At 32.9% G+C, this 57,671-nt stretch carries 58 protein-coding genes (2 of these 58 running past the window's edge); 12 read left to right on the forward strand and 46 right to left on the reverse strand.

Features of this window, described 5'->3' with window-relative positions:
* Positions 1–459: the 5' portion of a YebC/PmpR family DNA-binding transcriptional regulator gene (locus JN168_RS11030; RefSeq protein WP_042738143.1), read on the reverse strand. It extends 258 nt beyond the left edge of the window; only the first 459 of its 717 coding nucleotides appear in the window; its start codon is at positions 457–459; the stop codon falls past the left edge of the window.
* A gap of 187 nt (positions 460–646) precedes the next feature.
* Positions 647–1,306 (reverse strand): Bax inhibitor-1/YccA family protein, encoded by a 660-nt coding sequence (locus JN168_RS11035; protein WP_042738142.1) that lies wholly within the window; start codon positions 1,304–1,306, stop codon positions 647–649.
* A 488-nt stretch (positions 1,307–1,794) separates the two neighbouring features.
* On the opposite strand from JN168_RS11035, the gene JN168_RS11040 reads away from it, so the two are divergent.
* A complete protein-coding gene (locus tag JN168_RS11040) occupies positions 1,795–2,610 on the forward strand; it encodes a LysM peptidoglycan-binding domain-containing protein (protein WP_042738141.1) in 816 nt (271 codons plus the stop codon).
* Positions 2,611–3,054: 444 nt separating this feature from the next.
* On the opposite strand, the gene JN168_RS11045 is transcribed toward JN168_RS11040, so the two are convergent.
* The 5 genes from JN168_RS11045 to JN168_RS11065 all read right to left on the reverse strand — a co-directional run bounded on the left by JN168_RS11045 (position 3,055) and on the right by JN168_RS11065 (position 7,813).
* Positions 3,055–4,062 carry an inorganic phosphate transporter gene (locus JN168_RS11045; protein WP_042738140.1) on the reverse strand — a complete coding sequence of 336 codons (1,008 nt, stop codon included), beginning with the start codon at positions 4,060–4,062 and terminating at the stop codon, positions 3,055–3,057.
* A gap of 14 nt (positions 4,063–4,076) precedes the next feature.
* On the reverse strand, positions 4,077–4,694 hold the full coding sequence (locus JN168_RS11050; RefSeq protein ID WP_042738139.1) for a DUF47 domain-containing protein: 618 nt from the start codon (positions 4,692–4,694) through the stop codon (positions 4,077–4,079).
* A 495-nt stretch (positions 4,695–5,189) separates the two neighbouring features.
* A complete protein-coding gene (locus JN168_RS11055; protein ID WP_042738138.1) occupies positions 5,190–6,212 on the reverse strand; it encodes a sensor histidine kinase in 1,023 nt (340 codons plus the stop codon).
* Positions 6,199–6,879, reverse strand: coding sequence for a response regulator transcription factor (locus tag JN168_RS11060; protein WP_042738137.1), 681 nt, complete (start codon positions 6,877–6,879; stop codon positions 6,199–6,201). Before JN168_RS11060 ends, JN168_RS11055 begins: the two co-directional genes overlap by 14 nt.
* A 16-nt stretch (positions 6,880–6,895) precedes the next feature.
* Positions 6,896–7,813: an NAD(P)H-binding protein gene (locus JN168_RS11065; RefSeq protein ID WP_107512429.1), complete on the reverse strand. Its 918-nt coding sequence runs from the start codon at positions 7,811–7,813 to the stop codon at positions 6,896–6,898.
* Positions 7,814–7,934: 121 nt separating this feature from the next.
* On the opposite strand from JN168_RS11065, the gene JN168_RS11070 reads away from it, so the two are divergent.
* Positions 7,935–8,441 (forward strand): GNAT family N-acetyltransferase, encoded by a 507-nt coding sequence (locus JN168_RS11070; RefSeq protein WP_107512428.1) that lies wholly within the window; start codon positions 7,935–7,937, stop codon positions 8,439–8,441.
* Between the two features lie 389 nt (positions 8,442–8,830).
* Here the strand turns inward: JN168_RS11070 and JN168_RS11075 are convergent, their stop codons facing one another.
* The 12 genes from JN168_RS11075 to JN168_RS11130 all read right to left on the reverse strand — a co-directional run bounded on the left by JN168_RS11075 (position 8,831) and on the right by JN168_RS11130 (position 22,033).
* Complete coding sequence (locus JN168_RS11075) at positions 8,831–9,862, reverse strand: alpha/beta hydrolase (protein WP_229366977.1); 1,032 nt, start codon at positions 9,860–9,862, stop codon at positions 8,831–8,833.
* Positions 9,863–10,017: 155 nt separating this feature from the next.
* Positions 10,018–11,085: a YkvI family membrane protein gene (locus JN168_RS11080; protein ID WP_042738133.1), complete on the reverse strand. Its 1,068-nt coding sequence runs from the start codon at positions 11,083–11,085 to the stop codon at positions 10,018–10,020.
* A 302-nt stretch (positions 11,086–11,387) separates the two neighbouring features.
* On the reverse strand, positions 11,388–11,888 hold the full coding sequence (locus tag JN168_RS11085; protein WP_042738132.1) for a hypothetical protein: 501 nt from the start codon (positions 11,886–11,888) through the stop codon (positions 11,388–11,390).
* Positions 11,889–12,058: 170 nt separating this feature from the next.
* Positions 12,059–12,418, reverse strand: a complete 360-nt coding sequence (gene dhaM, locus JN168_RS11090; RefSeq protein WP_232171278.1) for a dihydroxyacetone kinase phosphoryl donor subunit DhaM — start codon at positions 12,416–12,418, stop codon at positions 12,059–12,061.
* Position 12,419: 1 nt separating this feature from the next.
* Positions 12,420–12,995, reverse strand: coding sequence for a dihydroxyacetone kinase subunit DhaL (gene dhaL, locus JN168_RS11095; RefSeq protein WP_042738130.1), 576 nt, complete (start codon positions 12,993–12,995; stop codon positions 12,420–12,422).
* A gap of 24 nt (positions 12,996–13,019) precedes the next feature.
* A complete protein-coding gene (gene dhaK / locus JN168_RS11100; RefSeq protein WP_279525894.1) occupies positions 13,020–13,991 on the reverse strand; it encodes a dihydroxyacetone kinase subunit DhaK in 972 nt (323 codons plus the stop codon).
* A gap of 213 nt (positions 13,992–14,204) precedes the next feature.
* A complete protein-coding gene (locus tag JN168_RS11105) occupies positions 14,205–15,221 on the reverse strand; it encodes a FecCD family ABC transporter permease (RefSeq protein WP_042738128.1) in 1,017 nt (338 codons plus the stop codon).
* The gene (locus JN168_RS11110) at positions 15,218–16,219 is read right to left on the reverse strand and encodes a FecCD family ABC transporter permease (RefSeq protein ID WP_107512422.1); all 1,002 of its coding nucleotides are present in this window, start codon (positions 16,217–16,219) and stop codon (positions 15,218–15,220) included. The genes JN168_RS11105 and JN168_RS11110 overlap by 4 nt, the downstream gene beginning before the upstream one ends.
* A 10-nt stretch (positions 16,220–16,229) precedes the next feature.
* Complete coding sequence (locus JN168_RS11115; RefSeq protein ID WP_042738126.1) at positions 16,230–17,033, reverse strand: ABC transporter ATP-binding protein; 804 nt, start codon at positions 17,031–17,033, stop codon at positions 16,230–16,232.
* A 320-nt stretch (positions 17,034–17,353) separates the two neighbouring features.
* Positions 17,354–18,190 carry a YitT family protein gene (locus tag JN168_RS11120; protein WP_232139211.1) on the reverse strand — a complete coding sequence of 279 codons (837 nt, stop codon included), beginning with the start codon at positions 18,188–18,190 and terminating at the stop codon, positions 17,354–17,356.
* 506 nt (positions 18,191–18,696) lie between these two features.
* The gene (locus tag JN168_RS11125) at positions 18,697–19,926 is read right to left on the reverse strand and encodes a NupC/NupG family nucleoside CNT transporter (RefSeq protein WP_042738124.1); all 1,230 of its coding nucleotides are present in this window, start codon (positions 19,924–19,926) and stop codon (positions 18,697–18,699) included.
* Between the two features lie 388 nt (positions 19,927–20,314).
* Positions 20,315–22,033 carry an ABC transporter ATP-binding protein gene (locus tag JN168_RS11130; protein WP_279525895.1) on the reverse strand — a complete coding sequence of 573 codons (1,719 nt, stop codon included), beginning with the start codon at positions 22,031–22,033 and terminating at the stop codon, positions 20,315–20,317.
* A gap of 221 nt (positions 22,034–22,254) precedes the next feature.
* On the opposite strand from JN168_RS11130, the gene pbp4 reads away from it, so the two are divergent.
* Entirely contained in the window at positions 22,255–23,550 is a 1,296-nt protein-coding gene (pbp4, locus tag JN168_RS11135) for a penicillin-binding protein PBP4 (RefSeq protein WP_042738122.1), read from the forward strand.
* Positions 23,551–24,098: 548 nt separating this feature from the next.
* Here the strand turns inward: pbp4 and tagD are convergent.
* The 4 genes from tagD to JN168_RS11155 all read right to left on the reverse strand — a co-directional run bounded on the left by tagD (position 24,099) and on the right by JN168_RS11155 (position 27,691).
* Positions 24,099–24,497 (reverse strand): glycerol-3-phosphate cytidylyltransferase, encoded by a 399-nt coding sequence (gene tagD / locus JN168_RS11140; protein WP_042738121.1) that lies wholly within the window; start codon positions 24,495–24,497, stop codon positions 24,099–24,101.
* A gap of 92 nt (positions 24,498–24,589) precedes the next feature.
* Positions 24,590–25,648 carry a glycosyltransferase family 2 protein gene (locus JN168_RS11145; protein ID WP_229366975.1) on the reverse strand — a complete coding sequence of 353 codons (1,059 nt, stop codon included), beginning with the start codon at positions 25,646–25,648 and terminating at the stop codon, positions 24,590–24,592.
* Positions 25,645–26,739 (reverse strand): teichoic acid glycerol-phosphate primase TarB, encoded by a 1,095-nt coding sequence (gene tarB / locus JN168_RS11150; RefSeq protein WP_229366974.1) that lies wholly within the window; start codon positions 26,737–26,739, stop codon positions 25,645–25,647. The genes JN168_RS11145 and tarB overlap by 4 nt, the downstream gene beginning before the upstream one ends.
* Positions 26,740–26,890: 151 nt before the next feature.
* A complete protein-coding gene (locus JN168_RS11155) occupies positions 26,891–27,691 on the reverse strand; it encodes an ABC transporter permease (protein WP_042738118.1) in 801 nt (266 codons plus the stop codon).
* Positions 27,692–28,069: 378 nt separating this feature from the next.
* Between JN168_RS11155 and tagH the strand changes: the two genes are divergently transcribed.
* On the forward strand, positions 28,070–28,864 hold the full coding sequence (gene tagH, locus JN168_RS11160; protein WP_042738117.1) for a teichoic acids export ABC transporter ATP-binding subunit TagH: 795 nt from the start codon (positions 28,070–28,072) through the stop codon (positions 28,862–28,864).
* A gap of 600 nt (positions 28,865–29,464) precedes the next feature.
* On the opposite strand, the gene tarA is transcribed toward tagH, so the two are convergent.
* The gene (gene tarA, locus JN168_RS11165; RefSeq protein ID WP_232139203.1) at positions 29,465–30,220 is read right to left on the reverse strand and encodes an N-acetylglucosaminyldiphosphoundecaprenol N-acetyl-beta-D-mannosaminyltransferase TarA; all 756 of its coding nucleotides are present in this window, start codon (positions 30,218–30,220) and stop codon (positions 29,465–29,467) included.
* A 304-nt stretch (positions 30,221–30,524) separates the two neighbouring features.
* Here tarA and JN168_RS11170 point away from each other — a divergent pair, with 304 nt between their 5' ends.
* Positions 30,525–31,277: a M50 family metallopeptidase gene (locus JN168_RS11170; RefSeq protein WP_229366973.1), complete on the forward strand. Its 753-nt coding sequence runs from the start codon at positions 30,525–30,527 to the stop codon at positions 31,275–31,277.
* 258 nt (positions 31,278–31,535) lie between these two features.
* On the opposite strand, the gene JN168_RS11175 is transcribed toward JN168_RS11170, so the two are convergent.
* On the reverse strand, positions 31,536–32,180 hold the full coding sequence (locus JN168_RS11175) for a metal-dependent transcriptional regulator (protein ID WP_042738114.1): 645 nt from the start codon (positions 32,178–32,180) through the stop codon (positions 31,536–31,538).
* Between the two features lie 120 nt (positions 32,181–32,300).
* On the opposite strand from JN168_RS11175, the gene JN168_RS11180 reads away from it, so the two are divergent.
* Genes JN168_RS11180 through mntC form a run of 3 tightly spaced genes read left to right on the forward strand, consistent with a single transcriptional unit; the run spans position 32,301 to position 34,805 of the window.
* Positions 32,301–33,032, forward strand: coding sequence for a metal ABC transporter ATP-binding protein (locus tag JN168_RS11180; RefSeq protein WP_042738113.1), 732 nt, complete (start codon positions 32,301–32,303; stop codon positions 33,030–33,032).
* 16 nt (positions 33,033–33,048) lie between these two features.
* Positions 33,049–33,882 carry a metal ABC transporter permease gene (locus JN168_RS11185; RefSeq protein ID WP_042738112.1) on the forward strand — a complete coding sequence of 278 codons (834 nt, stop codon included), beginning with the start codon at positions 33,049–33,051 and terminating at the stop codon, positions 33,880–33,882.
* Positions 33,879–34,805, forward strand: coding sequence for a manganese ABC transporter substrate-binding lipoprotein MntC (gene mntC, locus JN168_RS11190; protein WP_042738111.1), 927 nt, complete (start codon positions 33,879–33,881; stop codon positions 34,803–34,805). Before JN168_RS11185 ends, mntC begins: the two co-directional genes overlap by 4 nt.
* 327 nt (positions 34,806–35,132) lie before the next feature.
* Here mntC and JN168_RS11195 read toward each other — a convergent pair whose 3' ends face one another.
* From JN168_RS11195 to JN168_RS11235, 9 genes are all read right to left on the reverse strand, one after another.
* Positions 35,133–37,184: a cation:proton antiporter gene (locus JN168_RS11195; RefSeq protein WP_042738110.1), complete on the reverse strand. Its 2,052-nt coding sequence runs from the start codon at positions 37,182–37,184 to the stop codon at positions 35,133–35,135.
* A gap of 507 nt (positions 37,185–37,691) precedes the next feature.
* Entirely contained in the window at positions 37,692–38,138 is a 447-nt protein-coding gene (locus tag JN168_RS11200; protein ID WP_042738109.1) for a Na+/H+ antiporter subunit G, read from the reverse strand.
* Positions 38,113–38,415, reverse strand: coding sequence for a Na+/H+ antiporter Mnh2 subunit F (gene mnhF2 / locus JN168_RS11205; protein WP_042738108.1), 303 nt, complete (start codon positions 38,413–38,415; stop codon positions 38,113–38,115). Before mnhF2 ends, JN168_RS11200 begins: the two co-directional genes overlap by 26 nt.
* Positions 38,412–38,894 carry a Na+/H+ antiporter Mnh2 subunit E gene (mnhE2, locus tag JN168_RS11210; protein WP_042738107.1) on the reverse strand — a complete coding sequence of 161 codons (483 nt, stop codon included), beginning with the start codon at positions 38,892–38,894 and terminating at the stop codon, positions 38,412–38,414. Before mnhE2 ends, mnhF2 begins: the two co-directional genes overlap by 4 nt.
* A complete protein-coding gene (mnhD2, locus tag JN168_RS11215; protein ID WP_279525896.1) occupies positions 38,891–40,393 on the reverse strand; it encodes a Na+/H+ antiporter Mnh2 subunit D in 1,503 nt (500 codons plus the stop codon). The genes mnhE2 and mnhD2 overlap by 4 nt, the downstream gene beginning before the upstream one ends.
* A complete protein-coding gene (gene mnhC2 / locus JN168_RS11220) occupies positions 40,386–40,733 on the reverse strand; it encodes a Na+/H+ antiporter Mnh2 subunit C (protein ID WP_042738105.1) in 348 nt (115 codons plus the stop codon). Before mnhC2 ends, mnhD2 begins: the two co-directional genes overlap by 8 nt.
* Entirely contained in the window at positions 40,730–41,155 is a 426-nt protein-coding gene (mnhB2, locus tag JN168_RS11225; RefSeq protein ID WP_042738104.1) for a Na+/H+ antiporter Mnh2 subunit B, read from the reverse strand. Before mnhB2 ends, mnhC2 begins: the two co-directional genes overlap by 4 nt.
* Positions 41,142–43,538 (reverse strand): DUF4040 family protein, encoded by a 2,397-nt coding sequence (locus JN168_RS11230; RefSeq protein WP_042738103.1) that lies wholly within the window; start codon positions 43,536–43,538, stop codon positions 41,142–41,144. Before JN168_RS11230 ends, mnhB2 begins: the two co-directional genes overlap by 14 nt.
* Before the next feature lie 22 nt (positions 43,539–43,560).
* Positions 43,561–44,112 carry a tyrosine-type recombinase/integrase gene (locus JN168_RS11235; protein ID WP_107512843.1) on the reverse strand — a complete coding sequence of 184 codons (552 nt, stop codon included), beginning with the start codon at positions 44,110–44,112 and terminating at the stop codon, positions 43,561–43,563.
* Positions 44,113–44,261: 149 nt separating this feature from the next.
* Between JN168_RS11235 and sroA the strand changes: the two genes are divergently transcribed.
* Complete coding sequence (gene sroA, locus JN168_RS11240; RefSeq protein ID WP_042738101.1) at positions 44,262–44,468, forward strand: sigS mRNA-stabilizing protein SroA; 207 nt, start codon at positions 44,262–44,264, stop codon at positions 44,466–44,468.
* A 14-nt stretch (positions 44,469–44,482) separates the two neighbouring features.
* Entirely contained in the window at positions 44,483–44,701 is a 219-nt protein-coding gene (locus JN168_RS11245) for a DUF2922 domain-containing protein (protein ID WP_042738100.1), read from the forward strand.
* 439 nt (positions 44,702–45,140) lie between these two features.
* On the opposite strand, the gene JN168_RS11250 is transcribed toward JN168_RS11245, so the two are convergent.
* A complete protein-coding gene (locus JN168_RS11250) occupies positions 45,141–45,404 on the reverse strand; it encodes a hypothetical protein (protein ID WP_042738099.1) in 264 nt (87 codons plus the stop codon).
* Between the two features lie 262 nt (positions 45,405–45,666).
* Between JN168_RS11250 and JN168_RS11255 the strand changes: the two genes are divergently transcribed.
* Positions 45,667–46,596: a DMT family transporter gene (locus tag JN168_RS11255; RefSeq protein WP_042738098.1), complete on the forward strand. Its 930-nt coding sequence runs from the start codon at positions 45,667–45,669 to the stop codon at positions 46,594–46,596.
* Between the two features lie 888 nt (positions 46,597–47,484).
* Entirely contained in the window at positions 47,485–47,859 is a 375-nt protein-coding gene (gene sarA, locus JN168_RS11260; protein WP_042738097.1) for a global transcriptional regulator SarA, read from the forward strand.
* A gap of 292 nt (positions 47,860–48,151) precedes the next feature.
* Here sarA and JN168_RS11265 read toward each other — a convergent pair whose 3' ends face one another.
* The 11 genes from JN168_RS11265 to JN168_RS11315 all read right to left on the reverse strand — a co-directional run.
* Positions 48,152–48,952, reverse strand: a complete 801-nt coding sequence (locus JN168_RS11265) for an alpha/beta fold hydrolase (protein ID WP_279526278.1) — start codon at positions 48,950–48,952, stop codon at positions 48,152–48,154.
* 189 nt (positions 48,953–49,141) lie between these two features.
* Complete coding sequence (locus JN168_RS11270; RefSeq protein WP_042738096.1) at positions 49,142–49,852, reverse strand: hypothetical protein; 711 nt, start codon at positions 49,850–49,852, stop codon at positions 49,142–49,144.
* A 181-nt stretch (positions 49,853–50,033) separates the two neighbouring features.
* Positions 50,034–50,540 (reverse strand): SA0570 family protein, encoded by a 507-nt coding sequence (locus JN168_RS11275; RefSeq protein WP_107527831.1) that lies wholly within the window; start codon positions 50,538–50,540, stop codon positions 50,034–50,036.
* Positions 50,541–50,690: 150 nt separating this feature from the next.
* On the reverse strand, positions 50,691–51,488 hold the full coding sequence (locus JN168_RS11280) for an alpha/beta fold hydrolase (RefSeq protein WP_107579199.1): 798 nt from the start codon (positions 51,486–51,488) through the stop codon (positions 50,691–50,693).
* A gap of 3 nt (positions 51,489–51,491) precedes the next feature.
* Positions 51,492–52,187 (reverse strand): HAD family hydrolase, encoded by a 696-nt coding sequence (locus JN168_RS11285; RefSeq protein WP_042738093.1) that lies wholly within the window; start codon positions 52,185–52,187, stop codon positions 51,492–51,494.
* A gap of 93 nt (positions 52,188–52,280) precedes the next feature.
* On the reverse strand, positions 52,281–53,231 hold the full coding sequence (locus JN168_RS11290; RefSeq protein WP_042738259.1) for a FecCD family ABC transporter permease: 951 nt from the start codon (positions 53,229–53,231) through the stop codon (positions 52,281–52,283).
* Positions 53,232–53,495: 264 nt separating this feature from the next.
* A complete protein-coding gene (locus JN168_RS11295; RefSeq protein WP_279525897.1) occupies positions 53,496–54,371 on the reverse strand; it encodes an ABC transporter substrate-binding protein in 876 nt (291 codons plus the stop codon).
* Between the two features lie 61 nt (positions 54,372–54,432).
* Positions 54,433–55,068, reverse strand: a complete 636-nt coding sequence (locus JN168_RS11300; RefSeq protein WP_042738091.1) for an endonuclease III domain-containing protein — start codon at positions 55,066–55,068, stop codon at positions 54,433–54,435.
* A gap of 132 nt (positions 55,069–55,200) precedes the next feature.
* The gene (argS, locus tag JN168_RS11305) at positions 55,201–56,868 is read right to left on the reverse strand and encodes an arginine--tRNA ligase (protein ID WP_042738090.1); all 1,668 of its coding nucleotides are present in this window, start codon (positions 56,866–56,868) and stop codon (positions 55,201–55,203) included.
* Positions 56,865–57,281, reverse strand: a complete 417-nt coding sequence (locus JN168_RS11310) for a YwiB family protein (RefSeq protein ID WP_042738089.1) — start codon at positions 57,279–57,281, stop codon at positions 56,865–56,867. Before JN168_RS11310 ends, argS begins: the two co-directional genes overlap by 4 nt.
* Positions 57,282–57,463: 182 nt before the next feature.
* Positions 57,464–57,671: the final stretch of a YwhD family protein gene (locus tag JN168_RS11315; protein WP_229367375.1), read on the reverse strand. It continues 320 nt past the right edge of the window; only the last 208 of its 528 coding nucleotides appear in the window; the start codon falls outside the window, past its right edge; the stop codon is at positions 57,464–57,466.

The raw sequence follows: 57,671 nt of genomic DNA on the forward strand, positions 1-57,671 counted from the left end.
TTCCATTAATGATTCTAATGTATCGTCGACAGATTTACCTTCAATACCAAACACAGCAGTATGATCAAACATGTAAGCTACTGAACCAGAAACACCCATATTGCCGCCATTTTTACCAAATGCAGAACGTACATCTGATGCTGTTCTATTTACATTATTTGTCAACGCGTCGACAATAATCATTGAACCACTAGGACCGAAACCTTCATATCTCAATTCATCAAAGTTTTCATCGCCAGCGCCCTTTGCTTTCTCAATTGCTCTATCAATAATATGATTAGGTACTGAATATGTTTTAGCTCGTTCTAACGTTAAACGTAACGCTTGGTTAGACTCTGGATTTGGTTCACCAGATTTAGCTGCAACATAGATTTCCTTACCAAATTTCGCATAAATTCGACTTGTATTTTTATCTTTTTGGGCCTTTTTCTCTTTAATGTTATTCCATTTACGTCCCATACTGTCATCTCACTTTCTCGATAAATACTTTAACTACCATGATATATTATACAATATTTTCTATTTATAACATAGATGCACGCATAGTTAATCTATTTACGCCTCGTTACAAACAAACACACACTTAATATTTTATTAATCAAGTGTGTGTTTAGCTTGGCAAAGTTGCCCTATTTAATTATGACATTTAGCGTTTAAATCTATTAGCTAAGTTCAATACATATTTAATAATGTGTAATAAATTGATAAACAAATTAAAGCCCATTTCTCGCGGTGAGAACTGTCCGCGTTTCATACGGTTAAAGTCATACAACGTATATAATAGGAACAATAACAAACCTACTACCGTTATCACTGTGTGAAATATAGGATTGTGTATAAACATACCTATTAAACTAGCAACAATTAATGCAATTAAAGTGACAAATAAATATTTACCCATACTCGCAGCATTGCCGATGAGGAAGTATCCTATCAATCCAAATACAATAAATGCTGCAATTGCAAGAATCACATTTTTATAAAAAACTTCTGGTCCTAAATTTTGTAAATAAGCAGTAAAGGTAGCGTATGATAATAGTCCTACGACAATTGCATATATATGAGAAATGACGATACCATAACGTCTCGCACGGTTAAACAGAACTGTAATCAGTACTAAGACAAGTAACACAATAGATAATGGCCGACGCCATTCTAAAGGTAGATATTGTCCAAAATAACAACCTATGCCAAAAATAATCCAATAATATACAAAGAATAACCATACTTTGCCATATGTTCGGGCTTGTGACTTGTTATTAGATTGGCGGTGTTGCTTCTTTGTGCTATGTGCTGTTTCAGCCATATTGTTCACTCCTCTAATTAACAACTACTCAGTTGCGTGGTTCACTGATGCGTGATATCTCACTGTTTATTCTTGTGATAAAAATATTACTTCACATACATTTTCACTAAAATGAGTCACTACAAACATCAATATAACATCTTTAAACAGCAAACCATATAAAGTATATGAATTTTGACCTTATTTTTTAATAATTAAAATTGCTTTCAGTTAATCCTATTGTTACATATTGATTTATAAATTAATATTACAAATGTGAAAATTAACTATTACATTAAATCAATATTATTAGTTTTAAATACGGCTGTAAGGGTATTCAACGTGCATAGGATTATTTGCCTTAAAATGTTAATAATATTACAACTTTATAACAACGGACACAAAGGTTGTGATTTTTGTTAATATGGAAATTGTATTTAGATTATTACTATAAACTATATGCTCTTATAACTTCGGGACATATATAAGGTATCAGAGGAGGAGTTCTTTTGAAAAAATTAGCATTTGCAGTAACCGCTGCTTCTGGAGCAGCAGCATTTTTAGCTAATCATGACGCTGAAGCATCGACACAACATACAGTACAGTCGGGTGAGTCACTTTGGACTATTTCACAACAATATGGTGTTTCTGTAGAGGAAATTAAGCAAAATAATAATATCAATAACAATATGGTATTTCCGGGACAAGTTATTGAAATTGGTGGAAGTGGATCACAAAGTCAAAGCAGTAACTCTAACACTTCTCAACAATCAGCAGGTGGCAATACACACACAGTACAATCTGGTGAGTCATTAGACATTATTGCAAGTAAATATGGTGTTTCTGTAGAAGACATCATGTCTGCAAACAACTTAAATAGTTATATTATACAACCAAATCAAACATTAACAATTCCTGGAGGAACAGGAGTAGGCGGTTCAGGTGGTACAGCTACGGGATCAACTACAACTTCAAATACAGGTTCAACAGCAAGCGATGCTAACTTATACGACTGGGGACAATGTACTTGGCACGTATTTAATCGCAGAGCTGAAACTGGACAACCTATCAGTACATACTGGTGGAACGCTGATCACTGGGCAAACAATGCCGCAGCTGATGGTTATACAGTAAACAATACACCAAGTGCTGGTTCTATTTTACAAACATATGCAGGTGCTGTAGGACACGTAGCATATGTTGAACGTGTTAACCCTGATGGTAGTATCTTAATTTCAGAAATGAATTATAATACACCTCCAGGTACAGTTGACTATCGTACTATCCCAGCTTCAGAAGTATCAAGCTACAATTACATTCATTAATTGATTAAATAAAGTAACCGATACGCCATTTGGTAATCTCACCAAAGGCATATCGGTTTTTTATTTATTATATGATGCATTATGAATGGATTTAATCTTACATCTAATGAATATAGATATAGCGTATTTCTGACAGTATACGACAATGACCATAGATATCATATGACTATAGTTGCCTTCCCTCATTAAATGTATTGAACCGCTTTAGATTTCATAGTTCTATAGTCATAATTTAAACTACAAAATGCTGCATGTGTTTGTAAGACAACTACTCAGACGAATAATCGTCGAGAACAAGCATTGTCTATATTTATAGGTTGAACGATTAATAACCATTTCCAACATGAATATAATTTCAAAAAAAGAAGCAATCTATGCGATATAAGCACAGATTGCTTCTTTAAGTATAGGCTATTTCATAGTCTTAAACTATCATTCAACCATTTACAAGAAAATATTAATGATATAATAAATAATTGCTGCTACAAGCGCTGAAATTGGTAATGTGATTACCCAAGTGATAATCATACGTTGCGCAGTGTTCCATTTAACACCTTTAATACGGTTTGCTGAACCAACACCAAGAATAGATGATGATACAACATGTGTTGTAGATAATGGGAAATGTAGTGATGATGCTACAAAGATTGTTAGTGCTGATGATAAGTCAGCTGCTGCCCCATTAGCTGGGCGAATTTTCATAATGTTACCACCAACTGTTTTGATGATTTTCCAACCACCAACTGCAGTACCAAGACCCATCGCTGTCGCACAGGCAACTTTTACCCATAATTGTGGCTCAACACTAGTACCTTGCTGAACATTAGCTACGATAAGTGCTAAAGTGATAATACCCATTGATTTTTGCGCATCGTTTGTACCATGTGAAAATGATTGTAATGACGCTGTGAAAATTTGGAAAAATCTAAAGTTTCTATTTGCTTTTGTAAGATTAGCATTTTTAAATACGACTTTAACAATCGAATAAATAATAAACCCTACTGCAAAAGCAATTACAGGTGATAATAGTAATACGATGATTATTTTTGTAAATCCTTGATAATGCAATACGGCAAATGAACCTTGAGATGCAATCGCTGCACCTGCAATAGAACCGATTAATGCATGTGATGATGAACTAGGAATTCCATAATACCAAGTAATCAAGTTCCAAAGAATCGCAGAAATAATCGCCGCTAAAACTACGACAAGTCCATTTTCTAATTTAAATGGATCGACAATATCTTTTGTAATTGTGCCCGCTACTCCAGTAAATGTTAATGCACCAATAAAGTTCATAACAGCTGCTAATAGAATCGCAGTTCTAGGAGTTAATGCACGCGTTGAAACAGCAGTAGCAACAGCATTGGCTGTATCATGGAAACCATTGATAAAGTCAAATGCAAGTGAAAAAATAACGATAGCTACTGTGATAATCATAATGTATTCCATAAAATTAAGACTCCTTAGCTATTTTTCATAATTATAGTTTCAAAATTATTCGCTACTGCCTGACATTTATCAGCAATTTCTTCCATGCTTTCATATATATCTTTTACTTTAATTAATGTGATTGGATCTGTTTCACTATTAAATATGTGTTTAATTGATTGACGTAATATACCATCACAATTTGTTTCAAATTCTTTAATGTTAATAGAGTGTATACGCATATGTGATAATTTCTTATCAACAAGTAAGCCCACTGCTAATTTCATTTCTGCAACAGCCTTCTGTATATTATCTACAAATTCAGCCATATATTCATCTGTGTATTCGATTGAATACATTTCAAACATTGCTGAAGTTTCTTCCATTGCATCTAATACATCATCAATTGCGTTACATAAAGAGAGGATATCCTCACGTTCAATTGGTGTAATAAAAGTTTGGTTTAAATCTGAAATCACTTGGTGCATCAACTCATCACCATGAGATTCGTAGGTTTTAATATTATCTGAATAAGCTTTAAGGTCTAAATGTGTATTAAAATCCATCTTCCCAAATTCAATTGCTGCTCGGTCTAAGTTGAATACCATTTCCTCTAGTTGCACCATGAACTTATCTTTTTTCTTGTTTAACATCCAAAAAATCCTCCATTTACAGCGACTGTCACCAATCACCTTCAATAAATTTAAAAAATTAATAATTACTTCCTGACAAACTGAGCATGCGCAGATTTACAATAAACTCATTTTTTTGACTTTTCAAACAGTTTTGTAAAAATAGTGTAAATGAATTTTTGCTCTAATCGTTTTAAAAAATCTCACAATTCTCTATTTGTCCTTTATTGAAAATAGCATAAAATTTACAATCCTACAATTAGATTTACAAATTCTTAACATTACATTTTCATAAAATTAATAAAGTTGTTCACATCTACACTGACAAGACGTTTCAAGATTTTTAATTTTTAGATTATTAAAGTAATCTAATCAAAAAACATTTTTCACGCTTATATTTTCATAATTATTTCATTTTTTCAACTCATAACGTTCAACTTAATTCAGTCATTATTATTTAGTATCAAAAAAAATAAAAGTTGAAGTGACCGATATGGCGTTACTTCAACTTTATCATTATTCCGATATTCTTTTCACTAACTCATTTTGTGTTGGGAAAATAAAGGTAACTTCTGTCCCATGACCTTCATCAGAAACCACTTCAACTTGAATACCTAAATTTTGTTTTACTGTATTCACTAAATATAATCCAATACCTGAGGAAGTCGTTTCATTTCTATAATTCGTCGAGGTGAAACCTTTATCAAAAATTCGCGGTAAATCCTTTTTACTAATACCACGGCCTTCATCCTTAATTTGAACTTGGACTTGTTCATTGATAAGTGATGATTTTACATAAATCGTCCCATTTTCACTATACTTAATTGCATTTGAGAATATTTGTCGAATCATCATTCTACACCATTTTGAATCAGTATAAACATGATGACTTTCATCTAAATCTAATTCATAACCAATACCTTTAGCTTGGCTAAGATAACGAGTCAGTTGAATCTCTTCTATAATCAGTCTTTTCAAAGGGACATATTCAAAATACATATCATTATTTTGTGATTCTATACGTGTTAAATACAATTGCTTGTCTAACATATCATTGATACGAGTCCATTCGAACAACAATGCACGTTTTTTATCCATGTCCGCTTCTTTTTCAATCATCAATTTCATAGCTGTAACTGGTGTCTTAATATCATGAACAAAATCTGTCAACGAAGCTTCTGTAGATTGAATTTTCATTCTTTGCTTGGTCACAATTAACTTTTGACTTGTAATTTGATTATATAAGTATTCGACCATTTTTTGTTGGAACGGTGTATCAGCAAGGCCTTTATGCTTTAATTCTTCAGGCTCTATATTATCGTTTAAATGTATAAAAAACTTAATTTCCTTCACATATGTAAATACTAAGAACAATGAAGTTAAACCTAAATTTAAAATAATAATATAATAAATGCTTCCCACACTTATATCATAGTCAATATACGCAATACCTAGAAAAATTAGATGCAACAACATTATCCATAAAATCCAACTAATACGTGTTCTTAAAAATAAGAAAAACCATTTAAGATGCTCCATGTGCCATGTAACCTTTACCAATTTTTGTCTCAATCGCATCTTTCATATCAATCTCGGCTAATTTTTTACGTAAACGGTTCACATTAACTGTCAGAGTATTATCACTTACAAACGCTTCATCATCCCAGAGCGCTGTGATAATTGTATCTCTATTGACGATTTGGTCTTGTTTTTTCACTAGCATTTCTAAAATAATCATTTCAGTTTTAGATAAATAAATAATTGTATCATCCTTATTGATACTATCCTTTGCTAAATCAAGTGTCGCCTTTTGCCATTGAATAACTCTTTTCTCATCTTTACTAAATTCATATACACGTCGATAAATAGCTTGAATTTTAGCTATTAATATACTGGTATTAAAGGGTTTTTGTACAAAATCATCTGCTCCTAATTCCATGCTCATCACTTGATCCATAGGATTATCCCTAGAGGACAAGAACAATATTGGTGTATTAGACACTTCTCTAATCTTTCGCGTCCAATAAAAACCATCATATTTAGGTAGCTTAACATCCATAATCACGATTGCAGGGTTAATCTGTTCAAATAAACTCAACACATCGCCAAAATCATCGACACCCTTAACTATAAAATCCCACTGCTCCAGCTCTGTACTCAATTCATTAAATAATGTCATATCATCTTCTACTAATAATATTTCCACATTATAATCTCCCAACTTATTTGGTATATTTAATATCTTCTCCTGATTGAATACGACGATTAAAATGTCGAATACGGCACTCTATTTCAAATCCTCTCATCATCAAACTTTGAAATGGAGATTGAACCATATAATAAATCGGCCACACTAATTTTGGTATATAATCATATAAATGCACCATTACCGTCTGAGTACCTGCTAATTTTCTAAACTCAAGTTTACCTTGTTTCTGTACCTTCTTATTCATCAATCTTCCACCAACAATAAATAACGTAATCAAATCATCATCTGTCAGTTCTTTCTTCAAGACTAACAACGGCTTATTGGCATCTTTAATATATATAATATAGTAATCTTGATCCATTTTTGTGTGTAGCAATGTTCCATTAGTTTCATTCAACCAATTAAAATAATAGTTTACAAGTTGTTCAAGTGTCAACTTCAATGGTTGTTGCATACTTAAGGCACTGCGCACATCATCATATTTCGAAACTTGTAGTTCAACTGCTACATGAGGTCTCGGCACAATATTATCTGTCTGTTCAACAGGCGTACCATAAGCTTTCAATCTTGCTATAGATTCATTGTCAAAACGTCCCCCACTAATATATATAATCTTGCTTATATTTTGTTTTGCTGCCGCTCTGCCAAAATTATCTGCAGCCAATAAATTCATATCGCGTGCACTAGCCTTCGTAAGCTTTGCAGAATGTTTGGTAGGATCTAAGTAAAAGATAGCAATATCCATACCTTCCATTGCGTCTACAACATCTCTATAATTAAAAATATCTTTCTTTAACCACTGCACATCTCGTAAATCCTGTTCCTTAGGATACTTTGATAATGTATATAAATGCGCTACATTTTTTATTTGAGGCACCAAGTTCTTTCCTATATAACCTGTTGCACCAGCTAGTAATATATTAGGCTTCATAAAACATACTTCCTTTATAATGATTTATTAAAAATTAATATTGTCTAGTAAAATAATGATTTTGATGTTAAATTATATTATGATTAAATATATGTAAAATTCAAACAAGGAGTGGAAATGAATGGTTCATCAAATCCGAGAAATTAGTATAAAAGATATCGACCCATTTATTAAACTATTAACCACGATTTATGATGAGTCAGACTACCTCATCTATAACCCAGGCGAATATGCACCTTCTACTACAGATGCTATTTCTAATTTAGAACATTTTATCACATCACCCTCTAACGCAATATTTGTAGCCGAAAACAATGGTGAACTCGTCGGCTTTGCTACTGTGACAACAGAAGATTATGAGCGTGCACGCCACGAAGCTAAATTCTCAATGGGCGTAATTAGACATTACCGTGAAAAGGGGTTAGGTCAATCACTCATAAACGCTGTAGAAGCTTGGTCTTTAAACCATGATATCAGACGTATTGAAGTATTAGTCGTTCCCGAAAATGAAACAGCAGTTTCATTATTCAAAGCTGCCAATTATCAAATCGAAGGTGAGTTACGTGATAAACTCTATATCGATGGTCGTTATTACAATAAATATATCTTGGCAAAGCTATTACTATAATCTACCTCTATCACTAAAGAATAAACTATTATAAATGTTATTTAATTTCGGTCAAAACATATGTATCTTTACATATAACAATGAGCAAAAATAATTATTTTAAATATGATACCTTGACTCATCGTAGGAAACAGTCTGGGACATAAATACACAGCATTAAGCCCATCAAAGATTTTTGATCTTTGATGGGCTTGTTATTGATATCAATACTGCGTATTGTAATTACTCGCATACCTAAGTGGGCAGTTTCGAGTCTCGGTCTCGATACTCATTCTACTCCCTCAGGTGTGTCGCAAACAATACGCAGTTCTTATATGTTATTACTACATCAACCTATTAATATGCCTTATCCATACTAGATACCACTGCAATGGGACTCTTCAGCTCATTTAATAGGGATTTAGTTCAACACCATTTGGATTTGAATCTTCTGGATTTAATTTTGCTTCGACACCTGAAGAATTAGTATTTCTACTTAAGAATCTTAAGACATCTTTCATATTTTGTTGAGATTCAGGTTTATCTAAATGGAATTGGTATTGATGTCTCAAATGATGAGAACCATCATAGAATAGTTTATCTACTGGGACATCTTTAGATTTAAGTTTTTTATAAAATGAAATATTTTGACTATAGAACGGGTCCGCATCACCTACTGATAAAAAAGTTGGCGGATATTCTTTGGTCACTTGGTTAATTGTCGACATTTCACTAATATATTTAAACTGTTGCTCCCAATTACGCTTTCCTGTGTAACTTTCCATAAATAGTTGGATTCTTGGGAATTCAGTTTGTCGCACCGTCTTCATATCATAAAAGCCTCCGAAAAAGATTGCAGCTTTGATTTGATCAGGTTTGAACTGTTGTTTGAAATGCATATCTTCTCTTAAAGATTTATTCGTTTGTATTGCTGTATATTGACTAGAAAGCTGTGCACCAGCAGAATCACCACCAAATACAACTTGATCGAAATTAATTGGCAGTTCATGTTGATTATGTTTAATAAACCTAACTGCTCGATCAATTTGTTTCAATTGTGTTGGATATTTTGAGTCTGGCGCTAATGCATAGTTAATATTTACTACAATATATCCTTGTTCTGCAATTTTAGAGAGTAACGGGTTCTTGTATTGCTTATCACCTGCAATGTAACCTCCACCATGCATCCAAAATATGACCGGTAATTTGTTGTCACTATCTAATTCAGTTGGCGTCAGTATATCTAGACGACTATTAGGAATCCCTTTACTATAGGTAATATTCGTAAATGCATTGACATTTTTATTGTTGATTTGTACTTTTTCTTTAACTTCTTTCGTGTGTTGACGGTCAAAATGTTGCTTAAGCAATAATCCAGTAATGATCGCAACCACTATGAACACAATGATTGTTATTAAAGTCCATTTATGTTTTTTCTTCATAGTTACCGTTCCTTTCGGAAGCATTGTATCATAATTGTTATTTTGACAATAGTAATTGCAAATTATATGAAAAATGATAAAAGATAAAACCTCAGCCTTCACAAAATTGAAAAGCTGAGATTTCTATAAATACTTATAATTATTTTTTTACTAAATTAAGCGATATGCTTTTTGTTTTGATTTTTACGTAAATAGTATTTAATCAAAACAGCTACAACGACTATAAGTCCAATAATACCCATTACTGGATATAAGAAATTGATCAAACTTGTAAATCCTACAAAACTTAAAGCAAATGCAATAAGTACCATTAATACAATAAAGATATGATATTTCTTACTATATGGTTCAGTAAATCGAGCTGCAAATGAATACATTAACCCAAGAATTGTATTATACATTACCGCTAACATAATAATTGATAAAGCAAAACCAATCCATGGATGAATATCGTTTGCCAATGTTAATGTTGGAATTGAGGCACTTTTGATTTTTGGATATTCTGCTTGTAGTGCAAAGTTTATCAATGCTAATAACACTGTATAAATCACACCACCAAATAATGCACCAGAACCGGCTACCTTCCTTTTCGATGCATCGCCACCAATTGCCACAATCGTACTAAATCCAACTGCAAAAGCAAGTCCACCATAATTAATCCCGAAAATGATTGCTTTCCATAAACTTGTTTTTGGTACTGTACTATTTACTTCATTAAGTGCAACACTACCATTAAATAAATAATAAATTGCGATTATAACTACAAAGACAATTAAGAATGGTGTAACAACCCCTAAAGCTCTTACAATTTTATTAAAATCCATTAGTAGTGTTATATAAATCGCAATGACCATAATTAAAGCACCAAGCCATGTTGGAACCCCAAAACTTTCTTGGAATGTTGATCCGGCTCCTGCAATCATTGTTACAGATATACCGAATAAGAAAAATATTAATAAATAATCGATAATCTTGCTAAAGATATCACTAAATAAATAGTCTAACGTCGATTCATGGTTCTGTGCATCAAAGGCACTACCTATTTTAGCTACTTGTCTGCCTATAAAACCTAATATTAAACCTGATAGGATGACACCAATATACGACCATAGACCATAAGATGTAAAGAATTGCATAACTTCTTGTCCAGTCGAGAATCCAGCACCTACCACGATTCCGACATAAGCAAAACCAATTTTTACAGCTTCTTTATTCAACCCCATGTATATTACAACCTCCTAATTGTTTACACATTGAGATATTATACCTTATCAACTATATTTTGCAACACACAAAAAAACTTTCTTAAAATGTTAATCAATTCATTTTTTATTTACAGTAATATAATTTAAAGTTCAAAGTATTCTAATAACCATTTATATAGAATAAAATTACATATCAATTATTTTCCCGATTAAACAACAAAAAAACCGAAATTCTCACTATCATAAAATGAGTATTTCGGTTTAATTATTATTCAAATCTAATAATAGCTTAAAAAACAGACGTTCTTATCTGTTAGTTTCTAATGAGCATCCTTAAATCGATTTAATTCATTGAAATCTACAACAACGTTATCCATACGTTTTGCAGTTTCCTTTAGCACATTACGCGCAACGCTATTAGCTGGATCTAACTTAAGAATTTGACGCGCTACATCGAAAGCTTTCTTATCAGAAATGACTGGTTCAGGCACTGCATGTAATAATAACATTTGCAATAAACTCTTTACTTCTTTGCCTTCAGTGAGCTTTATGGAAGTTTGCGCATGATAAAAGGCAGAGTCAAGTGCACCTTCTAGTTCACTTAATGGATAAACAAGTAGTAAAAAGGCTAAGTCGTGCAATTCAGCAGTTTCTTCCTCTTTCATCATGTCTAAGATACAAGTATAAAACATGACGCTTTCCACTTCGTGGGCACTTGAAATATAAGCTTCTTCAAATTCCATAAAATCTGACTGGGACATTAATCGCTTGACTGACTCGAACTCACCGTTTAAGACATGCTTTTGGATTAAATCTTTCATGGCAATGTCCTCCTAGTATCCAGATTCCTAATTATAGTTAGCTTTTATTTTATCATATTTCAAAAATTAATTCATATAAAAATAAACTGTTTAGGACTATTTATTCTAAAAACGTCATTATACTGTTATTAAACACTTGTATCAATCGCTTTTTCATTTATATTCTTAAATTAAAAGTTCTGTTTAATTTCATTAAGCGTTTCATCATAGGATCCACCCACAGACAATTTAACGGCAGCAGTAAAGCTACCCTCTACAATTGGCGCATCCACCTTTTCAATACGGTAATCGCCTGTATACATTTCTATAGCCAAATCTAAATTCATTTCAGCTGACCCAATATCATAAAAACATATTGCATCATCCGATAATTCATTGATCATGTCTTGAATTTGGTCATAAGATGTACCAATACGTCCTTCTGCGCCACCTTGTGCAATCACATTAACATCACCAGCCATTTGCTCTAATAAGGCTTGTGTTCCATTTGCAATATCCTCACTATGGCTCACTATCACTATTGATGTCATATTAATCCTCTCCAATCAATGCATTCAATATATATACGCTACTTTGTGCCCCTGGATCAACAAAGCCAACCGAGTCAGCTTTGAAATAAGACGCTCTACCTTTTGTTGCTTCAATATCCTTTGTCGCATTTGCGAAGGATTGCAATTTCTCCATATCAACCTTTTCACCATTTCGAACCGCTTCATTAGCACGTTCTATCACGTCATACATAGTTTTCTCATTTAAACTCACTTTCCCTCTTTGGGCTATCGCTTCAGAAAAGGCCTGCAGTAACGCTTTAACATTTTCATTATCTATGTCATCCTCAACTACTTGTGACATTTTAACAAAGCTAAATCCATACAACGGTCCAGATGCACCACCTATATTTGACATTAATGTCATACCCGTAGATTTGAATAAATTTTGCATGGAACTATCATCGATATGATCAGGTAAAGCTTTGAATCCTCTAACCATGTTCACACCATGATCGCCATCACCAATGGCTCTGTCTAATTCAGTAAGTTCACTTTCCTTGTCCTCAAATACAGACACTAACTCAAGTAATCTATCTTTCATCGCTTTGACATCCATTATTATTACACTCCTTTAGTTAATCTAGACCAAATTAAAATAACTGCTACTTGTTTCTGCAACAATAGCTTGCGATAATTCGTCATTAACAGGTACAAAGGTCAACGATACACCTTGCATATCTAATGCAGTCATATAGTCACCAACTAGCCAGTGTGCTACTGTGATATTTTTACCTTTTAAATATTCAGCTAAATACTTCGCTACAATATTTAATTCAGATAAAGGTGTGCCACCCATACCATTTACCATCACGATTATATGGTTTGCGTCTACTTGCTTTAACAATTCATCACTAAGGCGAGCAACGATTTGGTCGACTGTGGTTATTTTTTCCCTGGACAATCCTTTTTCCCCATGAATCCCAACGCCAATCTCTATCTCATCATCAGCGATATCGAAACCATATTGCCCAGTAGTCGGTACCATTGGCGCTGTAACAGCCATGCCTATTGATTTAATAGTTGGTAATACTTGGTCCAAACGTGCTTTAATGTCATCTAATTTGACTCCTTGTTCAGCAAGGTACCCTGCATACTTATGAACTAATACGGTACCTGCAACGCCTCTTTGTTTATCCTCATCACTAACTGCAATATCATCTTTCACTACAATAGATGCAACTTTGATATCTTCCATTTCGGCCATTTCTTGAGCCATTTCAAAGTTCATGACATCTCCGGCATAGTTTTTAATTACTAATAATACGCCATCTCCATTATCAACCGCTTTAATCGCACTTAATATTTTATCTGGAGTTGGAGAGGTAAAGACTTCACCACACACTGCAGCGTCTAACATACCTTGTGCCACATATCCTGCATGTGCAGGTTCGTGTCCACTGCCACCGCCTGAAACAATAGCAACACCTTCTTCTTTCTTGTCTTTTCTCACAATGACTGAATCGGCAATGAGCTCAATATTTTTATTTACTTCTAACATGCCATCAAGCATATCAGATAAGAACTGAGTTTTATCTTTAATTAGTTTTTTCATTTTTGTGGCCTCCTGTTCATAATATCCATATATCCATTTACAGTATACATCACACACAATTGTAAACGCTAACATAATTCATCAGGCTATTTTTCCATTCTAATTGCTTAACAATGATTTAGTTTTAATTTTAATAAAAAAAAATACCACAACCTAGCGTGTTGCTAAGTTGTGGTAGGAAAACATCTATGATGCACTTAAATATTCACATCTTTAAACTGATTTAGTTTTATACATTAAATATAAGAAATATGGTGCCCCAATAATTGCTACAACAATACCTGCTGGAATACCTGAAGGCTGTAGTATCACCTTACCTAACGTATCTGAAACAACAAGTAGTAAAGCACCAATCAATATGGAGATTGGCAAGAATAATTGATGTCTAGGACCGACGATTGATTTGGCGATATGAGGGCCCATTAGTCCAATAAAGCCAATAGCACCAGCTACAGACACTGCCGCAGAGGACAATATAACCGCCACTAGCAGTAGGACAATACGCTCTTTGCCTATTTTCACTCCGACACCTTGCGCAATATGTTGATGTGTATTTAATAAATTTAAGACATTCGATTTAAATAATAGATATGGCACCAGAATAATCACCCATGGTAAGAAAGCAATAACAAAGGTCCATTCATCGCCCCAAATATTACCAGCAAACCATGATGCCATAAACTCAGACTGATCTTTATCAAAAGTAGACATCAATGTTAACGAACCACCACTTAAAGCTGCTGCCATACCGACACCAACTAATACCATGCTCGCCGGAGAAATACCTTCACCTCTGTTATAACTAAATGAAAATATAATAATTGCTGTTAATATACCGCCTATCATACTAATAATTGGCAAAACATAGACAAAGTTTTCAGCATTCACCTGACCAATTACAATAAATAAGGCAATGACAAAACCACTACCTGCATTGATACCCAGTATCCCTGGTTCTGCTAATGGATTGCGTGTAACACTTTGCAAGATAGCACCGCTCATAGCTAAGGCTGCTCCAGCAAGAATAGTGATAAGCATACGTGGCAACCTAAATTCCATTAATATTAAGGTGTCTGTATACTCACCTTGCCCAAACAAAGTCTTAAAGAATGTGCCTACAGACATCTTATATTCACCAGATGTCATACTCCAAGCACATGCTAATAATATCAAGACGATCAAGACAATCATTGTAACCCACTGTTTATATCTCAGTTTTGGATCTATCATGAGAATCGGCCCCCTCTTTTAACTAAATATAAAAAGTAAGGTACGCCGATAAATGAAATAATAGCGCCAACTGGTGCCTCACCTAACATACGTGCTACTGTATCAGCGACCAACATGAGCAAGCCACCAACAATTGCCGTTAATGGTATCACGCGTGCATAGTCAGTACCAACCAAATAACGAACAATATGAGGTACCATTAAACCAACAAATGCAATTTGACCCACCATTGCAACTGCAATGCCGGCTAACACCATCGATAATACTAATGATATACCACGTGTCATACTTACATTTTGTCCAAGTCCTTTAGCCAAGGTTTCACCTAAATTAAGAATCGTTAACTGTTTACTCATTGCAATAATAATCGTTAAAGCAATAATAATAAATGGCGCTGCCCAAACAAGTTGATGCCAAGTCGTTCCAGAAACACCACCAGCACTCCAAAATGTCAAACTCTGATTCAGACGGAACAATAGCGCTACACCTTGGCTTAATGCAGTCAATAAAGCACTTACTGCTGCACCAGCTAATATGATACGCATTGGATTAAATCCATCACTTCTCGATCTCCCAATCATTAAGACTATAAATCCGCCCATTAATGCACCAAGGAAACCGGCAAACATCATTACTAAAAAGGGTGCTGATGGATAAAATGCAAACGTCATCGCTAACATAAAGGACGCACCTGAGTTTAATCCAATTAAACTTGGATCTGCTAAACCGTTTTTAGTCACACCCTGTATCACTGCCCCTGAAGTTGCTAATGCCACACCAACCAGCATTGCTCCTACATCTCTAGGTATTCTAATTTCACTAATAATGTTATGTTGTTGATTATGTTTATCATAGTTGAAAATTGCATCAAAAATCGTAGAAAGGTGAATCTTTGCATCACCTAATAATATGGAGACTAGCAATGCTGCCACCAATAAACAGATACTGATAATCAGCACTGTTGGAAAGTTCATCTTGCCTTTTCTATTTGTCGACATAATTTAACTCCTACACTTGCGAATAGCTCTTCTTACACAAATCATACGTTACAAGCATTGGTTTACCTGTACGTGGATCAGTGCTGATTTCAACATCAATATTGAATACACGTTCTAATATATCCTTCGTCAACACACTTTCTGTGTCGCCATCTGCAATAATATTTCCATCTTTCATTGTAATTAAATGATCGGAAAAACGAACTGCTTGGTTAATGTCATGTAACACCATAATAATTGTACAACCTTGTTCTTGATTCAAACGGGTAATCAACTCTAATATTTCTAATTGATGTGAAATATCTAAATAAGTTGTAGGTTCATCTAAAAATATAATATCTGTTCTTTGTGCTAAGGCCATAGCAATCCATACACGTTGTCTTTGTCCACCACTTAAATCGTTAATTGAACGATGTTTAAAGTCATACGTTCCCGTTACCGTCATTGCCCAATCGATTTCCTTTTTATCTTCTGCAGATAAACGTCCGAAGCCCTTTTGGTGCGGAAAACGACCATAAGAAACTAATTCGCCAACAGTTAAACCATCTGCGACTTCCGGTGACTGAGGTAAAATTGCAATCTTCTTAGCTACCTCTTTTGTCGATTGTGCATGCAAGCTTTCCCCATCTAACTTGATTTCACCATCTTTAATAGGTAACAATCTAGATAGTGCCTTTAGTAAGGTTGATTTCCCACAACCATTCGGTCCAATAATCGATGTAATCTTCCCATCTGGAATTTGCACGTCTAAACTATTAACGATAACATTATCTCCATAACCGATTGTTACTTGTTCTCCATTTAAGCGAGTCATAAGTTCCCTTCTTCCTATAAAATAAGCTTAAGTCTCTATTTATATTAACCAGTAATTTATCAAATTTTGTCGATTATCACGTTAATGATAATCATTATCATAAGTGATATTATATCATCTTTGAATTCTATTGACTATGAAATTTTACCATTGCTTGTAGATACCGAGATGAATTAAATAGCATTACATGATAAGTTCAGTCGTCAAATCTTTACCGACAATCATCATCAAACTTCATAGTAGAATAAAAAAAGACTTGTCGCTAGATGCTGTTTCCATCCATAGACAAGTCTCATTTTTATAACACTACTTTAAAGCGATTAATGTTCATCAATTAAAAAGCCATTTCCATAAACATCACGTACATCGTGAATAACTAAAAATGCATTATCATCAATCTTCTTAATTAATCGCTTTGCCTTCGTCACTTGCGTCTTAGTAATAACTACATACAAAACGTCTTTATCTTCTCTAGAGAAATAACCTCTACCGTTTAAAATAGTTAGCCCACGACCTACTTGTTCATCAATCACTTTAGCAATTTCATCTGGTTTACTAGAAATAATAGTCATTGCTTTTTTCGTATTTAAACCTTCTATTACGTAATCCATTACTTTAGTACCGATATATAAAGAAATTACAGTTACTAATGCACTCGCAATCGGAATAACAGACAATGAAATTGCCACAACAATCAAGTCAAAGAATAATAGCGCATATGGCGTACTGACATCGAGATACTTGTTTGCAATACGCGCAAGAATCGTTGTTCCTGCAGTAGTTCCACCAGCAAGTACAATCACACCAATACCAAGCCCAACACACGTTCCACCAAATACTGCATTGACTAAGATATTGCCTGTTTCAATTTCCCAACTTTTCGTTACTTCCAAGAATAATGATATAAGTACTGTTGCCACTATTGTTAAATACATGCTACGTTTACTTAAAAATTTATAACCAATCGCTATAAGAATCGCATTCAAGACAAAGTTTGTAATACCGGGCGAGATGTGAAAGGCATAATAGAGTACGATCGCTAATCCGGTTACGCCTCCCTCACCTAAATCCGCAGATATTATAAAGGTATTGACGCCAGCAGCAAAAATAAACGAACCGATAACGATTAATATTAAATCACGTACTGTTTTATTCATCCACATAACCCCCTCTTATTTAGTTCAATCAATTGAATGTTAGCAAATATTCTTTCACATCACAACACTATCTCCAAAAAAAGTTATTAAAATTAACATCTAAAAAATGCCATAATGACGGCACTTGTAAAAATTATTTATTCATAATTTTAAAAATTCTGAATTTTCGATTTACTTATGCACTTCTGTTTGCTATAATAATATCTATCTTCTTATTGATAGCCAATAAGAAGCCATCTCCTTTGTGTTGTTTATAGTAACAAACAAAACAAATTTTTGCTCGAGTGTATTAATAGTACCTAGTCCTTACTATTGATATACAATTAATTCATTTCCCGTAAAAGCCAAGTAATGATGAATGTGTCTCCTCACTTCATTCACTTGGCTTTATTTTTTTATCTCATATATCAGAACATTCTAATCTTATTATCAATTTTATACTGTAAAAAAAATAGACTAGGCGAAATATAACTTCACCTAGTCTAAGAAATGTAATATTTAATTCATTACCACGCAAATAGACCTACAAATCCTGCAGTCATTAATGATACTAAGATACCTGCTAATAACATCATCGGCACGTATTTAGAAACAAAGTCAGATGTTTTTTGATCAACTATTCCTTTTAACGTACCAACAATCATACCGATTGTTGAGAAGTTGGCAAATGAAATTAAGAACGTCGTAATAACTGCTCTTCTATGTGGAGAGTATGACGCAACGACATCTTTAATTTGACCCATCACTACAAATTCATTTGTCACAATCTTCTTAGCCATTTGTTGAGCAACTACCCAAGCTTCATCAAATGGTAGACCTAATAATAAGGCAAATGGATACATTACAGTACCAAGCATTTGGTCTAAGCCAAAACTACCTTTCACACCAATCCATCCACCAATAATTCCAGTGAATAAATTAATTAACCTATCTAATAAATCTGATAATGCTACAAAACTGATGACAAACGCAATAATGATTAGAACTAACTTTCCAGCATTCAAAACGGAATCACCTAAGAATGAGAAGAATGGTTGACGTTCAACTTCATTATTCTTAATGCTGTAAATGATGTCTTCTTTTTCTTCAACACTTACCGGATTTAAAATACAGGCTACAATAATTGCATTAATAATATTTAACGGAATGGCTGTAAGTACTAATTCACCCGGTACCATAGTTACATAAGCACCAACAATTGCTCCTGATACAGAACTCATAGACATCATCGCAATTGTTAATACGCGTGTCTCATTCATTCTTTTTAACTGTTCATTTGATACAGCTAAAGCTTCAGTATTTCCTAAAAACATCATCTCAATACCAAAGAATGATTCAAACTTAGGTTGACGTGTAATTTTCGCTAAAACCCAACCAATTGCTCCAATAAGCTTTGGCAAAACATTTAAATACATTAAAATATCAAATAACGGTACTACAAGTAAAATTGGAAACAGTGCGCTCACTGCCATATCCATCGCACCTGGTTTCACCCAACTTGCAAAGGCAAACCCAGTCCCTGCATGCGCGGAATTAATCATCCAAGCAATACCATTCGCTAATCCTTGAACCCCTGCTCTTCCCCAAGGGAAATAAATAAAGAACCATGCTAACACTAAATTTAATAGTACTAATATCCCAATTGATGTCCATTGTATGTTTTTTCTATTTCTAGAAAATAAGACTGCTATGCCTAAGAAAACGAACAATCCAATTATGTTAATAACTAAAAACATAATACACCTACCATTTCAATTTTATATAAAGATACGATATAAATCCTTAAACCACATGCTATGTAAAACAAATAAAAGGTAAACACCTATAGCTATAAGTTTGATAAGAACGAAGTCATATCTTGTACAGTAACTATGTGTGTTCACCTTCATTAACCTCATTTATTATCTTATTCTCTCTATAACTTATTATAAATGCCATTTTAATTTACATTGCATCCTTATAATTCAAAACAATTATAGCATGTATGTACTTTATAGAAAATAAGAATTTTAAAGTTCGATTTATTGGTGCTATTCAACTACTAACACCCATTAATATTCGGTTTACGTGATGAAAACGTATTCATATTAGTGGGATATTTTGTATTTTGTATTTTCTCTCATTTTAATCTGCTAAATTTTGTGTATTTACAAATGCTTGATATTTCTCATGCGTCGCCATAAGTTCTTGATGTGTGCCTTTGCCCGTAACTACTCCTCCATCTAAAAAGATGATTTGTTCTGCTTTTTTGATTGTCGATAATCTATGGGCAATCACAACGGTTGTTCTATTTTCCATCAATACTTCTAATGCTTCTTGTATCTTTCTTTCACTTTCACTGTCTAAATTTGCAGTTGCTTCATCTAATAGTAATATGTCAGGATTTTTCACAAAGCTTCTTGCGATATCAATACGTTGTCGTTGACCACCAGACAATTTCAAACCTCTTTCACCAACCAAAGTATCATAACCATCTTCAAACTGTTCTATAAACTCATGACAATTTGCCATTTTCGCATAATGTATCAATTCTTCGTCAGTCACCTGTCGATTTATACCATAAAGAATATTATCTCTAATCGTGCCACTCATTAAAGAATTAGACTGCATGACATAACCGATTTTTGCTCTCCAATCTGCCAATGATAAATCATAAATAGATGTACTTCCATAAGTAATTTCGCCTTGTTCTATATCATACATACGCTCAATAATATTAAATATTGTACTTTTACCTGAACCTGAGGGTCCAACAAATGCTGTCACTTTACTATATGGAATTTCAAATGACACATCCTTTAAGATGGGCTTTACAGCATATTTAAAATTCACATCCGCAAATGTTAAGTTACCATCCGGAATCGTCAATTGATCATTAAATTCAATTGTTTCAATTGGTTCTTCCATAATTTCATGAATTCTGCTACTTGCACCAATTGCCTTTTTATAATCGGTTACTAACGTAGATAAATTAACCAATGGTGTTGATAATTGAATCACGTAAAATATCATCGCAATCAACGTACCTGCAGTAATCGCTCCTGTAGATATGCGTATTGCACCAAAGCCTAGGATAACTGCAATCGTTAATAACATGATTACACCCGTAATCGGTTGAATTATTGCTGTAATTTTCGCTTGCTTTAAACCTAAAAAATATATTTCTTTTAGATTTTTATGTGCGTTATCTAGCTCTTCACGCTCAGTATTAGATACCTTGACCAATCTCATTTCTGTTAATACACGACCTAATAAACCACTAAAATTGGCAATTTCTGACTGAGTTTTCTTAGAAATAGTTTGCATTATTTTACCAAGTGGTATCATGATTGCTACAAAAATAGGAATCGTAATAAATGTTAATAGCGTCATTTTCCAATCCATAATAAAAAGCATGATTAAAGAACCGATAATAGTTAATACGGATGGTAATAAATTAGGTAACTTTTGCGAGATAAATTCATTAATCACCTTAGTATCATCTGTTAAACGACTCATCAATTGACCACTTTCATTTTGGTCAAAGAATGGCATTTTCAAATGAATAATATGACGCCACAATAGCGAGCGTATCGCATAAATAATCTTCTCACCTATCTTACTTAGTAAATAAAGCCCAATGCCACTAAGCAGAGCGTTCAAGATAAATATGCCGACGAATGCAATTAGGAAGTTCCAGTTGAAGTTTGTAAATGAAAACTTATCAACAAGTTTACCTGTAAAGAATGGAACAACAAGTCCTGTGATACTCCCTAAAGATGATATACACACGGCAATAACAATTAATCCAACAGGCCATGTTAACTTTTTGAATAAATAGAACAATGGATTCTCTTGTTTCATTTTTCCTACCTCTTCTGAAATTTTGTTATGTATATATTTTTAAAAGTGCAAAAATACATGCGATAAATTATATGTGTTTATTGATATTAATTTTCTAATAAAAACATGCGCAAAACAATATTCCGCCCCATTTTTAGCAATGCAATAGTTTTGCTAACAACATACAATATGCTAAACTAGGTCTATTATTAAAAAAAACTGAATATGTTAGAGGGTATGTTATGTTTAAAAGATTAATTTTGACAATTATCGCTTTATTTTGCGTCAACGTAATTATAACACCTTTTGCCGATGCGGAAACAGTAACACCTACTCAAGCGGCAAATCAATATGGTTATAATGTATCCGACGCTTATCAGCCAGAAGGTGCTATGAATATCGCTCAATCTGGACAAATTTTATATCAATACAATGCAAACCAGAAATGGTACCCAGCATCAATGACTAAACTGATGACTATGTACCTAACACTTGAAGCAGTAAAAAAAGGTGATCTCTCTTTAAAGGACAAAGTGAAAATTACGCAAGATCACTATCGTATGTCTACACTTCCAGAGTTGAGTAACACTAAACTTTATCCTGGTGAAACATACACAATCAAAGAATTACTACAAATTACTGTTTCAAACTCAAGTAATGCTGCTGCACTTATTTTAGCTAATGAAGTCTCTGACAACACTTCAGACTTCACCGATAAAATGAATGAAAAAGCAAAAGAAATTGGCATGAAAGATACACATTTCGTAAACCCAACTGGTGCCGAAAACAAACAATTAAAAGACTTTGCTCCTAAAAAGTATAAAAATGAGGATAATTCTACTTCGACTGCAAAAGACTACGACATTCTATCCCAACGTGTGATTCAAGATACACCTAAAATTTTATACTTTACAAAACAGTTAGCACCAACCCAACATGGTGTAACCTATTATACATTTAACCATTCACTTGAAGGTGCTGATATGAGCTTAAAAGGTACCGATGGATTGAAGACTGGTTCAAGTGACCAAGCTGACTACAATCATACTATAACAACGAAACGTAATGGTTTTAGAATTGTACAAACAATCATGGGTGCTGGTAATTACAAATCATTAGGTGGCGAAAAGCAACGTAATATGATGGGTAATGCATTAATGAACATGTCGTTTGACCAGTACAAATACGAAAAAATTCTATCTAAAGGCGAACATAAAATTAACGGTCATACATATTATGTAGAAAAGGACCTCTATGATGTTTTACCAAAAGATTTTGATAAAGATGATTATAAAATAGTCGTAAAGGACGATAAGGTACACATCGAATATGATCGTGAATTTATTTCTAGTAAATATGGTCCACCTTCTGTAGAAGTGAACAAACCACTCGTGCACAAAGCTACGACTGTTGTTAAATCTACATGGGATGACCATCCAATTCTAACTTTATTAGGTATGTTATTGATTATTGCAGCCATTGCAATTGTGATTTATCTCATCATTGAAGCAATTCGAAAGAAATCATCTAAAAAATAATCTTTGCTTTAGTTAAACTACAATGCTGTAACTTGTTGTAGCATACTAATAATTTATGCATTACAGCACAATCTATCACTACAATCGAAAAATAGTCTTGGCCATATAGTAAAGCCACTGTAGAAGATTAAATGCATCTTTTGCAGTGGCTTTTCATATTTTTATAAGTATTACTCGCTTTCATAGTGTATGCGTTGCTCCTTAGCCTTGAAATCTTCCTATCCCTATATAGCTATCACACACAATGCTTCAAGCAGAGAAATTACGATCACCTAATTTAATCCATATCGTTCTGTAAGTTTATGAGTTGCCTAATCTTTATGCTATTTTATACGTCGACTTCTGTAGGAATAGTACAAGCCGTAGACTACTGGATAAAGCTCCACCAACAGAAAGTGTGCATAAAAATATGCCAACAAGTATTTTAACTTGTTAGCATTAAATGAATGTTATGACAAATATTAAAAAATATCGATACACTCAGTAATCAACATTAACAGCACGAATCAAAGCAAGCACATGTATCATTAATATACATCTCGCTTAAATTATTTAGCTGAATCACCATATAATTCTTTCTTAATTTTAGTCGTTGAAATACCTTCAGTACGATTTAAATAAATCACTTCACATTTATCTTTCAAGAAGTCAAACTCGCCTTCCCAATCATGGCCCATTACAAATTTATCAATTTCATAACGGTCAACATCGATTTCCTTTTGACCCCATCCACTTTCAGGAATAACAAGGTCCACATAACGAATAGATTCTAACATCATTTTTCGTTGTTCAAAATTATAATATGATTTCTTGTTTTTCACACGGTTAAATTCGTCAGTTGATAATGCCACGACTAGATAATCGCCCATTTCTCTCGCTCTTCTTAATAGTTCTATATGTCCGTAATGTAACAAATCATATGTTCCATAAGTAATTACACGTTTCATTCGCTTAATCTCCTTAACATAAAATTAAATTAAAATTTACATTTTTAAGAATTATAGCATAACAAACTTAAGTTTACGAATATTCGAAGAATTTAGCGATTTAGGTATTGTTTCAATTTTTGCTTTCCTCTAAATGTTGTACGCTTCGGTAATACTTCAACTTTAAATCTCAAATAATTTGGGCGACCAATGCCACATCTTAATAATGCTGATCTCCACTGCTCATACAATGCTTTATTCCACTTTGTACTACCCTGTTCAACTACGTTGACAATTCTAAATAATGCTTCACCAGAATAATCAGTCCTTTGCATATCATCAAGATAATTGATTACAACATCTAATAAGCTTTGATTAAGTTCACTATTCTGAGTTAGATATGCTTGTATTAAATAACTGACAATTAACTCGTCCATTCGATAGCTATAATAGATACGTTGGTTTCTCAACGGTAACAAGGGCATTACTCTAGCTCTAGCTTCCCTAGCATCAGACATATAGGCAAGAAATTCTGTTGCTCTACGTTGCGTAACCGATCCTTCGACTTCATGATAACCATAGACAATTTCTGATAGCACTTGAATATCCTTAGCCTTACGATAGGCTTGAATAATAAAGGAATGCTCCTCACAAAATACAATATCCTCATCAAAGCGCAATGATTTAAAGTCTGCACTAAATAATTTTGCTCCTGGTCCGATTGATTGCATAATTTCAGGACTTTGAGCTAAACTTACTTTCATATCCTTGCACATCGCTTCATGCGTCGGTACTGGCTTCCACTCTCCAGATACACCTCGTCCTATTTGACCAATGACAATTTCAACATTGCTATCCTTCTGATAACAGTTAGCCATCAAATCTATTCTACCTGGCAAGAATATATCATCCGCATCTATAAACATAAATACATCGCCACTTATATTAGTTAATCCGACATTTCTACTGGCAGCCGCACCCTTATTCTCTTGATTAATCACTTGTATATGCTTATATTCCTTTTGCAATTGCTTCAGTACGTCTTGTGTATCATCTGTAGATCCATCATTAACACAAATCACTTCAAAATCATGTTTAGTATCTATAGATGCAATTGTACGCCTAATTGTACTTGCTGCATTATAAACTGGAATAATTATTGAAATTTTCATACTTTCACCATTTCTTCTATAGTTTCTATAACTTTCGTTAAACTTTGTGTCACATTATACTCATGCCAAGATTTAAACAACGGTTGTAAGTCACTTTCATACTTTTTGATATTTTGAATCAATTCACCTTCATTATATACCTTATACATGTCGGGAATCTCATAATAAAAAGTATTCAACCCTCGCTCAGTTTCATATTGTTGTTCATCATAAACATAAAGTAAAGTCGGTTTATTCAATAAACTTGCCTCAATTGCCAATGAGCTATAATCACTAATAATGATATCAGCCATAATCATTAAAGATTGTAAATTGATTTCTGTATGTTGTTCATTGACTATAGATGGGTGCAATTTACTAAATAAAGTATAGTTCGGTAATGCAGTTTCAAATTTATGTTTATCTATCGTTCTATTCGCTTGGTGATGTTCTCGATAAGTCGGCACGTATAGTGCAATTTTACCTTTAATACCATATTGTTTTTTTAATTCTCGTTGTCGTTGTGTAATATCAACCGTACGATACGGTACTAATCTTGGCAAACCTGTTCTAAGCATCTGTGCATCTGTTGCTCCAAATGATTCTTTAAAGCATGTTACCATTGGTTCACCACCAACAATGTATTTATCTGTCGCATTATAAACTTGTCGATATTGTTCAACCATTTTGTTATTATTCAAATCAACTTGGTGATCTGTTAATCCGAAATTTTTTAAAGCTCCTGCAGCATGCCAAGTTTGAATAACTGTTTGCCCCTCTTTCTTGAGAAAGCCACCCATGAGTAAATAGTATGTGTCGATAATAATAACCTTTGCTGTACTCAAATATTTCAAATGTCTATAAAGCTGTTTATTGCCTGCCAACACATAAGTTACATGTTCCAAATGCTGGGTATATTTTCTATGCACATCCTTACCAATTACTGTAATTTGATAATCCCCTTTTCGATTGAGCCCTTCAATAATGGGTAACATATCCTCTGGAAATGTCATCAAAATAACAATACTTTGTTGTTTCACCTTTTTCTTACTGAAAAGTATATTTAAAAATTTTGTCATAAATATATATAGTGCTTTTATCACTTGCCTCAAATTATTCACCGCCAAATGGATTATATTTCATCAGTCCTTTTATTATATCTATCTTAAAGTAAAATTTATAGAAAAATCCTTTGACGACATTACTTGCCATCAAAGGACCATTGAACTCACTATATTCAACTTTTATTGTCTATTTGTCATTTTACATAAAGTCTGCAAAGTGATCTCTATAACGCATATGCAAAATAGAACCAATCATAAATAAGAACAGTATAATAAATAAATTATATAACGTTAATTCCCAGTGCGTAATAAAGTACCATTCTTTATGCAACACTGCAGAACGATATGCTTCTGCAAGATAGTAAATCGGATTCAATTGCATTACCTGTTTAACAATACCTTCAGGCGGCACAATAAGAATTGAAGATGCAAAGAATACCATTCGCATCAGTGCTTGAATCGCTTGTTGTGTATCCTTTACTAACACACCTAACGTTGAAGTGAAAAGTGCTATTGTTGTCGTTAATATCAATGCAAAAGGCACATATAATAATAATTGCAATGTATAAATAGTAGGATAAAAACCAGATATCGTACACAATAATATCACTACAACCAATAAGGCAAGGTGCCCATAAAATCTACTCATAACAATGTAAGACGGAATAATGGATAACGGAAAATTCATCTTCGCAACATGATTATACTTTGTAGCAATGGCTTTAGTTCCTTCTAACACACCTTGGTTAACAAAGAACCACATACTAATACCGACAAGCAACCAATAAATAAATGGCACACCATCAACATCACTATTACTTCTGATACCCAGACCAAATACAAACCAATAAACCATGATTTGTAAAGCTGGGTTGATTAACTCCCAAGCCATACCTAGATAATTATTCGTGTTTGAAATTTTCAATTGGAATTGGGCTAATCTTTGAATTAGATAAAAATTCTTAATATGTTCTTTAAATACAACCCACACAGCATTCATTTAAATAAACCACACTTTCAATCGATTTGACAATATTGTATTTCTTTTTCACTTTGGTTAAACAATATACTGCGAAACTTTTATAAATATCATAACAATTTCTTTGCTAAGTTTTAATAGTATAATTTTTTATACGCTAGCCAAATCAGCAGTAACTTCATAACAAATACAATTGTAATTTTTAAAACAAACAAAAAAACATTAATTTCTTTTTTCTTAATAGTTGATTTTATGCCAATTATTAAGTAAACTTTAACAACTGTATAAGTCTAATAATAGTAAAATAGTACTCACTTACTTTACAATAGGTTAATAAATTTAACAACCAATATAATATATAATATACTTGAAGTAACTGTAAATAAGGAAGGTAAAAATATGAATGTATCAGTTAGCATTGAAAATGTAACTAAAGAGTACCGTATTTATCGCAACAATAAAGAACGGTTAAAGGATGTTATCATACCTTTTCACAAAAATAAAACTTTCTACGCACTTAACGATTTATCTATCACTGCTTATGAAGGTGATGTCATCGGACTTGTTGGCATAAATGGATCGGGTAAGTCTACATTAAGCAATATGATTGGTGGTTCATTATCTCCTACCGAAGGACATATCGAGCGCAATGGCGATGTCAGTGTTATTGCGATAAGTGCAGGATTAAATGGTCAATTAACAGGCATTGAAAACATTGAATTTAAAATGCTATGCATGGGTTTCACACGTAAAGAAATTAAAGCACTGACGCCACAAGTCATTGAATTTAGTGAATTAGGCGAATTTATCTATCAACCTGTTAAAAAATATTCTAGTGGTATGAGAGCTAAACTTGGTTTTTCTATCAATATTACAACCAATCCGGACATTTTAGTTATTGACGAAGCATTATCAGTTGGTGACCAAACATTCGCTCAAAAATGTCTCGATAAAATTTATGAATATAAAGCACAAGGCAAAACAATTTTCTTTGTCAGCCACAATATGAAACAAGTACGTGAATTTTGTACTAAAATCGCTTGGATTGAAGGCGGAAAATTAAAAGAATATGGTGAACTCGATGAAGTATTACCGAAATACGAAAAGTTCTTAAGTGGATTTAAAAAACGTTCTAAAAAAGAACAAAAACAATTCAGAGAAGAATTAGATGCATCAAGATTCGAAGTAAAATAACTAATAAAATTTAATAATACAAAAATAAGACGTAACAAGCTGTTAAATTAAAGCGCATTGTTGCGTCTTATTTTTGAGCGTCATAACTGTCGTTTTCGATTCAACAGTAAACTCATGAATTTATGTGTATCGGAAATACATTCCAATCGTCAAAATAAAAGAGCTATTCCTTGATGGATTAGCTCTTTCCACAAATATCATACACGTTATTTTATGTCTGTTTTTTTATGTAGCATCACAATTTTTTGGACGTATTTTGGTGAGACTCCTGAGGGAACAGGACAAGCTGAAGACTACAGGCTGAAGCTGTCCCCTAGGAAAGCGAACCAACAGTACCAAATTTTAAATAAAAAGCCAGTTTATAAAGTATTAAGCAATTCTTAAATTCATAATTGATGTTATATTTCGACACAAATTTAAAAAGAAGTCCGTAGTGTGTTTTTTATGTAGCATCACAATTTTTTGGACGTATTTTGGTGAGACTCCTGAGGGAACAGGACAAGCTGAAGACTACAGGCTGAAGCTGTCCCCTAGGAAAGCGAACCAACAATACATAACTCTTGATAATATTAAATATTCACCTACTAAATAACATCTATTTTAAACATTTTTACGCTTAAACTTCATTTTCAAAACATTTACAATAAATTTCGGTATTGCTTTCGTTCTGCCTATGCGCTTCCAATCTATAATCACACGATAAACCCACTCTAAATTTAACTTTCTAAATAGTTTCGGAGCACGTTTCTTAGTACCACTAAATACTTCAATCGATCCACCTACGCCCATAAGCAAAGTTTGTTCAAATTGATTAGCATGCTGTTCAATCCAAGACTCTTGACGTGGATATCCCATACCAACAAATATATAATCTGGATTAAATGCTTTAATTTGCTTTACCACCTTATTATCTGACAGTTCAAAGAATCCATGGTGAAAATCAAATTTAACGTTAGGAAACTGAGCTTTCAATCTTGCATATGCTGCTTTTACAACCCCATTTTCTGCACCTAATAAAAATACTTTCTGATGTTGCTCATTTGCTATATTCAGACAAACTTCCATTAATTCAATACCCGGGACTCTTTCTTTTAACGGGGTTTGTAATAATTTAGATGCCATAACAACACCTGTACCATCCGCAACAACATAGTCAGCAGAATTTACCAATGCTCTATATTCAGTGTCTTGTTGGGCATAATCTACGATTTCAGGATTGGCTGTAACGATAAATAAATTGTGTTGTGTTTGTTTTTCGAAAAAATATATAATGTTTTGTTTCATATCAGCTAAAGTTACATTATCAAAAAATACTGACAATACATTTATACGTCGTACTTGCTTAGTTTCATTCATTTATTCAATTCTCCTATCTCCATGATTCCATTCTACTTTATACTTATTTTACTGTCATATTAACACAATCATTATAGTCAACATATTATAATATAATACGTCCATTGTTAAAGATACATCAAAAGTCCGTATCCTTTATCCTGTGATATCCTATATAATTTATCTTATAGTTACTCTAAACTATAAATCATTTACATAAATTATCCATTTCATCTATGTCATCCCATCAAAGACGTGATAGTTTTTGATTCATAGTTTTATGGTACTTATAGCATCAATGAAATTTAAAATCGAGGTAGTATTAATGACTTATATACATGATTTTTTCAGCTCCACCATACAATTGAATATATTTTCGGTCATCGTTGTTGCTTTACTTTATATTGTCATACACAACTATCGCCATAAACCATTTAATCGCTTTTTAGATATATATTTAAATTATATCCCTGTTCTAACTCATGAATTTGGACATATACTTTTTAATAAATTGAGTAATGGTAAGGCTAAAGATTTAGTCATCGTCGCCTCACCTAGAGAGCGCGCTGAAACTTCGCAACAAGGTTATGCTATCACTCAATCGACAAGTCGTATTGGTCAAGCAATCACTACATTCGGTGGCTATATTATGCCTCCTTTAATGCTACTTATCGGGTTTGCAGCAATTAAATCGACTTACCCTAGTTTATTTATAGCAGCTTATCTAGTCATATTCATTTATTTTGTTATTTTAACATCTAGAAAATTATTACCGACACTCATCATCTTAGTGCTCATCATTGTATTATATTGCTTATTTCATAGTGATAATCAACTCATGATGACATATGTCGTTACTTTTACGTATCACTTTATTATCGCCGTCTTATTAGGCGAAGTCTTACAATCATCATGGACGATTGCTCGATTGACTTTTTCTGGACATTCCGTAACTTGGGATGGTAGTACATTGAAAGACTTAACCCATATTCCAACAGTAATATTTAGTTTGATTTGGATTGGTATCAATCTTTTTGTCGTCTATCTTTTCATCACAAACTATTTATTTAATGGGTAGCATTTTAATATCATATAGACACTTTAAAGACTCGATCGATGCCTTTTAAACACTGCATCAATCGAGTCTTTATTGCCTATAGTCATACTGGCATTCCCATTTTTTATAAACTAAAAAACAGACCACTGCATGACTTGCATCTCGTCGTACAGTAATCTGTAATCTATCCGTATCTATATTATTATGTAGCTATAAACACTACAATATCTGCTCCACTTACCTAGCGTCTCAGCTTGTAATATCCTCACAGTCTATCCTTTATTTCTCAGCATAAATATGCTCGGCATTATCATAGCTCAATATCGTAATATTATCTTCTTTCTGCACAATAATTACTTTATTCGTATCATCTTTATTAACTATTGAAACCTCTTCATCGATCAGTATATCTTTGCTCGTTAGATATACTAAAAGTTCTGTTCTATCTCTCACACGCTTAATCGTTACCTTGTCCCCTGCCTCAAATGATAACAAATTATTTGTATATAGTTCTTTATATTGATTATTTCTCGGAATGACACCGCCATGTGGGCAAGTAATCGGATATTCTAATAATTTGTCTAATCGTTCGACAAATAAATGTGATACTCGATGCTCCAATACCTCAGCTTCTTGGTGCACTTCTTCCCAATTATACTGCAACACTTTAATTAAAAATAATTCTAGTAATCGGTGCCTCTTAATTATATCTAAAGTATATGTTAAACCTTGTTCAGAAAGTTGGACGCCTTTATATGGTTTAGTAGTAACATAACCAGATTTTTCGAGTCGACTAACCATCTCACTGACTGAAGGTGGCTTAATGTTTAAATACTGTGACAAAGTCTTATTTGAAACGAATGAACGGTCGCCGTCATGCGTTAAAATTGCTTTTAAGTAATCCTCTTTTTCTTCAGTTAGCATTCTCTCACCTCTCAAATCATTCACTTTATTGTACCACGAATCTACTTGACACGCTAAAAGTTCGTAGTATATTATAATATAAATTAGGTTAACCTAAAATTTTATTTAAGGAGGGCTAACGTGTTAAAAATTCAAAATTTAAATCTTACTTTAGGGAATAAAAGTGTGTTAAAAAATATAGATTTAGACATACCTATCTCCGGGGAAATAATTGGCATTATGGGACCAAACGGTGCAGGGAAATCATCGTTATTGAAGTCGATTATTGGTGAATTCAAATCGACTGGTGTAGCCAATTTAGAAGAACGTCCTGTCCAAAGTGCGCTTAAAGACATTACGTACATTCCTCAAAAAGCGCATATTGATTTAGATTTTCCAATCAAAGTTGAAGATGTTATCTTATCTGGAGCTTATAAAGACATCGGTTGGTTTAAATGGGTCAACGGCGATACGCGCTTGAGATTAAACCAATTGTTGCAAACTTTGGAACTACAGGAATTGCGACATCGTCAAATATCTGCTTTAAGTGGTGGTCAATTACAACGTGTACTTGTAGCCCGTGCACTGATGACTGAAAGTAAATTATACTTACTCGACGAACCATTTGTTGGGATTGATTTTCATAGTGAGCAAATCATTATGACACAATTACGCCAGTTGAAAGATGAAGGCAAGTTATTACTTATCGTCCATCATGATCTATCTAAGGCCGAAGAATACTTTGATCGTGTAATTCTATTAAATAAAACACTTCGCTATTTTGGAGATAGCAGCACAGCAATGCAACCCGATTATTTAAATCGTACATTCCTAAGTGCTACTGCTGAAGATGATAGCGAAGTAACACAGTAGAAAGGACGTAACTGATATGGATTTTATTCAACATTTATTTGACTATTTGTTCCTTAGAAATGCCTTAATCATTTCCATTGTCGTAGGTATCGTCTGTGGTACTGTGGGATGTTTAATCGTTTTAAGAGGACTATCACTTATGGGTGATGCAATGAGTCACGCAGTTCTACCTGGCGTAGCACTATCATTCTTCTTCCAAATTCCTATGTTTATAGGTGCCTTAGTCACAGGTATGATTGCCAGTATCTTTATTGGATTCATCACTAAGAGTAGTAAGACTAAACCTGATGCTGCAATCGGTATAAGTTTCACTGCATTTCTAGCAACAGGTATCATTTTGATCAGCGTCATCAATAGTACGACAGATTTGTACCATATCTTATTTGGTAACATACTTGCCGTAACACATGCTACGTTCTGGTCAACTATCATCGTCGGCATTATCGTAATGATTCTCATCATTGCATTCTATCGACCATTGATGGTTTCTACATTTGATCCTACATTCAGTAGAATGAGCGGGTTAAATACGACACTAATTCATTATTTTGTAATGCTATTACTGTCTCTTGTTACAGTTGCTAGCATTCAAACAGTTGGTATTATCTTAGTTGTTGCACTATTAATCACTCCTGCCTCTGCAGCATTTTTAATAGCGAAAAAATTGCGTACTATGATGATTATTTCTAGCTGTATCAGCACAATCAGTTCAATTGTTGGACTATACTTCAGCTATGTATATAACTTGCCAAGTGGTGCAATGATTGTTTTATGTGCATTCTTTATTTATATTTTAGTGTTTATTGGTAGTAAACTTAATTTCTTTAAAAGGGAAGGAACAACTGTATGAAAAAAATAATTTCAATCGCTCTTATTTTCTTATTATTCCTAGCCGCGTGTGGCAATGGAAAAAGCGGTACAAGTTCAAATGAAAAATTAAAAATCGTAACAACTAACTCAATTTTATATGACATGGTTAAAAATACAGCAAGTAAAGATGTCGAAATACATAGTATTGTACCTGTAGGTCAAGACCCTCATGAATACGAAGTAAAGCCTAAAGACATTAAAGCACTTACAGATGCAGATGTCGTGTTCTATAATGGTTTGAACTTAGAAACTGGTAATGGATGGTTTAAAAAAGCACTTTCACAAGCTAATAAATCATTAGACGACGACAAAGTAATTAAAGTATCAAAAAATGTAAAACCAAACTATCTTCATGGCGCTAAAGAAGGAGACGAATCAAAGCAAGACCCTCATGCATGGTTAAGCTTATCTAACGGTATCAAATACGTTGAAACAATTAGAGACACATTGTTAGAACGCGATAAAGGTCACAAAGATGAAATCAGCAAAAATAGTAAAGCCTATATCGATAAACTTACAGAACTAAAAAATTCTAGCCAAGAAAAGTTCAATGATATTCCTAAAGCAGAAAGAAATATGATTACTAGTGAAGGGGCATTCAATTACTTCTCACAACAATATGACATAAAACCTGGTTATATTTGGGAAATCAACACTGAGAAACAAGGTACTCCTGAACAAATGAAACAAGCAATTGATTTCGTAAGAAAGAATAACCTTAAACATTTACTAGTTGAAACTAGTGTAGATCATAAGAGTATGGAAAGCTTAAGTGAAGAAACTGGCCGCGATATCTACGGTGAAGTATTCACAGATTCTATCGGTAAAAAAGGATCTAAAGGTGATTCTTATTATAATATGATGAAAGAAAATATCGAAACAATCCATGGTAGCATGAAGTAATCATAGATTTGGGCTATTAACCTCATTGAGGTGAATAGTCCCATACCGTACGTTACCCTCCTAAAAACGTACGGTATGGTGGTATTCAAGCCTTAAATAATCTCCCAAAAATCATAAATGGTAGGCTCCTCCCCCATTTATGACATGTAGCAGCTAGGTTATACACCTAGAAAAAAATCACTTGAAGCCTATCTCATTTAATTGAGTAGATAGGCTTCATTTTTTTATGTATTTTAAATATAAAAATAAAAGAGACAGGATTGTAGTCATGTATAGATAGCTAAGTGCGTACCATTATACAAGCGTCAATCGTGTCTCTTTTTATTATTAATCTGTTAAACTATCTACGATGATCATTTCGTCATAGTTTATCGCTTCCCTAATTTTTAAAGCTGTCGCTTCACTTACTTCTTCTTCTTCAATCAATTGATTTAGAATTCGGCGTTGTTCCTTTAAAGCGACTAACTTAATTTTAGTTATTGAGTTTTCATTTTTAGGATTAAAGAAGTTCGATGGTGTTAAGTTATCAGTTCGTAGTAAATAACTATCACATACCATACCTACTTCTAATTTATTATCCTCTGTCGTTTCCTTTGCTAATCTACTAACGACTCTATAATGTACTGTTCTCATTACATTAGAAATTTCTCTTAAATTGTCTACAACTGATAGTGATGATGCAGCATTCGTTTTAACTTTGTTTTTGATTCGACGTTTTAAAATCATCGCTCTCAACTCCACTTTAATACGTTGTATTAATGAAGCTTGTTTATAAACTTGTGTACGTTCGGAGTAGCGCATATAATTGTCTAAAACATTGGTAGTGATGTCTCCATTTTCTACTAACCCATTCAATGTTTCATTCTCTACGTCGAATGCAATTTTTTGTAATCTTTGTAGTTCTTTTGTATTTTCATCTTCATTTTCTACCGTTCTAATAAAGGCAAGTTTATCGTGATAATCCTTGATTACATTACCATACTGGAAGCTTGAATCCACCGTAGACATTTGATTTAAACTATCTATTACCTTTTCTAAAATAAATACACGGGCCTGCTTAAAGTTCATTCCTTTAATCTTCGGCGATTCCGCATTTGGCGTTGCAAATGGCAATATCAATTGGGCCACAATTAAACTAATTAAGACCATTCCAGATGCTACAAATAATAAATCATCTCTAAACGCAAATGAATGGTGATTCGCCAACATGTACGGTAATGTCAGTGCGATTGCTAATGAAATTGTTCCATGTACACCACATAACGTCATAATAAAGGCATACATACTACGCTTAGGCGGTGCTTCTGTAGATTTTTCTTCATCTTGATTATAGGAAATCATTTTTTGGAAGGGACTAACTGGTAAATAAAAATAAGGATATAACACGAACACCCATAAAAATCTAAACAGATAAATCGCTAATGCGACTAAGAACGTCACCACGATTAAAAATACCAAGTTATGCGGTTCATTTTCTATAATTCTTCCGACAACTTCTGGTACTAAAAATCCTAAGATAGTAAACACAAATCCATTTAATGCATAACCTAGGATATTCCAAGTATGGTTATAACTCATTTGCAAACGCGTACGTGCTTGTGCAATTCTATCTCTTTCAAACCCATGAACAAGACCTGCTACAACTGCTGCAATAATGCCTGAAGCGTGGAACATTTCGGCAACCAAATAAGTTACAAATGGTGTGACGAGTTGAATAAATGTAAACATGTTAATATTTTCAATACCACGTCGTGTAAGTGTAACTCTAAATCGTACTAATGCAACACCGATAATGATTCCGACAATAAATCCACCAATGGAAGAAATTAAAAATTGAGCAATTGCATTAGTAACAGAAAATGCACCCGTAACCAGTGCTGCTACAGCAATTTTAAAAGATATGATACCCGCTGCATCATTTAACAAAGATTCACCTTCTAAAATTGTCATAGACCCCTTCGGTAAGACTTTCCCATTTGTAATAGCTTGTACAGCTACGGCATCAGTAGGACATAGGATGGCTGCTAGTGCGAATGCTGCCGCCATAGGTAGATCCGGCCAAATCCAGTGGATAAATAAACCTACTACGATTACCGTTGTAACTACTAAACCTAATGCCATCATCAGTACGGGTTTAATATAACGTCTCAAGTGCACCCTTGAAACCTTAACCCCTTCCACAAATAGCAATGGTGCAATTAATGCAACCATAAACAGTTCCGTGTCAAATTGAAATTCTACTGGTATCGGTGTGACATATAAAAGCATTCCCAAAATGATTTGAATGAAGGCAAGTGGTACCTTTGGAAGAAATGTATGTACAAATGAACTAGCGATAACAAGTGCTAAAAAGATAAGTATCGTTTCAAATATTTGCAAGGTTTCACCTCTTTTCTATTTGAGATTTACTGTTCATAATTGTTGAGGTTGAAACATAAAATCAATTTTCCCGTGAATTAATTACATGTATTATTCATAGTTAATAACCGATGAATAAGCGCTTCTTGATTCACCTTGTGATTAATATTTTCAAAATTAACACAATTACAAATATATATTATTTTATCATTTTTTTGCTCATTGCTTAAATGTATTGCACTCATTTTGTAATATTTCCTTTACAAAGCGATTTAATCTTTTAAAATTAGTCTACTTACTCAGATATATGACAATACTATTTAACTATATATAAAATAAACTGCGTATCGATCAATATATTGTTAAACATTTTACCCTAAATATAATCCACAGTTAATAAACACCATGCGCTCAATACCCGTATCTAAATTTCAAATTGACCATTTCATATAAATATAGACGTAAAAAAACAGAGCTAGCCCAATATCATGGCTTAGCCCTGTCTCTCATGAATCACACATTATATGATTAAAAATCATGTTCCTGTTCATAAGTTTTACGTCTTTTTGCTTCTCGTGCTTCTGCACGTTTTTTTAGTTGTTCAAAGGTATTATTCTCACTACCACTTAATAATATACTCGACTGCCTAGGTGCATCACTTTTCCTATACATATAAGCTCCAGTACGATATGCCGCACGTGAAATTAAGTGACCACCTACTGGCGCAGTCAAATTAATAAATACAAGTGCAAGTATCATCCTAACACTGAGATAACCTTGTGACGAGATAAAATATATAATGACTCCAACAAGTGTTAAGAGTACAGACAATGTTGAACTTTTAGTTGAAGCATGACTACGTAAGAATACATCTTGGAACTTAATTAAACCTATTGCACTGATAAGTGCGATAATACTTCCTAGAAACATCATAAAGGCGGCAATTAAGTTAATAATTTCGCTTGTTATTTGCATTAAACACATGACCCCCTTCTATAAATCTAGAAATAGAGACTGAGCTTACAAATGAAATAATAGCTATAAGTAAAATCGAATCTAAGAATGAAAACGTTCCAAATATAATACTCAGTACACCCACTACAGACATCAAGATGGCACTAGCCGTATCAAATGCCACAACTCTATCTGCAGTGGTTGGTCCCTTAATAATTCTGAATAAGGTAAGTAACAGTGCAATACCAAATATAATAAGTGAACTCGTTATAAAAAAGTTTATAAGTGTATTGATCATTCTGTCACCTCCAAGATAAGCCCCTCGTACTGCTGGATACTTTTTAATAATTTTTTCTTTTCTTTTTCAGAAACATCTATCGCATGAATAAAGAACTTTTGTTTCTTCTTAGAAATTCTAATCACCGTGGAACCAGGTGTAATGATAATTAGAATTGTTAAGAAGGAAACTTCCCAATCACTAGCTAACTTTGTTTCGTACGTAACTAAACCTGGATTCATTTCTTTTGTTTTAAATAATATATAGTTAATTGTTGTCATACTCGATGTGATTAATTGATATAAATACACTGCTAAAAATTTAATAGCAACCCATACTTTTCTCAAGTAGAATTGTTGTCCGAAAAAGCGATGTAAAATATATATAACGATTAATCCAATGAGATAACCTGCAAAGAAAGTTGAAATCTTAAATGATTCTTCGTCTTGAAATAGTACCCATAAAAAGGCGATAACAATATTTAGTACGACTTGTCTCATTTTTCAACCTCCTTTTTAAGGTTAGGATTAACTGATTTTTCGTAATGACCATCGTCCATGTTTAAATGTGTAGCATTTTCTGTGACTTGGAAAATCACAGGTGCCGCGATACCCAGAGCTAACACTACGGCCACTAATATGCCAATCAATCCCTTTCTATAACCAGGAATCTCTTTAAATTCCACTTCTTCACCTGTTTTATCGTTACCGAGATACATTGTAAAAAATACTCTAAATAAGCTAAACATAGCTATGAGACTCGTTAATATCATCAATGTTAAACCAATGTAATTCCCATTTTCTATTGCACCTTTAAAAATAAACAATTTACCTGGAAAACCACTAAACGGTGGCACACCACCAATTGCTAATATCATAACAATAAACGCGACACCAAAGAATGGCTGTTTCTTCGCTAAACCTGTTAAATATTTATAGTGACGATAACCTGTAATATAAACAAGACTACCTATAATAAAGAAGAGTAATGTTTTAACTACAATATCATTTGCGAGATAAAATATTGCACCATTCACTCCTGCAAAGGTCTGCGTACCTAAACCAAAAATAATAAATCCAATTGATAAGATAACTTGATATGCTGCTATCTTTTTAATATCTCTATAAGCCAACACACCGAATGCACCAATAATCATCGTAATGCACGCTAAAAATACGAATAATGGATGCGTAATCGACTCATGTTCATCGAAGATTAACGTAAAGAAACGAATTAACGCATACGCCCCAACCTTAGTCATTAGTGAAGCAAACAATGCTGCAAGTTCCGTATTTAATACTGCATAAGCCTTAGGTAACCACATAAATAATACCAATGCTGCCTTAGCACCAAATGCAACTAAAAATACCATTGAAATAATAACGATTGAACTTTCATCTTTCATCGTTTCCAATCTTGATGCAACAAGCGCAAAATTTAATGTCCCCGTTAACTTATAAAGCATACCAATACCAATTAAGAGTAACCAAGAGCCAATAATATTCAATACGACATATATAATTGCTGCACGTAATTGCTCAACCGATTGTCCAAGTGTTATCAATACAAAGGATGCTAACAGCATAACTTCAAACATCACATAAACATTAAATAAATCAGCAGTTAAAAAAGAACCGATAACGCCAACAGTTAAAAATAAAATAAAACTAGGTAAGTAATAACGAATTGCTCTTTTTTCTGCTCTACCAAATCCATAAGCCATTATAAGCGTTACAACAAAGCTCGAAACAGTAACCATTAATAAGCTTAATGAATCGCCAACAAATTGAATACCAAATGGGGCCTGCCAACCACCAAAATCTAATTTAATTGGGCCATGTACCATTACTGAAATTAACAACATCAATGAAATAATTGTCGTTAATGCCATCGTTCCAATTGAGAAGATGCGTGACAATCTACTTTGTGTACGTATAAAGACCAGTAATAATGCACATACAGCTGGTAACAATAATGGGAATATTAGTAAATTACTCATCGTTGTCATCATCTCCTCTCAGTACATCTATTTCATCTTCTTTCGTTACACGATATGTTCTATACACGAGTACTAAGAGAAAGGCTGTCATCGCGAAGCCAATAACTATGGCAGTTAACACAATAGCTTGCAATAATGGATCGACGAACGCTTTACTACCATCACCGATTAACGGCTCTACCATATCTTTGCCATATTTACCCATACTCATAATGATTAAGTTACCAGCATGTGTGTAGATTGAAATTCCGATTACAATTCTGATTAAATTGACTGATAATATCATATACGTCCCAATAAATATTAAAAAGCCAATCACTAATAGTAAGATAAGATTCATGAGCGACCACCACTAATAGATAACATAACAGTGACCACAACACCGACTACTGCTAACACAATTCCCGCTTCAAATACAGTAATTGTCGTTAGATGTACCTCTCCTAAAATAGGTAACGTCACGTATGCCTCAGCTTGGTAAAGGAACGGTTTACCAAAAAACATGGGTATAATCGCCATCGTAAATGACACTAATGAACCAATTATCATCAATATTCTAAAATCTATCGGCAATGATACTAATACTTGCTTAACATCGAACGCTAGGAACATCAACAAGAATGCCGAACTAAAAATCAAGCCACCAATAAAGCCACCACCTGGATTATTATGACCTGCTAAAAACAGATAAAACCCAAATGTTAATAAGATAAAGACTACAATTTTCGTGACTGTACGTAATACCACATCATTCTCTTTCATCTTGTCCCCTCCGATCTTTAAAGTTAAGTAATGTATAAATGCCTAAACCAGCGATAATTAATACGAGACCTTCAAATAATGTATCCAGCGCTCTAAAGTCTCCAAGTATAGCATTAACAATATTTTTGCCACCTGTCAGTTTATACGCATCATGATAAAATGTTGAAATCGTAGGCATCGCGTTACTTTGTTGTGCAATAAACACTAATGTAACTACAATAATCGCCATTAATAATGATACGACGATTTTGACAGCTTCACGCTTCTTATGAACTTTCGTTCTAGGTACGTTAGGCAACCTTGAAAAGCTCACAATAAATAGAATTGTAGTAATCGTCTCAACCACTAATTGTGTCAACGCTAAATCTGGTGCCTTCATTAAGATAAAGAATATCGTTACACAATAACCAATAATACCATTTAGGATAACCATCGTTAGTCGCTGTCTGATAAATGTCAAAGCAATACCTAGTACAAAAACTACGATAAGTGTAATAACCTCTAATGGACCAAACTCACTGACATGAATTTGATGTACCTTAGGAAATCCTGCCTGAATAATGCCATACGTAACAATCATAATAAAGATAATTAATGTAATTGTGATATAGTGATTTAATCTATTGTTCATCAACGAGCGAATACTATATCCTGAATAATATTCAAATTGTTTATATGTACCTAGGTACATGTCAGATATAGATGTTGCTTTAATTTGCTGTGTGTGCTTTTTCCAATCAATCTTCAATGCTGCTGTAATACCTACTATAAATACAATTACGCTTAAAATTAACGGCAAATTCACACCATGCCATTGAGAAATATGTGGCGCCAATTGATCTGCTTTACTACCAATTGAAATATTTCTAAATGCAGGTAATATAATGTAGTGCGCAAATAGATTTGGTACGAAAAAGATAATAGGTAATAAGAGCATCATAATTAATGAGGGTACTGTAAATAAGAATGGCTCATGAACATGTTGTTTAGGTAACTGAGCCTTGGAATAATCTCCCCAGAACACTTCTTTAATCATGTAAACCGCATAAATCAAAGTAAATATACTTGCCACAACACCAACTGCATCTAACAATAATGTGAGCCATATATTAAATTGAGTTAATTCGTGTGCGCTAACTAACCCTTCAAAAAACATTTCCTTACTGAGGAAACCATTTAAAAATGGTATCCCTCCCATTGCTAAAGCCGAAACTAACATCACTACGTGTGTAATTGGTAATACCTTACGCAAACCTGAAAGCTTTCGTATATCACGCGTACCTGTCTCATGATCAATAATACCTACACCCATAAACAATGCGCCTTTGTACAATGCGTGATTCATCAAGTGAAATAACGCGCCAAATAACACTAAACTATATACCTTTGCCATTTCGCCAGTCGGCTGTTGAACAACACCCCCACCAATACCTACCATTGAAACAATCATACCGAGTTGACTAATTGTAGAATATGCCAAGATACCCTTTAAGTCGAACTGACGTATAGCATTAATTGCACCAAAAATCATGGTGATTAATCCTACAAATGTTACACAATAAATATAAAAATCACTTAATCCTAAAATAGGCGTAAATCTAAATAGCAAGAAAATACCTGCTTTAACCATTGTGGCAGAATGTAGATATGCACTCACCGGTGTTGGTGCTACCATAGCTTTAGGTAGCCAAATATGAAATGGAAACTGCGCAGATTTTGTAAAAGCCCCAATCAATAACATAATAATAATCGGTATAAATAACGGACTATTTGCAATGCTATGACTATCATTAATTATGTCAGTAATGGTATTTGAACCCGTAACGGTATATATCATTATGAAACCTGTCAGCATTGCCAAACCACCGAGCACCGTAATCATAAATGATTGTAGTGCGCCAAATTGACTATCTCGGTTACCATACCAATATGCGATAAGCAAGAATGAAGAAACACTTGTTAATTCCCAAAATACATACAGTAAAATAGTATTATTTGCAGTAACTACACCCAACATACTAATCATGAATAATAATAAATATATATAAAAACGGGGTAAATCATCATGATCTTTAGACATATAGCGTGTAGCATAATAAAATACTGCCACTCCAATTAGTGATATTAACAAACTGAAGAATAGACTTAAGCCATCTAATCTAAAGTCAATATTGATATCTAAAGATGGCAACCATGGTAACCTAATCGCTACATAATGCCCAGCAAATACACTCGGAATTTGCCATAAAAAATATAATGCTGAAACAATCGGTGCTATCATTACAATTGTGCCAGATACATTTTGTAACTTCTGGTGCGTGTATGTAAATAACAACAATATCATCAGCACAATTAATACACTGAATAGAATAACTAAACTCATACGGTCCCTCCTTCATCTCTATTTATAAAGTTAATGCGATCGTGGTATTGCTTTTCTTAGTCGATATACCGATAAATTTCATTGTCTCAAAGGTCGTTTGATGACCTAAATATTTTTGAATAATTGAAATAGAAATACCTGATTGATAAGCATGATAAGCAAATGTCTTTCGTAGCGTTGTCAATCCAATATGCAACATGCCCAACTCATCTGCTGCTGCATGAATAATTCGATACGCCTGTTGTCTCGATAAACCTTTCAGTGTTCTATTAGATTGAAATAATAATTCATCATCTTGTATATTATGTGTTTCAATATAGTGCGATAATTCTCGTCTAAGCACTTCAGGTAAACGGATATGGATATTTGGTGCATGGTCTTCTAACCAATACATTTTTATATCCTCCTGCTCACTTCTTACATCTGCCACACTCAGATTTAACAATGCCGATAGTTTAATTCCTGTATGGATTGCAAATTTAAATAGTAAGTAATCTCTATCTGATTTGCGCTTTAACACTTCATACATTGCCTTTATCTCTTTAATATCCCTTATCGGATCAACTTGATTCATATAGCCACCTCTATCACTAATAAATGTTTCATATTTAATGATATATGATATTTAAGTAACATTAAAGTTTTTTTACTTAATTTTTTAAAAAAATTTTGACCAATTCCCTGTGACAGTTCGATATATAGAGTGAAAGGAGGTTCACAACCATGAACAATATAAACCAATTAGCTCTAAACATGGCACGCACTTTGTACGATAAAGATGGCAAAGCTAAGATTGTTAAACGGCACTTTTCAAATTTAAATACTGCTGCAACGAACGAACAATTATTAGCCTTTAAAACGATTATCGAACAAATCACTGGGGAACGTTTCGATTCACTCGAAGTTATTAAAACAGAAGCAATTAAATAAGGAGGTTACAAGCAATGACACAAACATTAGAATTGGTATTTAACGACGCTGTAAATAAAGCGATAAAGATTCAATTACCTAATATCGAACGTTTTGTTAACGAATCTGCAGTTAAAGAAGGCATGAAAAAGATACTCGATTTGGACTTACTTCGTCCTAAGGCAGGTATCCCAACTAAAGTGGCTTCAGCACATATCATCGACAAAACAACTAAAGTTATTTTTGATAATTAATCGTTATCAATACAACACAAAAATATAATAAGTTATAGCATATTATAGGTAATGAGTGGCTAAGTAGGATGCATAATCTTGTTAATAATCAACCCAACATTTAATATAGTAGAAATTGAAATATATGATGTTATATATTAATGAACGAACAAGATAAACTACTTAGCCATTTTTTATTAACAAAGCAGCTACCGAACGCTATATAACTTAACTATAAAGTACCTAGTTCTTCAATTATATAAAAACATAACACCATTGATTCTTTCATCGGTACCTTTCCTTGCTATAACCATAAAAAACCACTTTGACTAAAGGAATATTTAATGTATCCTCCATATCAAAGTGGCTTATTTATTCTAAAAATATAACAGTGCTATATTAATGCATATGCGGCAATTTTTACTACGCTATATTTTTTTAACTATTCATATTTATATTTTTATAAACTTTCATCTACAGGTGCTTCACTATTATTATTTATAGGTCTCAGTCTAACAGTATCACCAAAAAAGATTTTTTTCTTTCCTAGTTTTTTACAAAGCGTATACTGATCAAAAACATCAATAACTTGAGCTAAGTTTTTATATGAGCGTTTGGGATTTAGTACTTCTATAAATTGTTGCTGCTTAATCCCGTCATTAATACCAGCATCAACAAAAAATGTTTCTTCGTCTAACAGACGAATAATTGATAATTGTTTCAATATAATTTTCCACCAATTCCACTAATCTCAATCATGATAAATATATGAAGTTTTTGGTTACATTACTTTACTAATTGATAACTTTACATTTATCAGTTGTTTAAAACATAAAAAATAACTAACGCCATTCTATAACATTTTTTGTATTGTGTACATGAATGTAGTGATAAATTATATAATTCTTATCTGAAATATAAAGATATGAAATCTAACTACTTTGCTATATAATGATAAAGATAACTTTATAAGAAAGAGTGATTTTATGTTTCTTTTATATATCGTCGGAATTATAGCTGGAATGGTGGTCCCATTTCAAACTTCTATTAACTCAAGACTCAGCATTTACACGAAATCTTCATTTTATGCATCTACTATCTCTTTTGGTACTGGCACAATCTTTTTAATTATTATCAACCTTATTGTGAATCCACACGTTTTCACTTTAGCTTTTTACGATAATCAATCTCTAAGTTATGTTTGGTATGTGGGTGGTATGTTAGGGGTCATCTTCCTCACTGGAAACTTAGTTTTATTACCACGGTTAGGCGCTTCATTAACTGTTGTGATGACTGTAGCAGGACAAATCATAATGGGTGTCCTTATCGATACATTTGGTTGGTTTGGTGCAGAACATGAACCTTTCACACTATTTAAAGTATTAGGTGTAATATTATTGATATTCGGAATTATTTTAATGAACTACGTTCGGAATACCAATAATACAAGTAAAACACATCCTACATTTTATATTTGGATTATCGTTGGCTTTATTTTTGGATTTTGTCCCCCAATACAAACTGCAATTAACAGCGCACTAGGACAACAAATTCACTCTTCAGTAATGGCAGCCCTTGTATCATTTACAGTTGGAACTATTGTACTGTTCATTCTTACACTAATCTTTAATCGAAGCTTAAAATTAACTACATATGACAATAAACAAGGTAAATTGAAACCATTATATTTTATTGGCGGTACATTAGGTGTCATCTTTGTAACAACGAATATCATACTTATGCCCCATTTAGGTGCAGCATTAACTACAATTATTGGTATGCTCGGTCAAATGTTAATGGGTATTATTATCGATCACTTTGGCTTACTTGGGACAAATAAAAATAGAATAACACCTCGCAAAGTTATTGGTATTGTCTCAATTATGATAGGTATTATATTGTTACGTCTTTTCTAATACTTACTCATATGTAAACAACTAGCAGCCTACAACACATATTAAATTATCGTGTTGTAGGCTGCTTTATTTTGTCTAATATCCACTAACCTTCAGTTGTGGCATTTGAACTAAACCACATATACATAGCAACAGAACATATTTATAAACTAAATATTTATCAAATATGTTCACAATTTATAAACCACTTATTTGGTATCGAAATAGCCTCCACAAAATTAATTGTACTTTTATATTTTTAGGGTTATATTACATAAAATTTTTAGGAATTTAGTATATATTTACTTCCCAAAACTCCTCCTTTGCGTTAGCATATTAAAGGGTATTTTCTTAATTATAATAATTAAAATTTAAAAAATAACAATATGTAATGAGCAACTTGTTATAAATCGAAGAATTAAAAAATTTATTAAACGGGTTATTATTTAAGGAAATATGGGTAATAAAAATTATGTATAAACTTTTTCAATAGTAAATTCATTGGTTTTTCTTTTGAATTATTGGCACAATGCGGTCTAAATTTCAGATGTGTACATTATAATTGATTAGCATTATAAAATTTAAATTATTTTTGTTTCAAATTTATCAAATGACGATAAATTGAAATATAACAGAATAAATTTAATTTACACTAATGGTTTGGAAATAATTGTATTAATAACAGAAAACATTAATGTAACGCTTAAACAGATTTTTGTTTACTTTCTATTTTTATTTAGTTATAATAAACTAAATAAAAGAGGGTTTATTATATATTATCCAAATATAATAAAGCAATAAATTATGATAACCCTTTGAATTTAACTTTGAATTAAGACAGATAATTATACAAAAACAAATTTAATATGTATACTAAATTGGGCATTTAAAACTAGGGAGGAAATTAGGATGGCTATCACAAAAATCAATGATTGTTTTGAATTATTGGCAATGGTAACATATGCTGATAAATTAAAAGGTATTATCAAGAAGGAATTCTCAGTAAGTTTCGAGGAATTCGCTGTATTAACATATATTAGTGAGCATGAAAGTGAAGAATATTATTTAAAAGATATTATCAATCACTTAAACTATAAACAACCACAAGTTGTTAAAGCAGTTAAAAACTTATCACAAGAAGATTATTTTGATAAAAAGCGTAACGAACACGATGAAAGAACTGTTTTAATTTTAGTTAACACTAAACAACGTAAAAAAATTAATGAATTATTATCACGTGTAAACCAACGTATTAAAGAAGCTAACGACGATAACGAAGTATAAATCGCTACAGACTTAAACCCTAAAAACCAGTAAATGATTTTATAGTCATTTACTGGTTTTTTATTTATAATACTACCTTACTTCTCTAGTACACTAATTCAATCTTGCGCTTCAATTGATATCTTGAATTCCTTAGGAATGCCCTCAAAATATTTCGCAAAATTTAAAAGAGGGCCAATCCATTCAACATGGTTTAGCCCTCTTTATATTTAACACCAAATTATTTTAATTATTCATTCTTACTTTTACTTTAAAAAGTAAGTACTATTTCTATTATTAAGTTAATAAGACTTTATTTTTGAAATTCTAGCGAGCCAACAAAATTTAAATACACATTTAGAAAATAGTTAGGTTCCTCTATATGCGGCGCATGTCCAGATTGTTCAAATTTGAAAGTTTTTAATGATTTAAATGCCCCACGATATTGTTCAAAATTTTCCATTTCTACTAAAGGATCATATATACCATTAACAATTAAAGTTGGTACATTTACTTTTTGAATAATAATTTCTTCATTTAGTACTGGGAAGTTCAATAAAGCTCTTGTAGCTATAGCACTTGCTTCAGGTGATTGCCTGCTATAAATCAATTGATTTTGAAACCATTTTTTCGCTTTTTCTTGCTTTTTGTATAAATACGGGAATAAGATGATCAAAGCCTCTGACTTATCAAAACCTTCTATTTCGTCTTGATGTTCGACCATTAATTTGTTTAATCCATGTACACTTTGTATTAAATTAGACGCAATTAATGTCAAAGATCTAACTTTGCATTCATATTTATTAGTAAATTGTTTGGCGATGACGCCTCCCATATCATGCCCTATGAGATGCGCTGAATTTATTTCTAGCTTGTCCATCAAACATTTTAAATCCTCAACATGATCATCTAAGTGAAATGAAGTTGGTTTAGATGATTTGCCATGACCTCTCACATCATAAACAATGACATCATATTTATCTTTCAATTCATCTTTCAGACTATACAATGATGCCATATTACTATCTAGTCCATGAATTAAGATAACAGGAAAACCACGACCCTCACGGATGTATGCAATCTCGGTGTTAAAACTCGTCTCTATTTTTTTCATCATGGGTCACCTCCCTTTACAAATGTAATATACCCGAATTTGCTGTGCTCTACGCTACATTTCCAATTAATAATATTGTATTTTTCTACAATTCGATAGTTATTAAAGTGCATAAAAAAGCCTCTTTAAGCTATTTGTGTCTTTATACACTGACACCTTAAAGAGGCCTTTCTTTACCTTTACGATAATTCAATTTCTAGATGATATACGTATCGTATAATAAATAATTACTATTAGTAATAATACCCAGATAACTATTGAAGCTATTTGTGCAATGCTTGCACTACTTATCATTGCATCAATGGTTTTTTGACAAAATAATAAGCCTATGCCAGTAAATTCTAATCGTCTAAAATATATACCACAAATACTAAATATGATTCCTACAAAAAACATAAATTGGTGGGCATACATTGATACTGCCACAATACCTAAGTTTAAATCTAGTGCATGTACAATAACTAAGAAAAATGAAATACCTGCTATACCAATTCCTATTATCCGTTCAAATTTATTGCTATATAGATAGTTCTTCCAACCAATTCTTAAATAAATAAAGATAGATATTGGTAAGATGACTAGACAGTAAAAGATGGATAAACCTGAAGCAGCTTGGAAAGTCACATAATGTTTATCATATAAGTATGAAAGTAAAATAAAATTCACAATAAAAAATACGATTGGATTTAACTGTAATGTAAATAAATTTCGTTGGATTGTTAAGATAATTTCTGCTGGCGACTTACTTCTATACTCAATATAATCTTGATCTTGAGCTTCTGATTTATGAAAATCCCTTTTTAATTTATCTTTGATATCGTCAATGAGATTTGGAGATAGACCTTTATGAGTGAAGTAATCATTTATGTTTTCTAATAATACTTTGTCATTAACTCGCATGAAATACTCCTTTAGTAAATTTTAACAGTTGCTTAACAGTTCATATTTCTATGACGCTTGCTTATTCTAATACACTTTTAATATATTATCTCTCATATTAATACATTTTAACAATTAAATAACCGACAAGCATTAAATACACACTTGCCGGTTATTCTATAACTTTAAACATTAAAACATATTATTCACTAATATCAATTCGATATAATTTAATGTTCTTATCACTTGGAGATGAAGAACTGAATTGGTAAGATACGTCATTATCTTGAACGTATCCAAAGTTACCAGTTACATTATTGTAATGTTCACGCGTAATGGCACTACTACTTACTTCGTTCTTTACAGCTTTATATGTTGGACCAGAAGTATCGTTATAACTCATTGAAATACGTGTGATTTCACCTTGATTCTTCTTACCATTTGCTGTTACAACTAATACACCATCATCAAGTTTGAACTCGTAATAATGTTCTTTATTGTCAGTACTATGTGAATAAATCGGTTTGCTATTGTTCTTTAATACAGTTTGAATTGAGTCACCTAGTTTAGCACCTTCTAAAGTTGTATCTCCTTGTTGTAATTGTTTAACATTTTGGATAGTGTTACCAGAAGCTGCTGACGCACTTCCTGCACTTACCCCAGAAAACGCCAAACCTGAAACTAATGCCGCTACTAATATCTTTTTCATAGCATTTCTCTCCTTTATTACGTTTTCCGTATTTTTATTGTACTATAAACATTACTAAATTAACAGTAATGTTACAATATTATTACAGAGAAATTATTTTTGTAATTCGGAAGCACTAGAAAACACTACATTCTACACCTATCGTATCATTTATCTCACACAATGGTAATTCTTTTTTACAAATGATTTTACCTCAGCTATAAATTTAGCTTTCTCCTCAATGAATGGATAAAGACCTGATTCAGCAAATACTTCAAACAGAGAACCTGCAATCATGTCACTAACCTCTTTAGCTTCGAGTACCGTCGTTCTTTCACCGTGTTTGCCGACTATTATTTGTGTCGGGACATCCATTTTATCTAAATAATACATAATATTATTATCATTAAATGAACGTCGTACTGCTGATAATTCTGCTTTTGTAGCCATATCATTGGTATTTTCAACTTGCTTTAAAAACTTTTTAACTTTAAATTTTGAATGATATAAATGCTTTGCAAAGAATTTTTGTTGTTCATCTTTATCCCAACTGCGAATCTTATAGGCGTATTTTTTAAATAAACGTTCTGATGGATCCATATCATTGAGTAATGTTGGATTAACTAAAGTTAATGCACTAACCATTTCTGGATGCTCGGCTGCAAACCCAACCGCAATCGACGCTCCCATCTCGTGTCCTATCAACGCGCATTGATCCACATATAAATAATCTAATAATGCTTTAATATCTTCAATATAATCTGTAAAAGCAATGTCTAATGGTTTATCTGAATAGCCATGACCACGTAAATCTACTAAAATGACTTGATAATCTGAATTAAATTTATCTTCAATCGGATGAAACACAGATAAATTATCAAATGATGTATGCAACATCACAATGACTTTACCTTCACCACTAGAACTATAGTTTAATGCTACACCATCATTTGTTTTAAATAATTTCATTTTCTAATTCCCCTTCTTTCCAATAGGCAAAATAGACAATAATTCTTCTAATGTCGTAATTGTATAGTCAACTTCTTCAGGTAAAGGTTCTAACTCTGCATCTTCTTCTTTAAACCATACACTGACCATACCCATAGCACGAGCTGGTGCAACATCATTTAAAGGATCATCGCCTACATACATGGTTTCTTCAGGCTTTGTACCTAACTGTTCTAATATACTTTCAAAAATTTTAGGATGTGGCTTTCTATAACCTACTGTCTCTGAGGTCGTCAAATAGTTTATCGCATCCTCAATACCTAAGGCATGGAGTCTAAATTGTTTAATTTTTGACTTTCCATTTGCAATGACTCCAGTTAAATAACCATAATTCGATAATTTTTCTAACGTATACAACGTATCATAATATGGAAATACATAACGATAGAAGTGCATTTCAAAGTCATTAAACAAATCTTTCCAAGTGAGTCGGTCGACATGAAAGTCTTTAATTAATGCCTTATAAAGCTCTGGCTTATCATGGTCTTCGTCATCATCCAGTTCGATAAATTTTTTACGAAAATCGGCAAGTTGAATGCGTACGAGATAATCATGAAATCGTTCATATTGTTCTTCTATAAATTTATCTCTTGATTTTTTTCTATCTAAGAGTGTCCCTTCCAAATCAAATACGATTGCTTTTATTTCTGTTAAGTCCATTTTCATACCCTCTTTAATTCAAACATTTCATAAAATTGATCATTCATTTAATTAATTATCTTTTTGTTTGCCAAGTACCCCATTTTCACATAATTACTCGTTCAAGCGTGGCTCAGTTACCATAATGTAAAACAACACTGGAATACCAAGTAATGCAAGGACAATACTAGCTGGTATTTGATAAGGATTAATAACAATACTCCCTAGCCAATCGGCAATAACCATAACCGTGCCACCAATTAGCATGTTTAACATAAAATGTTGTCCTAAATTAAACTGTTTATAATGGCGACGCACTAGTTGGGGAATGACCATACCAATAAAGCCTATCACACCAACATATGCCACAATAACGGCAGTCACAATTGAAGCGAGAATCAATACACTATATGTTACTAAACGTACATGTAAACCAAGTGATTGCGCCCTCAACTCTCCTAGTTGTAATATTTTTATACTTGAAATCATACTTAATAATATACTAATAGCTATCACCAAAACAATAGCAATATAGATTACTTTATAATATTCTGCCGATGCAAAGCCACCGAACATATAATTGACAATGCTATTTAACTTTTTAGGGTTAAATTCAATTAATAAATACAGTAATGCATTAAACAATGCTCCAATCATAATACCCGATAATATTAATGTGCGTACCGGATATCCTCGCGACATTACGGCCGTTAAGCTAAGTACGATTGCTAATGTTATTAAACTACTGATTATTGACATTAAAGGTATCCAAATCAATGACATTCCTAACGCCACTGCGAAACCTGACCCCAATGTTGCACCACTTGCTAAACCTAACGTATAACTATCCGCAAGTGGGTTATTTAATAACGTTTGGAACATATGTCCTGCGATTGTTAAGCCTATACCTGCAAGAACAGCTTCTAACATTCTAGGTATCCGAACTTCTAATAAAATCGTTTGTGTAAGACTATGGTTAATTGAGGTTAAGCCCCACAACAAACTCAGTGTGATAGTGAGACATAACATAAACATCCATATCATCACAATTTTATAATATTTCATAATTGTTGCCACGCTTTCAGTTTGTTTTATCAAATTAACCTTATCATCTGTTGTTATTTATCTCTATGATTAATTATAAATATCATTTTTTGATTGCAACCACAAGATCCATTTTCAGTTAACCAAGACTATAAATAATCGTTTCTATGATGTTGATAAATAGATAAAGCACACGCTTAATATCTATAATAATGTTCAATTGATGAATTATAAAAAATACAGCAGTTTCCAAATTACAACTCAGAAACTACTGTATCAAATATATTATTTATTGTAGATTGCTTCTTTCAATTCCTTTAAACCATCGTCTAAACGTGGCCCTGGTCTAGAAATTTCGTCTCCATTGACCGCCTTTAATTTATCATTTTTCACTGCGTTAATCTTATCAAAACCGCCTCTTTGTTTCACCTTTTTGGCATAAGTTTTTTCTGTTTCTCCCATTGTTGAAATCATTATATCTGGATTCTTTTTAATTATGTCTTCTTTACTAACCTTTTGCCAACCATTTACATCCTCAAAACTATTTTTCGCATGTAGTGTTTTTAGCATATCATTGAAGAACGTATGATTTCCTGATGTATAAATCTCAGGTTCTGACGAAACTTCCATAAAGACTTTTTGTGATTTAGCATCCTTTGGTACAGAATCTTTAATCTTTTTAATATTTTGCTTCGTTTCCTTTACCAATACATTTGCTTGCTTCTCTTTTCCGGTTACTTTCCCGATTTGTTTGAAGGTATCATACATTTCAGATATTGATTGTGCGTCTTTAACATAAACAACTTTAACACCGCTCTTTGACAGTGATTTCAATACATCACCAGCAGTAGATTTCTGTGATTCATGCGCTAGAATCAAGTCAGGGTTAGCCTTTAATAACGCCTCTTTGTTTAACTTCATAGCGTCGAATTGTTTTTTATCTTTTACTACCTTTGGGTAGTCATCTACAGTAGATACACCGATAACCTTTTTACCTAAACCAAGTTCGTAAAGCGTTTCAGTATTACTTGGCATCAAAGAAATAATTCTGTTATATTTTGCTTTTTCTGCATGTTCTGTTTCATTTTGACCTGTACTACAAGCCGTTAACAAGACAACAAATATAGCAACAAGAGAAATAAATTTAATAGACTTGTTCATGATTGTGCTCCTAATTAATATTTTTCTTTAATTTTATCAAAAATATCACTATTTTATAATATTATTTGACAAAATATTTTTCTAAAAATTGAAAATCGCCATTATTTTTACTATTGAAATATGCTTTACCAAAATTATCTAATAGTGCGTGTAATTCATTGGCATCTTGGTTCGTAAAGTCCTGAGGTAAATCTATTTTCTGTTTTAATTTGTGATATCGTTCTGTTCCACTATAACCCAACTTGCTAAATATTCTACGTGTATAACTATCTGGTATAAACTCAATACCATCAAAGACATACACCATTAGTACATCAGCTGTTTCTTCACCTATACCTTTCAATTCAAGTAGAGACTTTCTCAGTTGTTTACCATAATGTGCTTGAATGCCTGCATAATCAAAGTCAAAGCGATTTAACCAAGTCAATATTGTTAAAATTGTTTGTGCCTTAGCCTTATAAAAGCCGCTCGATTTAATCAATAATTGCAAGTCTTCTAACTTGGTATTTAATATCTGATGGGGTTCCAATTCCGTATTTTCAGTTAAACTTTCTAGTGCATAAGCCGCATTTCTCCAATTCGTATTTTGTACTAAAATTGCACCTAAGATGATTTCGATTTTCGAATCTGCTGGCCACCAATTTTGAGGACCCATATGTTGTAACAATATTCGATATAACTGATTAACCTCTAGCAATGATTTTCCCTCCAAACAAAAAGAGTGCCACGAACTCATTTGAAGTTCACTCAATAGATACTCATATCCATTGATGAACCAAAGTTTCGCGCACTCTGTGCTCTTCATTAAAAGAATTGATTTATAATTTCATTACATTGATTCAGGTGCAGTAACACCAACTAAGTTCAATGCATTATGCAATGTTATCTTAACTGCATCAATAAGTGCTATATGCGCTTTTGTCTTTTCAGTATCGTCAGTTAATACCTTTTCAGCGTTATAGAATCTATGGAAATGTGCTGCCAAATCTTGAATATAATTTGTAATACGATGTGGCGCACGTTGCTCTGCTGCACTTTGAATTGCTGATTCAAATTCAGCTACTTTCTTCAATAGTTCAAATGCCTTTTCATTATTGATCAATTTGAAGTTCACATCTGTCGATGGCGTAATGCCTCTTTCTGCTGCTTGTTTCAATATTGAACAAATTCTAGCATGAGCGTATTGTGCATAATAAACTGGATTATCTTGGGATTCTTGCTTTGCTAATTCCATATCAAAGTCGAAATGAGTATCTGGACTACGCATTGTTAAGAAGTATCTCGCAGCATCGACTCCGACTTCATCCATAATTTCACGTAAAGTAATTGCATTACCTGTACGTTTACTCATCTTAACTTCTTCACCATCTTGCATTAAACGAACCATTTGCATAATTTGAATTTCTAATCGGTTACTATCAACACCAAATGTTTCTAGTGAGGCTTTCAAACGATTAATATAACCATGGTGATCAGCACCGAATAAGTTAATTAAAATATCATTTCCACGCTCAATCTTGTCAAAATGATAAGCAATATCTGGTAAGAAATAAGTATAATTGCCATCTTTTTTAATTAACACACGATCTTTATCATCTTTAAAATCTGTTGTACGCAACCACGTAGCACCGTCTTCTTCATACGTATAACCAAGTTCCGTCATTTTCTCTAACACTGCATCGATTTCACCTTTTTCATAAAGTGAAGTCTCACTAAACCAATTGTCATAATGCGTATTGAAGTCTGCTAAATCCTTACGTAACTTCGTCATTTCATAATCTACACCTAATTGTCTAAAGGTCTTAATACGTTCATCTTGGGACAAGTCTTTAAGTTCTGGTTGCTTTTCAGCTAAATCTTTACCAATATTGATGATATCTTTACCATGGTAACCATCTTCAGGCATTGAGACTGTGTTGTCACCTAACGCTTCAAAGTAACGTGCTTCAATTGAGCGCGCTAAATTTGTAATTTGATTACCTGCGTCATTAATATAATATTCACGTGTCACATTAAAGCCAGCTGCAGTTAAGATATTTGCTAATGTATCACCTACAGCAGCATTACGTGCATGTCCGATATGTAAATCACCTGTAGGATTTGCAGAAACATATTCTAACAGGACATTTTTACCGTTTGGTGTATCAGTATAACCAAATTCATCACCTTTTTGGATGGCTTGTACAATAATTTCAGTTAGATATGCATTATCTAAGTAAAAGTTAATAAAACCAGGACCTGCAATGTCGACTTTTTCAACATTAGCTGCTGTCGTATCTAAATTATCTACGATTGCTTGAGCAATTTCTCGAGGATTACGTTTCGCAATTTTAGTCAGTACCATCGCGATATTCGATGAGTAATCTCCATTTTTATTATCTTTAGGAATTTCTATTTTAATTTCTGGAATTTGCTCTGCGTCCGCCAATTGCGCTTTTTGAATACTATTATTAATTTCATCGATTAATGTCTGTTTCACTTGTTCAATGATATTCATTTCGCTATCTCCTTGTATATTATTTCATATTGATACGTTCCCATTTTTTCTTCATCTTGTATTAAATCATAATGTACCTTCAATTTACCACCATCTGCTGTGACAAACTGTATAATTGAATGCGTTCTTACAGTTAGTGGAATTCGACCACCAGTGATTTCATAGAGTGTTATCGTGTCTTCACCTTCAACAAAATGGAGATTCATCTTGATATCACCTTTGCGAATAATCTTAACACCACTATCTTCTATCTTAACTGTGACTTGTACTTGTGCCTCATCAATTTGTTCATTATAACGTATAAATTCTGCATTCCTTTTTTGCCATGAACCTTGAGTAGAATGGGAAAATTTTTCTTTGTTCCCGTGTTGTTTAACGACTTGTTTCGTCTGGATATTCACATTGTTTTCCAACGGATGATTCACCCTACTTTTTAAAATAATACACACTATTATAGCATATTTAATTTGTCGGTTACAGTTCGTATGACATTTTATCAACGTCAATTATCCTTTACCACTATGATGTATATGGTTACCTATATAAAAAAGGAATCAAACGATATAAAGTTTGATTCCTGATAAATTTAAATATGTTATTGTAAAGCCTCATGTAACGCTTTATCTGAATTATTCCACATATCCTGATCATGTTCCATTAAAAATGCTTTAAGCACCGCTTTATTTTCCTCACCAATATGGTCAATTTCGATTTGACGTTTCATTGACTTATCCATCATATTGACATGCTCTGGCATACTTTTATAACCTCGACGAATTGATTTATTAACTAAGAGATAACAA

It is taken from the genome of Staphylococcus gallinarum, from assembly GCF_029774255.1.
GTDB lineage: Bacteria > Bacillota > Bacilli > Staphylococcales > Staphylococcaceae > Staphylococcus > Staphylococcus gallinarum.

What these genes read in the sequence shown, in the direction of transcription:
- mnhF2 (WP_042738108.1), bottom strand. Translation starts at nt 38,415, where the DNA reads ATGATCAATACACTTATAAACTTTTTTATAACGAGTTCACTTATTATA.
- JN168_RS11035 (WP_042738142.1), bottom strand. Translation starts at nt 1,306, where the DNA reads ATGGCTGAAACAGCACATAGCACAAAGAAGCAACACCGCCAATCTAAT.
- tagH (WP_042738117.1), top strand. Translation starts at nt 28,070, where the DNA reads ATGAATGTATCAGTTAGCATTGAAAATGTAACTAAAGAGTACCGTATT.
- JN168_RS11295 (WP_279525897.1), bottom strand. Translation starts at nt 54,371, where the DNA reads ATGAACAAGTCTATTAAATTTATTTCTCTTGTTGCTATATTTGTTGTC.
- JN168_RS11230 (WP_042738103.1), bottom strand. Translation starts at nt 43,538, where the DNA reads ATGAGTTTAGTTATTCTATTCAGTGTATTAATTGTGCTGATGATATTG.
- JN168_RS11145 (WP_229366975.1), bottom strand. Translation starts at nt 25,648, where the DNA reads ATGAAAATTTCAATAATTATTCCAGTTTATAATGCAGCAAGTACAATT.
- JN168_RS11075 (WP_229366977.1), bottom strand. Translation starts at nt 9,862, where the DNA reads ATGAAGAAAAAACATAAATGGACTTTAATAACAATCATTGTGTTCATA.
- sroA (WP_042738101.1), top strand. Translation starts at nt 44,262, where the DNA reads ATGAACAATATAAACCAATTAGCTCTAAACATGGCACGCACTTTGTAC.
- sarA (WP_042738097.1), top strand. Translation starts at nt 47,485, where the DNA reads ATGGCTATCACAAAAATCAATGATTGTTTTGAATTATTGGCAATGGTA.
- mntC (WP_042738111.1), top strand. Translation starts at nt 33,879, where the DNA reads ATGAAAAAAATAATTTCAATCGCTCTTATTTTCTTATTATTCCTAGCC.
- JN168_RS11270 (WP_042738096.1), bottom strand. Translation starts at nt 49,852, where the DNA reads ATGCGAGTTAATGACAAAGTATTATTAGAAAACATAAATGATTACTTC.
- tagD (WP_042738121.1), bottom strand. Translation starts at nt 24,497, where the DNA reads ATGAAACGTGTAATTACTTATGGAACATATGATTTGTTACATTACGGA.
- JN168_RS11200 (WP_042738109.1), bottom strand. Translation starts at nt 38,138, where the DNA reads ATGCAAATAACAAGCGAAATTATTAACTTAATTGCCGCCTTTATGATG.
- JN168_RS11085 (WP_042738132.1), bottom strand. Translation starts at nt 11,888, where the DNA reads ATGAAAGATTTAATCCAAAAGCATGTCTTAAACGGTGAGTTCGAGTCA.
- JN168_RS11120 (WP_232139211.1), bottom strand. Translation starts at nt 18,190, where the DNA reads ATGAATAAAACAGTACGTGATTTAATATTAATCGTTATCGGTTCGTTT.
- mnhE2 (WP_042738107.1), bottom strand. Translation starts at nt 38,894, where the DNA reads ATGAGACAAGTCGTACTAAATATTGTTATCGCCTTTTTATGGGTACTA.
- mnhB2 (WP_042738104.1), bottom strand. Translation starts at nt 41,155, where the DNA reads ATGAAAGAGAATGATGTGGTATTACGTACAGTCACGAAAATTGTAGTC.
- JN168_RS11070 (WP_107512428.1), top strand. Translation starts at nt 7,935, where the DNA reads ATGGTTCATCAAATCCGAGAAATTAGTATAAAAGATATCGACCCATTT.
- JN168_RS11050 (WP_042738139.1), bottom strand. Translation starts at nt 4,694, where the DNA reads ATGTTAAACAAGAAAAAAGATAAGTTCATGGTGCAACTAGAGGAAATG.
- JN168_RS11115 (WP_042738126.1), bottom strand. Translation starts at nt 17,033, where the DNA reads ATGACTCGCTTAAATGGAGAACAAGTAACAATCGGTTATGGAGATAAT.
- JN168_RS11265 (WP_279526278.1), bottom strand. Translation starts at nt 48,952, where the DNA reads ATGAAAAAAATAGAGACGAGTTTTAACACCGAGATTGCATACATCCGT.
- JN168_RS11065 (WP_107512429.1), bottom strand. Translation starts at nt 7,813, where the DNA reads ATGAAGCCTAATATATTACTAGCTGGTGCAACAGGTTATATAGGAAAG.
- JN168_RS11045 (WP_042738140.1), bottom strand. Translation starts at nt 4,062, where the DNA reads ATGGAATACATTATGATTATCACAGTAGCTATCGTTATTTTTTCACTT.
- JN168_RS11285 (WP_042738093.1), bottom strand. Translation starts at nt 52,187, where the DNA reads ATGGACTTAACAGAAATAAAAGCAATCGTATTTGATTTGGAAGGGACA.
- JN168_RS11080 (WP_042738133.1), bottom strand. Translation starts at nt 11,085, where the DNA reads ATGGGGTTGAATAAAGAAGCTGTAAAAATTGGTTTTGCTTATGTCGGA.
- pbp4 (WP_042738122.1), top strand. Translation starts at nt 22,255, where the DNA reads ATGTTTAAAAGATTAATTTTGACAATTATCGCTTTATTTTGCGTCAAC.
- JN168_RS11105 (WP_042738128.1), bottom strand. Translation starts at nt 15,221, where the DNA reads ATGATAGATCCAAAACTGAGATATAAACAGTGGGTTACAATGATTGTC.
- JN168_RS11110 (WP_107512422.1), bottom strand. Translation starts at nt 16,219, where the DNA reads ATGTCGACAAATAGAAAAGGCAAGATGAACTTTCCAACAGTGCTGATT.
- argS (WP_042738090.1), bottom strand. Translation starts at nt 56,868, where the DNA reads ATGAATATCATTGAACAAGTGAAACAGACATTAATCGATGAAATTAAT.
- JN168_RS11235 (WP_107512843.1), bottom strand. Translation starts at nt 44,112, where the DNA reads ATGAATCAAGTTGATCCGATAAGGGATATTAAAGAGATAAAGGCAATG.
- JN168_RS11275 (WP_107527831.1), bottom strand. Translation starts at nt 50,540, where the DNA reads ATGAAAAAGATATTAGTAGCGGCATTAGTTTCAGGTTTGGCGTTTTCT.
- mnhC2 (WP_042738105.1), bottom strand. Translation starts at nt 40,733, where the DNA reads ATGAATCTTATCTTACTATTAGTGATTGGCTTTTTAATATTTATTGGG.
- JN168_RS11170 (WP_229366973.1), top strand. Translation starts at nt 30,525, where the DNA reads ATGACTTATATACATGATTTTTTCAGCTCCACCATACAATTGAATATA.
- JN168_RS11245 (WP_042738100.1), top strand. Translation starts at nt 44,483, where the DNA reads ATGACACAAACATTAGAATTGGTATTTAACGACGCTGTAAATAAAGCG.
- mnhD2 (WP_279525896.1), bottom strand. Translation starts at nt 40,393, where the DNA reads ATGAGTAATTTACTAATATTCCCATTATTGTTACCAGCTGTATGTGCA.
- tarA (WP_232139203.1), bottom strand. Translation starts at nt 30,220, where the DNA reads ATGAATGAAACTAAGCAAGTACGACGTATAAATGTATTGTCAGTATTT.
- JN168_RS11125 (WP_042738124.1), bottom strand. Translation starts at nt 19,926, where the DNA reads ATGTTTTTAGTTATTAACATAATTGGATTGTTCGTTTTCTTAGGCATA.
- dhaL (WP_042738130.1), bottom strand. Translation starts at nt 12,995, where the DNA reads ATGGATGTCAAAGCGATGAAAGATAGATTACTTGAGTTAGTGTCTGTA.
- dhaK (WP_279525894.1), bottom strand. Translation starts at nt 13,991, where the DNA reads ATGAAAAAACTAATTAAAGATAAAACTCAGTTCTTATCTGATATGCTT.
- JN168_RS11255 (WP_042738098.1), top strand. Translation starts at nt 45,667, where the DNA reads ATGTTTCTTTTATATATCGTCGGAATTATAGCTGGAATGGTGGTCCCA.
- JN168_RS11055 (WP_042738138.1), bottom strand. Translation starts at nt 6,212, where the DNA reads ATGGAGCATCTTAAATGGTTTTTCTTATTTTTAAGAACACGTATTAGT.
- JN168_RS11290 (WP_042738259.1), bottom strand. Translation starts at nt 53,231, where the DNA reads ATGAAATATTATAAAATTGTGATGATATGGATGTTTATGTTATGTCTC.
- JN168_RS11280 (WP_107579199.1), bottom strand. Translation starts at nt 51,488, where the DNA reads ATGAAATTATTTAAAACAAATGATGGTGTAGCATTAAACTATAGTTCT.
- JN168_RS11185 (WP_042738112.1), top strand. Translation starts at nt 33,049, where the DNA reads ATGGATTTTATTCAACATTTATTTGACTATTTGTTCCTTAGAAATGCC.
- JN168_RS11130 (WP_279525895.1), bottom strand. Translation starts at nt 22,033, where the DNA reads ATGAAACAAGAGAATCCATTGTTCTATTTATTCAAAAAGTTAACATGG.
- dhaM (WP_232171278.1), bottom strand. Translation starts at nt 12,418, where the DNA reads ATGACATCAATAGTGATAGTGAGCCATAGTGAGGATATTGCAAATGGA.
- JN168_RS11155 (WP_042738118.1), bottom strand. Translation starts at nt 27,691, where the DNA reads ATGAATGCTGTGTGGGTTGTATTTAAAGAACATATTAAGAATTTTTAT.
- JN168_RS11175 (WP_042738114.1), bottom strand. Translation starts at nt 32,180, where the DNA reads ATGCTAACTGAAGAAAAAGAGGATTACTTAAAAGCAATTTTAACGCAT.